32 protein-coding genes and 1 riboswitch (1 of these 33 cut by a window edge) are annotated in these 40,455 nt (G+C 56.5%); of the genes, 14 read left to right on the top strand and 18 right to left on the bottom strand.

Translation table 11 applies throughout. The features are described from left to right. Window positions 1–99: 99 nt before the first annotated feature. Window positions 100–951 carry a glutamate racemase gene (murI, locus tag GV764_RS07565; protein ID WP_161659609.1) on the bottom strand — a complete coding sequence of 284 codons (852 nt, stop codon included), beginning with the start codon at window positions 949–951 and terminating at the stop codon, window positions 100–102. Continuing rightward, complete coding sequence (gene btuB, locus GV764_RS07560) at window positions 896–2,737, bottom strand: TonB-dependent vitamin B12 receptor BtuB (protein WP_161659617.1); 1,842 nt, start codon at window positions 2,735–2,737, stop codon at window positions 896–898. Before btuB ends, murI begins: the two co-directional genes overlap by 56 nt. 68 nt (window positions 2,738–2,805) lie before the next feature. Beyond that, a riboswitch (cobalamin riboswitch) is annotated at window positions 2,806–2,990 on the bottom strand. Between the two features lie 113 nt (window positions 2,991–3,103). On the opposite strand from btuB, the gene trmA reads away from it, so the two are divergent. Continuing rightward, window positions 3,104–4,210, top strand: coding sequence for a tRNA (uridine(54)-C5)-methyltransferase TrmA (trmA, locus tag GV764_RS07555; RefSeq protein ID WP_161659616.1), 1,107 nt, complete (start codon window positions 3,104–3,106; stop codon window positions 4,208–4,210). A 51-nt stretch (window positions 4,211–4,261) separates the two neighbouring features. Here trmA and GV764_RS07550 read toward each other — a convergent pair whose 3' ends face one another. Together GV764_RS07550 and fabR are read right to left on the bottom strand one after the other, a co-directional pair. Next, entirely contained in the window at window positions 4,262–4,621 is a 360-nt protein-coding gene (locus GV764_RS07550) for a YijD family membrane protein (protein WP_151603042.1), read from the bottom strand. A 13-nt stretch (window positions 4,622–4,634) separates the two neighbouring features. Continuing rightward, entirely contained in the window at window positions 4,635–5,270 is a 636-nt protein-coding gene (gene fabR, locus GV764_RS07545; protein WP_040460042.1) for an HTH-type transcriptional repressor FabR, read from the bottom strand. Window positions 5,271–5,462: 192 nt separating this feature from the next. Here fabR and sthA point away from each other — a divergent pair, with 192 nt between their 5' ends. Beyond that, window positions 5,463–6,863: a Si-specific NAD(P)(+) transhydrogenase gene (gene sthA, locus GV764_RS07540; RefSeq protein ID WP_161659608.1), complete on the top strand. Its 1,401-nt coding sequence runs from the start codon at window positions 5,463–5,465 to the stop codon at window positions 6,861–6,863. Here sthA and oxyR read toward each other — a convergent pair. The 5 genes from oxyR to argC all read right to left on the bottom strand — a co-directional run bounded on the left by oxyR (window position 6,846) and on the right by argC (window position 12,743). After that, window positions 6,846–7,763, bottom strand: a complete 918-nt coding sequence (oxyR, locus tag GV764_RS07535) for a DNA-binding transcriptional regulator OxyR (RefSeq protein ID WP_161659607.1) — start codon at window positions 7,761–7,763, stop codon at window positions 6,846–6,848. The two genes, sthA and oxyR, sit on opposite strands and share 18 nt — an antisense overlap. Window positions 7,764–8,010: 247 nt before the next feature. Further along, complete coding sequence (gene argH, locus GV764_RS07530; protein WP_161659606.1) at window positions 8,011–9,384, bottom strand: argininosuccinate lyase; 1,374 nt, start codon at window positions 9,382–9,384, stop codon at window positions 8,011–8,013. Between the two features lie 200 nt (window positions 9,385–9,584). After that, window positions 9,585–10,802, bottom strand: a complete 1,218-nt coding sequence (locus tag GV764_RS07525) for an argininosuccinate synthase (protein WP_161659605.1) — start codon at window positions 10,800–10,802, stop codon at window positions 9,585–9,587. Window positions 10,803–10,954: 152 nt separating this feature from the next. Then, on the bottom strand, window positions 10,955–11,731 hold the full coding sequence (argB, locus tag GV764_RS07520; protein ID WP_161659604.1) for an acetylglutamate kinase: 777 nt from the start codon (window positions 11,729–11,731) through the stop codon (window positions 10,955–10,957). A gap of 7 nt (window positions 11,732–11,738) precedes the next feature. Next, the gene (gene argC, locus GV764_RS07515; RefSeq protein ID WP_161659603.1) at window positions 11,739–12,743 is read right to left on the bottom strand and encodes an N-acetyl-gamma-glutamyl-phosphate reductase; all 1,005 of its coding nucleotides are present in this window, start codon (window positions 12,741–12,743) and stop codon (window positions 11,739–11,741) included. Between the two features lie 185 nt (window positions 12,744–12,928). Between argC and argE the strand changes: the two genes are divergently transcribed. The 5 genes from argE (at window position 12,929) to GV764_RS07490 (ending at window position 21,013) form a co-directional block, all read left to right on the top strand. Next, complete coding sequence (argE, locus tag GV764_RS07510) at window positions 12,929–14,080, top strand: acetylornithine deacetylase (RefSeq protein WP_161659602.1); 1,152 nt, start codon at window positions 12,929–12,931, stop codon at window positions 14,078–14,080. A 336-nt stretch (window positions 14,081–14,416) separates the two neighbouring features. Continuing rightward, the gene (gene ppc, locus GV764_RS07505; RefSeq protein ID WP_161659601.1) at window positions 14,417–17,068 is read left to right on the top strand and encodes a phosphoenolpyruvate carboxylase; all 2,652 of its coding nucleotides are present in this window, start codon (window positions 14,417–14,419) and stop codon (window positions 17,066–17,068) included. Window positions 17,069–17,171: 103 nt separating this feature from the next. After that, window positions 17,172–18,395, top strand: coding sequence for an RtcB family protein (locus tag GV764_RS07500; RefSeq protein WP_161659600.1), 1,224 nt, complete (start codon window positions 17,172–17,174; stop codon window positions 18,393–18,395). A gap of 33 nt (window positions 18,396–18,428) precedes the next feature. Further along, the gene (locus tag GV764_RS07495; RefSeq protein WP_236651847.1) at window positions 18,429–20,024 is read left to right on the top strand and encodes a hypothetical protein; all 1,596 of its coding nucleotides are present in this window, start codon (window positions 18,429–18,431) and stop codon (window positions 20,022–20,024) included. Window positions 20,025–20,152: 128 nt separating this feature from the next. Then, entirely contained in the window at window positions 20,153–21,013 is an 861-nt protein-coding gene (locus GV764_RS07490; RefSeq protein ID WP_161659599.1) for a helix-turn-helix transcriptional regulator, read from the top strand. Here GV764_RS07490 and GV764_RS07485 read toward each other — a convergent pair. The 5 genes from GV764_RS07485 to GV764_RS07465 are packed head-to-tail and all read right to left on the bottom strand — an operon-like array spanning window position 21,000 to window position 25,973. Next, window positions 21,000–21,356 carry a PTS fructose-like transporter subunit IIB gene (locus GV764_RS07485; RefSeq protein WP_161659598.1) on the bottom strand — a complete coding sequence of 119 codons (357 nt, stop codon included), beginning with the start codon at window positions 21,354–21,356 and terminating at the stop codon, window positions 21,000–21,002. The genes GV764_RS07490 and GV764_RS07485 overlap by 14 nt on opposite strands. After that, on the bottom strand, window positions 21,357–22,232 hold the full coding sequence (locus GV764_RS07480) for a [formate-C-acetyltransferase]-activating enzyme (protein ID WP_161659597.1): 876 nt from the start codon (window positions 22,230–22,232) through the stop codon (window positions 21,357–21,359). It lies immediately after the preceding gene. Further along, window positions 22,198–24,495, bottom strand: a complete 2,298-nt coding sequence (locus GV764_RS07475; RefSeq protein ID WP_161659596.1) for a formate C-acetyltransferase — start codon at window positions 24,493–24,495, stop codon at window positions 22,198–22,200. The genes GV764_RS07480 and GV764_RS07475 overlap by 35 nt, the downstream gene beginning before the upstream one ends. A 56-nt stretch (window positions 24,496–24,551) precedes the next feature. Then, window positions 24,552–24,872 (bottom strand): PTS fructose-like transporter subunit IIB, encoded by a 321-nt coding sequence (locus tag GV764_RS07470; RefSeq protein WP_161659595.1) that lies wholly within the window; start codon window positions 24,870–24,872, stop codon window positions 24,552–24,554. A 21-nt stretch (window positions 24,873–24,893) separates the two neighbouring features. Continuing rightward, on the bottom strand, window positions 24,894–25,973 hold the full coding sequence (locus GV764_RS07465; protein WP_161659594.1) for a PTS fructose transporter subunit EIIC: 1,080 nt from the start codon (window positions 25,971–25,973) through the stop codon (window positions 24,894–24,896). 310 nt (window positions 25,974–26,283) lie between these two features. On the opposite strand from GV764_RS07465, the gene ptsP reads away from it, so the two are divergent. Genes ptsP through gldA form a run of 3 tightly spaced genes read left to right on the top strand, consistent with a single transcriptional unit; the run spans window position 26,284 to window position 30,579 of the window. Continuing rightward, window positions 26,284–28,785: a phosphoenolpyruvate--protein phosphotransferase gene (gene ptsP / locus GV764_RS07460; protein WP_161659593.1), complete on the top strand. Its 2,502-nt coding sequence runs from the start codon at window positions 26,284–26,286 to the stop codon at window positions 28,783–28,785. A gap of 14 nt (window positions 28,786–28,799) precedes the next feature. Further along, window positions 28,800–29,462 (top strand): fructose-6-phosphate aldolase, encoded by a 663-nt coding sequence (gene fsa / locus GV764_RS07455; RefSeq protein WP_161659592.1) that lies wholly within the window; start codon window positions 28,800–28,802, stop codon window positions 29,460–29,462. A gap of 13 nt (window positions 29,463–29,475) precedes the next feature. Then, window positions 29,476–30,579, top strand: a complete 1,104-nt coding sequence (gene gldA / locus GV764_RS07450) for a bifunctional L-1,2-propanediol dehydrogenase/glycerol dehydrogenase (protein ID WP_161659591.1) — start codon at window positions 29,476–29,478, stop codon at window positions 30,577–30,579. 48 nt (window positions 30,580–30,627) lie between these two features. On the opposite strand, the gene metF is transcribed toward gldA, so the two are convergent. The 3 genes from metF to metB form a co-directional block, all read right to left on the bottom strand. Beyond that, the gene (gene metF / locus GV764_RS07445) at window positions 30,628–31,518 is read right to left on the bottom strand and encodes a methylenetetrahydrofolate reductase (protein WP_161659590.1); all 891 of its coding nucleotides are present in this window, start codon (window positions 31,516–31,518) and stop codon (window positions 30,628–30,630) included. A gap of 224 nt (window positions 31,519–31,742) precedes the next feature. After that, window positions 31,743–34,175, bottom strand: a complete 2,433-nt coding sequence (locus GV764_RS07440) for a bifunctional aspartate kinase/homoserine dehydrogenase II (protein ID WP_161659589.1) — start codon at window positions 34,173–34,175, stop codon at window positions 31,743–31,745. 2 nt (window positions 34,176–34,177) lie between these two features. Continuing rightward, window positions 34,178–35,338, bottom strand: a complete 1,161-nt coding sequence (metB, locus tag GV764_RS07435; RefSeq protein WP_161659588.1) for a cystathionine gamma-synthase — start codon at window positions 35,336–35,338, stop codon at window positions 34,178–34,180. Window positions 35,339–35,628: 290 nt separating this feature from the next. Here metB and metJ point away from each other — a divergent pair, with 290 nt between their 5' ends. Continuing rightward, a complete protein-coding gene (gene metJ / locus GV764_RS07430) occupies window positions 35,629–35,946 on the top strand; it encodes a met regulon transcriptional regulator MetJ (RefSeq protein WP_015966498.1) in 318 nt (105 codons plus the stop codon). Between the two features lie 54 nt (window positions 35,947–36,000). On the opposite strand, the gene rpmE is transcribed toward metJ, so the two are convergent. Next, window positions 36,001–36,213 carry a 50S ribosomal protein L31 gene (gene rpmE, locus GV764_RS07425; protein WP_161659587.1) on the bottom strand — a complete coding sequence of 71 codons (213 nt, stop codon included), beginning with the start codon at window positions 36,211–36,213 and terminating at the stop codon, window positions 36,001–36,003. A gap of 261 nt (window positions 36,214–36,474) precedes the next feature. Between rpmE and priA the strand changes: the two genes are divergently transcribed. The 3 genes from priA to ftsN all read left to right on the top strand — a co-directional run. Beyond that, complete coding sequence (gene priA / locus GV764_RS07420; RefSeq protein ID WP_161659586.1) at window positions 36,475–38,670, top strand: primosomal protein N'; 2,196 nt, start codon at window positions 36,475–36,477, stop codon at window positions 38,668–38,670. Window positions 38,671–38,828: 158 nt separating this feature from the next. Next, window positions 38,829–39,863 carry a DNA-binding transcriptional regulator CytR gene (gene cytR, locus GV764_RS07415; RefSeq protein ID WP_161659585.1) on the top strand — a complete coding sequence of 345 codons (1,035 nt, stop codon included), beginning with the start codon at window positions 38,829–38,831 and terminating at the stop codon, window positions 39,861–39,863. Window positions 39,864–39,951: 88 nt separating this feature from the next. Continuing rightward, window positions 39,952–40,455 carry the beginning of a cell division protein FtsN gene (gene ftsN / locus GV764_RS07410; protein ID WP_161659584.1) on the top strand. Its footprint extends 504 nt past the window's final position, so 504 of the gene's 1,008 nt are visible here — the first part of the coding sequence; it begins with the start codon at window positions 39,952–39,954; its stop codon lies beyond the right edge, outside the window.

The following is a 40,455-nucleotide window of genomic DNA, read 5'->3' as shown; positions in this document are numbered from 1 at the left end:
TTCCGTGTCAGTGGTGGCGCATTATAGGGACTTCTCTGACGGTGACAAGCCCTGTTTTTAAAAAATAAATCAACCGTCTCTTTTTTGCCCAAATTGCCTTTAAAGTGGCAGTTTTTCGAGCTTTGCGAAGCCGTAGCGCTGCAGAACGGGTAATAATTGGGCAGTTTCCGGGCTGAGCGCCATGCAGTACGCCACATTTTCATCGCAAGATTTTGCATCGGGCGCTTCATGTTCAAGCAGCCAGGCGGTACGTCTGGCGATCGCCGCGCCGGAATCCACCAACCGGGTGCCATCCGGCAGTATGCTGAGCAGCTCATCCTGCAATAAAGGGAAATGGGTGCAACCCAGCACAACCGTATCCGGCGGCTCCTGCATCCGCAGCCAGGGCTTCAGGATGCGACGCAGCTCGTCGAGGGAGACCGGATGGCCGTGCAGCTTCGCCTCGGCCAGTTCCACCAGCTCTGCCGATCCCAGCATTTCAATCCGGCATTCGTTAGCAAAGCGGGAAATCAGTTCGTGAGTATAAGGACGGCGTACCGTCGCGCGGGTCGCCAGCAGCCCTACCACGCCGTTCGCCGTTAAGCGCGCCGCGGGCTTAATCGCGGGAACCACGCCCACGACCGGGAACGCGAATTTTTCGCGCAGGGCAGGAAGGGAAACCGTGCTGGCGGTATTGCAGGCAATAATGGCAATCGCCAGGGGATAACGCTGCTGAACCGCAGTGACGATTTCTACCACGCGCTCGACGATAAATTCTTCGGTCTTTTCACCGTACGGGAACGCGACATTATCGAACGCGTAGATGTAATGCAGATCCGGCAGCAGTTGCCGGATCTCATCATAGACAGACAGCCCACCGACACCGGAGTCAAAGACCAGTACGGTGGGACGTGCATCAGAAGGTGTAGCTGCCTGACAAGGTGTATTCTCGTCCAGCAGTTTGGTAGCCATAAGCCGTCTCGTAATCTTTATCCAACAGATTACCTATTTTACCACGAACTGTGAGGTGAGACGTTACCGGATATGATGCGGAAATATCGACAGTGCTGTAGCTCGGCAATACCCGCTGCTCTGGGTTATAGGTTGACGAGCGGTTGTCATAGCGGCGGCCAAAGTATTGCCATGCGATATCCATATCCACATCAAACATAGTCCAGTCGAGCTGGTACTTTGCCTGACGTTTAGCGCGGCGCGGCAATACTTCATCGGTTTCATCGTCACGCGGGTCGATATACTGCAACGTTACGCGATGAGAGAAGATGCCGGTATCCACATTACCCGTCCACTCCACGCCCTTAATGGTAGCGGAGTTGATGTTGTAATACGCCGTCTGGCTGTACGTCACCAGATTATCGATCTCATAGCGATACGCGGAGAGACGCCAGTCCAGCGGGCCGGTCAGGCCTTCAAGCCCGGCTTCCCACTGTTTCGACTCTTCAGGTTTGAGATTCGGGTTGGAAGCGATCCCGAAACGCTCTGCCCCAAACTGCTGACCCAGGGACGGCGCCAGGAAGCCGGTGCCGTAAGAAACAGTCACGCGATAGTCATCGACAAACTCCCAGCCCGCGGCGGTCTGCCAGGTTCCGTGCCAGCCGAATTCGTCATCATGATCTTCACGACCGGACGCTTCCAGGGTCACATCGCCAAATTGCTGTTGGCCGGTGAGATACAGGCCGGTGTTTTCACGCTTATACACGTCGCGTGCGTAGTTATCTGAGGAGGTCAGACGCTCCTGCTTCCAGTCAACGCCTGCGCTCACCGAACCGTGGCCGACCACCACGTTATTGCCCCACTGGATATACCGCTGTTCCATATCATCCAGCGTGGTGCCGTCGTTATAGCGGCCATATACGCTACTGTAGTTGTAATCTTTGCTCTTCTGATAATTGGCGATCAGCTGAGAAGAATAGATGCCGGCGTTAAAGCGCAGGCCGGTATCCCAGTTCTGGCTATACAGCTGGCGCTCATCGCCGCCCGCGTCATAGCCGAAGTTACCCTGATCGTAATCGACATTATTGGTAAAGCTGTAGCCGCGGAAGAAGCCGTCAAAATTATCGTTGAATTTGTGTTGCAGGCTACCCCAGAAGGTTTTGTTACGATAGCCGTCGCGATCGTCGTCACGCGCCCAGGACGAGTCCGGCTGAACGTTGAATCCTTTGGTGCTGGTATAGGCCCCAGCGACCGTCGCCACCGTATCGCCAAAACGTTGATGCAGCGCGCCGTCATAGGTCTGATAGCGGTTAGACCCCACGCTGGCGTTAATCTGCGATTTCTCATCCCCGGTTTGGGTAATAATGTTTACCACGCCGCCAATCGCGCCGGAGCCATACACCGCCGAACGTGGGCCGCGGATAAACTCGATACGCTGTACTAAAGAAAGCGGAAGTTGGTTCAGTTCGGGATCGTTAGAAATACCGGAACGCGCCACCGGCACGCCGTCAATCAGCATCAGCAGCTGTTTGGCTTCGGTACCGCGCACGTACACGGAGGCGGACTGGCCCATACCGCCGTTCTGCGCGATATCCACGCCAGGGAGGCGACGCAGGACATCCACCACCGTGCGCGCCTGCCATTTGTCGATCTCTGCGCGAGTCACCACGTCAGTGGGAGCCAGTACGGTATTGACGGGCTGTTGGAAACGGTTGGCGGTCACCACCATGGTGTCGGCACTGCTTTGCGCCCAGACGGAAAACGCCGTAACGGAAAGGCCCGTCAGCAGCGCGAGTTTTTTTATCATCATTATATAAAGCATCCAGCTAATAAAAGGATGCCGCACTCACGACCGATAGCACGCGATGATCGTGATAATTGCGACGTATTCCGGCAGGTCTTCGGGCTTGGAGGCGTTTACTGGACGAAGACTTCCCACTTTATTAAGCAGTGTCTGCACGAATGCGTTCGTCCCACCTGTCTTTACCGCTGCGCGTCAGCTCCAGATTTTCACTGGATTCCCTATTTTATCTTTTCGAACCGGAACGCGAATGCTACCTGCATCGCCATATGGATGTCCAGACTTCCATGCGTAAACCGCCATACAGGGCTGGACATCACGGCTGCAATCCCTACAATCCTCTGCGTAAATTTTTATCACCAGGAACGCATGATGACGCCAGAGCACCTCCCCACCGAACAGTACGACGCGCAACTGGCCGAAAAGGTAGTCCGTCTGCAGGAAATGATGACGCCTTTTAACCCCCCTGCGCCGGAGGTGTTCCGCTCGCCGCTCAGCCATTACCGGATGCGCGCCGAGTTCCGTATCTGGCACGATGGCGACGACCTGTATCACATCATTTTCGATCAGCAGACCAAACAGCGGATCCGGGTAGACAGCTTTCCTGCCGCCAGCGAGCTGATTAACGCCCTGATGAGCGCGATGATCGACGGCGTGCGTAATAATCCGGTGTTGCGCCATAAGCTGTTCCAGATTGACTATCTCTCTACCCAAAGCGATCAGGCCATAGTGTCGCTGCTGTATCACAAAAAACTTGATGATGAGTGGCAGGCGCAGGCCGTCGGGCTGCGTGACGCGCTGCGCGCCAAAAATCTTAATGTGCACCTGATTGGCCGCGCGACCAAAACCAAGATCGCACTCGACCAGGATTTCATCGACGAACGCCTGGTGGTGGATGGCAAAGAGATGATTTACCGCCAGGTAGAGAACAGCTTTACCCAGCCGAATGCCGCCATGAACGTACAGATGCTGGAGTGGGCGCTGGACGTCACCCGTGATTCCCGGGGCGATTTGCTGGAGCTGTACTGCGGCAACGGTAACTTTTCGCTGGCGCTGGCGCGCAATTTCCGCCGCGTGCTGGCCACGGAAATCGCCAAGCCGTCGGTGGCTGCCGCGCAGTACAATATTGCCGCCAATCATATCGACAATGTGCAAATCATCCGCATGGCGGCGGAAGAGTTTACTCAGGCGATGAACGGCGTGCGTGAATTCAACCGTTTGCAGGGGATCGACTTAAAAAGCTACCAGTGTGAAACGATCTTCGTCGATCCGCCGCGCAGCGGGCTGGATGACGAGACGGTGAAGATGGTGCAGGCGTACCCGCGTATTCTGTACATTTCCTGCAATCCGCAGACGCTGTGCCAGAACCTGGAAACCCTGTCGCAGACCCACCACGTGGAACGGCTGGCGCTGTTCGATCAGTTCCCTTACACCCATCATATGGAATGCGGCGTACTGCTCAGCGCGAAAAACCGCTAAAAAGACAAAACCCCAAAAACGTATTTTTGGGGTTTTTTGTATCTGGCCGGATTATTCAGTGACGTGGGTCGGGCGGTTACGCAGGCGGTAACCAATCCAGAACAGCAGCGCCACCGCCAGCACGGACGGCAGGAAGTTGGAGCCGATGGCCGGGTATTCCGCACGCACAACCGCACTGTAAACCAGCACGCCCAGAATGAAGCAGCCAGCGGCAAGGCTCGGCAGGCCCACCGGCATGGTGCGATCCTGGTAACGCTGATGCAGGCAATACACCGTCAGAACCAGTGCGATAATCGGGAAGACAGAAAACGGCACCACGGAGCTGAACAGCGCCGCGAATGTGCCATTAACAGAGAGGCCGGCGATTAATGCCAGCAGTAAGGTGCCTTTTTCTTGATATGACGGTTTCATTGCTCGTCCTTCACTAGTCGGAATGTTGCGCTAACTTTTCTTGTTCGCGGCGATACCAGTAGTACGCGCCTTTGGAGATCATCCGCAGTTGCAATACCAGCCGCTCTTCGAGTTGACGACGCTGCTCGGGGCCAACGTCGAGGGCTTCCGCGCCGGCGCTGAACACAATGGTGACCATCGCTTCGGCCTGCGCTTCAGTAAAACTTCGCGGCATGTGACTTTCGAGTTCCAGATAGTCGGCAAGTTCCGCAATAAAATGCTGGATTTCCCGGGCCACCGCGGCACGAAACGCCGCCGAAGTCCCGGAACGCTCCCGCAGCAGTAAGCGAAACGCGTTAGGGTTGTTGCCGATAAACTCCATAAACGTGGACACAGAGGTGCGGATCACGCTGCCGCCTTTGGCGATGCGCTGGCGCGCCTGGCGCATCAGCTGGCGCAGCATCAAACCGCTTTCATCCACCATGGTCAGCCCCAGTTCATCCACATCTCTGAAATGCCGATAAAAGGAGGTGGGTGCAATCCCCGCCTCACGGGCGACTTCACGCAGGCTCAGGCTGGCAAAACTTCTTTCAGCGCTCAGTTGGCTGAACGCCGCTTCTACGAGCGACCGCCGGGTACGTTCTTTCTGTTGCGCTCTTACACCCATCACGTTGCCTGAATCCTTCCTGTCGAATGGCACACTGCCAGCCAATAAAATTACCGGGTTTATACTGGATTGTGAATGACTGTTTACGCGAGCTGTCTCGCGTTCCTCAGGAAAAAGCACAGTAACAATTGGGTTATCGCCCCGATAATGTTACCATTCTGTTGTTTTTATGTATAAGAACAGGTCTGCCTTACCATGCCACACACCTACGATTATGACGCAATAGTGATTGGTTCCGGCCCCGGCGGCGAAGGCGCTGCTATGGGACTGGTTAAGCAAGGAGCACGGGTCGCGGTCATTGAGCGCTACCACAACGTCGGCGGCGGTTGCACCCACTGGGGCACCATCCCGTCAAAAGCACTCCGTCATGCCGTCAGCCGCATTATTGAATTTAACCAAAACCCGCTTTACAGCGATCACACCCGATTACTCCGTTCATCCTTTGCCGATATCCTTAACCACGCCGACAGCGTGATTAACCAGCAAACCCGTATGCGACAGGGCTTTTACGAGCGCAATCGCTGCGAAATTTTGCAGGGTGATGCCCATTTTGTGGATGAACATACTCTCGCCCTGGAGTGCCATGACGGCACGGTGGAGAACCTGACCGCCGCGCAGTTCGTCATTGCCTGCGGTTCACGTCCGTACCACCCGGAAGATGTCGATTTCACCCATCCGCGCGTCTACGACAGCGACTCGATCCTCAGCCTGCACCACGAACCTCGCCACGTGATTATCTACGGCGCAGGGGTGATCGGCTGCGAATACGCGTCGATTTTCCGCGGGATGAACGTTAAGGTCGATCTGATCAACACCCGTGACCGGCTGCTGGCATTCCTCGATCAGGAGATGTCCGATTCGCTCTCCTATCACTTCTGGAACAGCGGCGTGGTGATTCGCCATAACGAAGAGTACGAGCGCATCGAAGGGCTGGACGACGGCGTGATCATGCACCTCAAGTCTGGTAAAAAAGTCAAAGCCGACTGCCTGCTGTATGCCAACGGACGCACCGGGAATACCGATTCGCTGGCGCTGGGCAACATCGGCCTTGAAGCCGACGGGCGCGGGCTGTTGAAGGTCAACAGCATGTACCAGACCGCACTGCCGCACGTGTATGCCGTGGGCGATGTGATCGGTTACCCGAGCCTGGCATCAGCCGCTTACGACCAGGGCCGCATCGCGGCGCAGGCGATGATCAAAGGCGAAGCCAGCGCGCATCTGGTGGAAGATATCCCGACCGGTATTTACACCATCCCGGAGATCAGCTCAGTGGGTAAAACCGAGCAGCAGCTCACCGCGATGAAAGTACCGTACGAAGTGGGCCGGGCGCAGTTTAAGCACCTGGCGCGGGCGCAAATCGTCGGGATGAACGTGGGCACGCTGAAGATCCTCTTCCATCGCGAGACGAAAGAGATTTTGGGTATTCACTGCTTTGGCGAGCGCGCGGCCGAAATTATTCATATCGGCCAGGCGATAATGGAGCAAAAAGGTGGTGGCAACACCATCGAATACTTCGTTAACACCACCTTTAACTACCCGACCATGGCGGAAGCCTATCGGGTAGCGGCGCTGAACGGCTTAAACCGCCTGTTTTAACGCCGGGTCGAAATGGCCATCCATTTTTGAGCGGATGGCCTCCGCCAGCTGCTCGTAGCGGTTACGCAACGGCGAGCCCGGACGGTATACCAGGCCCACGGTGCGACGCGGCTCCGGCTTAAAGCATTGCAGATACACCACGCCGTCGCGGCGACGTTCATTCGGCACCGCCAGCGCGGGCAGCAACGTGATCCCGCTGCCCGCCGCGACCATGTTACGCAGCGTTTCCAGGCTGGTTGCCCGGAAGTGGGTATCTTCATCTGCGCCCGCTTCAAAGCAGAAGCCCATCGCCTGGTCGCGCAGACAGTGGCCGTCTTCCAGCATCAGTAATTTTTCACCCGCCAGATCGGACATCGGCACGCGTTCGCGCGTCGCCCACGGGTGATCTTCATAGACCGCCAGCAGCATCGGCTCATCAAACAGCGGCACTTCGATAAAGGCTTCACTCTCTTTCACCAGCGCCAGAATCGCGCAGTCGAGCTTGCCGCTATCCAGCTGCGCCAGCAGTTGATGGGTCTGCGCTTCATGCAGGTACATTTCGAGTTTCGGGAAAGTCTGGTGCAACATCGGAATGATGTGCGGCAGCAAGTACGGGCCTACGGTCGGGATTAAGCCAATATGCAGCGGGCCGGACATCGCCTCGCCCTGTTGACTGGCCATTTCCTTTAGCACTTTGACTTCGCGTAATACGGTGCGCGCCTGATCCACCAGCAGCAAGCCAGCCTGAGTAAACAGGACTTTTCGGCTGGTGCGCTCCAGCAACATCACACCCAGTTCGTCCTCCAGCTTGCGGATTTGTCCGCTTAAGGTTGGCTGGCTGACATGGCACGCATCAGCGGCACGTCGAAAGTGACGGTGCTCGGCCAGTGCGACCAGGTATTCAAGATCACGAATATTCATTAATCATCCTCCGCCGCCACGATAGCCCATGGCGATAGATAGAATAGCAACCAACGATTATCCCTATCAAGCGAAATGACAAATAATAGCCAACAACGAAGCGACACTGCCTTACCCCGCAATGTGAGCTGAAAAACCCTCAACGGAATAACTAAAGCCAACGTAAATTTTTAGCGGACTTGATGTCCGCTTTTTTTTTGCAAAAAAAAGCCTGGCACCACGCCAGGCCGAGTGGAGCAAAATGCAATTACGCTAAACGCGCTTTTGCTTCGCTAATTGCGGTTGCGACCTGCTGCGGCGATACGCCGCCTTTTGCTGAGCGCTTATCAAGGCAAGATTGCAGCGACAGGATCGGATACACATCCTCACCAATCACGGTGCTAAATTTCTGTAAATCGGCCAGCGGCAGGGCTTCCAGGGCTTTACCCTGACGAATGGCTTCCACCACGGTTTCGCCCACAATATGGTGCGCTTCGCGGAACGGTACGCCTTTGGCGACCAGATAATCGGCCAGCTCGGTAGCGTTGGCGTAGCCCTGCTCCGCTGCTTCCTGGCAGCGCGGGCGCTTCACCTGAATACCGTCCAGCACCAGAGTCGCCATCTGCAGGCAGTCAAACCAGGTGTCGAGCGCGTCAAACAGCCCTTCTTTGTCTTCCTGCATATCTTTGTTGTAGGCCAGCGGCAAGCCTTTCAGGGTCATCATCATGCCGGTTAACGCGCCCTGCACGCGGCCACATTTGCCGCGAATCAGCTCCAGCGCATCCGGGTTTTTCTTCTGCGGCATCAGGGATGAACCCGACGTCACACGATCGGATAGCTCAACAAACGCCGCTTCGCCGGTATTAAAGAAAATCAGGTCTTCGGCGAAGCGGGAAAGATGCACCATGCCGATAGAGGCATCGGACAGCAGTTCCAGCACGTGGTCGCGGTCGGAGACGCTGTCCAGGCTGTTGCGGGTGGCGGAGGCAAAACCCAGCCATCCGGCCAGCTGTTCGCGATCGATATCGTACGCGGTGCCTGCCAGCGCGCCGCAGCCCAACGGGCTGACGTCCAGACGCTTCAATGTATCCTGCAAGCGGCTTTCATCGCGGGCCAGCATTTCAACGTAAGCCAGGCACCAGTGAGCAAACGTCACCGGCTGGGCGCGCTGAAGATGGGTATACCCCGGCATCACCGCGTCCTGGTTACTGGCAGCGGTTTCCACCAGCGCGCGTTGCAGTTCGCGGGTCGCATTCAGCAACTCGCCCACGGTCATCTTGCACCACAGCTTCAGGTCGGTGGCAACCTGATCGTTACGGCTACGCCCGGTGTGCAGCTTTTTACCCAGTTGACCCACTTTGTCGATCAGCTTGCCTTCCACCCAGCTATGAATATCTTCGGCATCGCTTTCAAGAATTTGTTGTGGATTGGTCTGTACCTCTTCCAGCAGCGTTTGCAGCGCCTGCTCAAGCTGCGCCTGCTCATCGGCAGTGAGAACGCCCACGGTCACCAGCGCTTTAGACCAGGCGACAGAGCCCACAATATCCTGCTCCGCCAGGCGATAGTCGAATCGCAACGAGTCGTTGAACTGTTTAAACCGTTGATCCGCTGCCTGAGTAAAACGCCCACCCCAAAGTGCCATAACCCGCTCCGTAAAATTTAATCCAGTCGATAAAATCAAGGCGGATATCGCTACCCGCCCACTACTAATGACAAATACAATCAAGCGTCATTGGCGCAGCCAGTCTGGACACGGCCAGCGCACAGCGCCCGGAGCGTACATGTAGTACGTGAGGAGCGCGAGCACTGCCCGGGTTCATAATGGCAAGCAAAATAGCTTGATTATTTCTTCTGCTCGTTGAGCGCACGAATACGTGAAGACAGCGAGAACAGACGGATGAAGCCGCCCGCATGGCTGTGGTCATAGACTTCGTCTTCGCCGAAGGTCGCGAACTCTTCGCTGTACAGGCTGTTAGCGGATTTCTTCTGGATCGCCGTCACCTGGCCTTTGTAAAGTTGCAGTACCACTTCGCCGTTGACGCCTTCTGCCAGCGATTCTGCCGCCGCTTGTAGCGACTGACGCAGCGGCGCGAACCAGCGGCCATCGTACACCACGTAAGACATTTCCAGGCCAACCTGCTCACGCCATTTGAAGCTATCGCGATCCAGTACCAGCTGCTCAACGCCGCGTAGCGCCGCCATCATGATGGTGCCCCCCGGAGTTTCGTAGCAACCGCGGGATTTAATGCCCACCAGACGGTTTTCCACGATATCGATACGGCCCACGCCATGTTTCGCACCAAGTTTGTTCAGCACTTCCAGGCACTGGAACGGGCTCAGGAACTCGCCGTTTACGGCAACCACTTTGCCTTTCTCAACGGTGACGGTGACCTGCTCAGGCGCATCCGGGGCATCCTGCGGATCGACGGTCCAGACCCAGCAGTCTTTGTTGGAGGCATTCCACGGGCTTTCCAGCACGCCGCCTTCAGTAGAGATGTGCCAGGCGTTTTCATCACGGCTGTAGATTTTTTCCAGCGTCGCGGTGGTCGGGATATCGCGCGCTTTCAGGTAATCCAGCAGCGCTTCACGGGAACGCAGGTTCCACTCGCGCCACGGGGCAATCACTTTCAGGTTCGGAACCAGCGCCGCCCAGGCGGATTCAAAACGCACCTGGTCGTTGCCTTTGCCGGTCGCGCCGTGGCACAGCGCATCCGCGCCGACTTTGATCGCCACATCAGCCAGCGCTTTCGCGATCAGCGGGCGCGCCATGGACGTCCCCAGCAGATAGCTGCCTTCATACAGCGCGCCGGTTTGCAGTACCGGATAAACATAATCTTTGATGAACTCTTCACGCGCATCGACCACATAGCATTCACTCGCGCCGGTGCGCAGGGCTTTTTGCTCAACGCCTTTCAGATCGTCACGGTCCTGGCCGATATCCACCACGCAGGCCACCACTTCGCAACCTTCATAGTTTTCTTTCAGCCATGGAATGATCGCGGAGGTATCCAGGCCGCCGGAGTAAGCGAGAACAACTTTTTTGATGCCGTGGTTTTGCATTTTGTTTTTCCTTTCAAAAACTATTCGTTAATGCGCTAAATAATTCGAGTTGCGGGAAGGCGGCAAGCTCGGGAATCCCCAGGAGCTTACATCAGTAAGTGACTGGGGTGAGCGAGTGCAGCCAACGCACCAGCAGCTCGAATTATGACGCGCTAAGCTAAAATCCGGGTGCCGATGGCTGTCCCGTTAAACAAAGAAGGTAACTGCTCGGCATGCCGCCAGGAGGCGATATCCACCGGGCGGCCCAGCGTGCGCGCCGCATCCAGCGCCGCATTCACTTTCACCACCATACCATCGGTGATGATGCCCTGGGCAATCAGCTGTTCGGCTTTTGCGGCAGTCATCTCAGCAATGCGCTGTCCTTTGCCGTCCAGAATGCCGCTGACGTCGGAAAGCAGGATCAGATCCGCACCGAGAGTGGCGGCCAGCGCCGTAGCGGCCTGGTCAGCGTTGACGTTCATCAGTTCGCCCGCATCGGTCACGCCGATAGAGCTGACCACCGGCAGAAAGCCAGCGTCCAGCAGAGTAGTAATCAGTTTGGCGGATCCCGGTTCGGCTTTGCCGACGTGGCCAAGTTCATCATCCAGCTGGCTCACTTTTACGCTGTCGCCGTCGCCAAGATACAGGCCCACCGCGGGTAGCTGGTGTTTCTTCGCCCAGGCCAGCAGCGTTTTGTTGGCGCTGCCCGCCAGCGCGCCAGTGATGATGTCAATCTGATCGGCTGGCGTGACGCGCAGGCCGTTTTTCTTTTTCACCGGCAGATTGAGCTTTTTCATCAGCTCGTCCACCACACAGCCGCCGCCGTGGACAATCACCAGCGGGCGCTGATGGGTCTCGCGGTAGTTAACCAGCGCGGTGAACAGACGCTCGAGCGCCTCTTCGCTATCCAGCAGTACGCCACCTAATTTGATAATTAATGGATTCATCATTGCACCGTTAAATAAGTGACTGAGTTTCAGCGAAGCCGAAACGAATATTGGCACACTGTACTGCCTGCGCCGCAGCGCCTTTCAGCAGGTTATCTTCCGTGGCCACCACAATCAGATGCTCGCCCTGGACAGCAAAACCGATATCGCAGAACGGCAAGCCCACCACATTTTTCAGCGCCGGAACGCCCTTCTGATACAGACGCACCAGCGGTTTATCGCCGTAGGCGTCGCTGAACGTCTGCGCCACCTGTTCAGCCGTCACGCCCGGTTTCAGGCGGCAGGTGATGGTTTCTAAAATCCCGCGCGGAAAGTTGCCCAGATGCGGGGTAAAAATCACCTGCGCGCCCAGGTGGGTCGCGATTTCCGGTTGATGGCGATGGGTAAATACGCCGTAGGGTTGCAGGCTCACTTCGCAGAAGCTATTGGACATCGCCGCCTTGCGCCCTGCGCCGCTCACGCCGCTGGTGGCGTTGATCACCGGCCACTGGGCTAAATCCAGCAGATCGTTGTCGATCAGCGGCTTAAGCGACAGTTGCGCCGCCGTCGGGTAGCAACCCGGTACGGCAACCAGTCTGGCTTCTTTCAGCGCGTCGCGGCTCCACTCCGCCAGACCATACACCGCCTGCTCCAGCAGTTGCGGATGCTGATGGGCGAACCCGTAGAATTTTTCGTAAAACGCCGCATCGTTCACCCGGTACGCGCCGGATAAATCGAACACCACGCAGCCTGCGTCGAGGAACTGCGGCGCCAGGTCGTGACTCACTTCGTGCGCCGTCGCCAGAAACACCACGTCAACGCCCCGGGTGAACTCGCTGATGTCGGACATCGGCATCAGCGGCAGATCAACAATGCCTTTCAGTTGAGGATGCAAATCGGAGAGTAATTTTCCTGCATCATTGCTTTGCGCTGAGACCGTCAATGCGGTTATGTTCATATGTGGATGGCGATTGACATAGGTCGCGAGCTCTGCGCCGGTATAACCACTGGCGCCAACAATCAGCGTATTCAACATCGGGGCTGTTCACCTTCTTTATCGTCACGAGAAGTTACCTGCGGCAAAAGCGTCTGCTTCTGCCACGTTAGCGAGCGTTTTCAGGAGGCTGCGCGATGCGGTTCCTTTTTGCTCACCGTTAATGTATTTTTATTCACTAAATTTGCATGAATATTGATACTATCACGACCTAAGGTATGTCAACAGTGAAAATGAAATTACCGCCGTTTATCGAGATTTACCGCGCATTAATCGCGACTCCGTCCATCAGTGCGACCGAAGCCGCGTTAGATCAGAGTAATGCGTCTTTAATCAATTTACTGGCGTCCTGGTTTGGCGATCTGGGTTTTAACGTTGAAGTTCAGCCAGTCCCGGGAACACGCAACAAATTCAATATGTTGGCGAGTATCGGCCAGGGGGCGGGCGGATTACTGCTGGCAGGCCACACCGACACGGTGCCGTTTGACGACGGGCGCTGGACACGCGATCCCTTCACCCTGACCGAGCACGACAACAAGCTGTACGGTTTGGGCACTGCCGACATGAAAGGCTTTTTCGCTTTTATTCTTGATGCGCTGCGCGATGTGGACGTGACGCAACTGAAAAAGCCGCTCTATATTCTGGCGACGGCGGATGAAGAGACCAGCATGGCGGGGGCGCGCTATTTTGCCGAAACCACCCAGTTACGCCCCGATTGCGCGATTATCGGCGAACCGACCTCTTTGCAGCCTATCCGCGCGCATAAAGGGCATATTTCCAGCGCAATTCGGGTGCTGGGACAGTCGGGCCACTCCAGCGATCCGGCGCGCGGCGTGAACGCCATTGAACTAATGCATGACGCCATTGGCCGTATTCTGGAACTGCGCGACAACCTGAAAGAGCGCTATCACTATGAAGCCTTTACCGTGCCGTATCCGACGCTCAACCTCGGCCACATCCACGGCGGCGATGCGGCCAACCGAATTTGCGCCTGCTGCGAGCTGCATCTGGATATTCGCCCGCTGCCGGGGATGACCCTTAACGATCTTAATGGATTACTGGAAGAAGCCCTGGAGCCGGTCAGCAGCCGCTGGCCTGGCCGCCTGAACGTGGCGGAGCTGCACCCGCCGATCCCTGGCTACGAATGCCCGCCGGACCATCAGCTGGTGAAAGTGGTAGAAGATTTGCTCGGCGCAAAAACGGATGTGGTGAACTACTGCACTGAAGCGCCGTTTATCCAGACACTCTGCCCGACACTGGTACTTGGCCCCGGTTCCATTAACCAGGCGCACCAACCGGACGAATATCTGGAAACCCGGTTTATTAAACCGACCCGTGAACTGATTACCCAGGTTGTTCATCACTTCTGCTGGCACTGATCTGCATCACCCTCCTGTCACGCCGGAGGGTGACTTTTGTCACATTTCCATAAGTAACGCTTATCTGGCGCGAAACGAATTAAATTTCGTAAATTGTCGCGATTTATTCGTTTGCTGAAGCGATTTCGCCGCAATTGACGAACGGTGGTTTACGTGGCTTTATAAAAGAAAAGACGTAGTTCAAGTCCGAAAGATTTCGAATCACAGCAAGGCGGCAAGTGAACACATCCCTGGGCGCTTTCATTAGTAAGTGACCTGGGTGGACGAGTGCAGCCCACGCGGCTGTGGTTCGAAATATTGAGGACATATACACAAGAGATGGGGTGTCTGGGTTTTATGAACGAACAATATTCCGCTTTGCGTAGTAATGTCAGTATGCTCGGCAAGCTGCTCGGGGATACCATCAAGGATGCACTCGGAGAGAACATTCTTGACCGCGTAGAAACAATCCGCAAATTGTCGAAGTCCTCACGTGCTGGCAATGAAGCAAATCGGCAAGAACTGCTGACCACGCTGCAAAATCTGTCTAACGATGAGTTACTTCCGGTGGCCCGCGCCTTTAGCCAGTTTCTGAACCTGGCCAATACCGCCGAGCAATACCACAGCATCTCTCCCAAAGGGGAAGCCGCCAGCAATCCGGAAGTGATTGCCCGCACGCTGCGTAAACTCAAAGATCAGCCGAATCTGAGCGAAGCGGCGATTAAACAGGCCGTTGAGTCGCTTTCCCTGGAGCTGGTGCTGACTGCACACCCCACTGAAATTACCCGTCGCACGCTGATCCATAAAATGGGCGAAGTGAATAACTGCCTGCGTCAGCTCGACCATAAAGACATCGCTGATTACGAACGCAACCAGATCACCCGCCGTCTGCGCCAGCTTATTGCCCAGTCCTGGCACACCGATGAAATTCGTAAAAACCGCCCTTCCCCCATCGACGAAGCGAAATGGGGTTTTGCAGTGGTGGAAAACAGCCTGTGGGAAGGTATTCCCAGCTATCTGCGTGAACTGAACGAACAGTTACAGGAACATCTGGATTACAAACTGCCGGTGGATTTCGTACCGGTGCGCTTTACCTCCTGGATGGGCGGCGACCGCGACGGCAACCCGAACGTCACCGCCGATATTACCCGTCACGTGCTGCTACTGAGCCGCTGGAAAGCTACCGACCTGTTCCTGAAAGATATTCACGTCCTGATTTCCGAACTGTCGATGGTGGAATGTACCGACGAGCTGCGCGAGCGCGTCGGCGAAGCGGGCGCGTCTGAGCCGTATCGCTATCTGTTGAAAGGCATTCGCAGCCAGCTCACCGCCACTCAGGCCTGGCTGGAAGCGCGGCTGAAAGGCCAGAAACTGCCGAAACCGCAAGGCTTGCTGACCCAAAACGAGCAGCTGTGGGAACCGCTGTATGCCTGCTATCAGTCGCTACAGGCCTGCGGCATGGGCATTATCGCCAACGGCGAACTGCTTGATACCCTGCGCCGCGTGAAGTGTTTCGGCGTGCCGCTGGTGCGCATCGATATCCGCCAGGAAAGCACCCGCCATACTGAAGCGCTGGGCGAACTGACCCGCTACCTCGGCATTGGCGATTACGAAAGCTGGTCAGAAGCCGACAAACAGGCATTCCTGATCCGCGAACTGAATTCCAAACGTCCGCTGCTGCCACGCCAGTGGGAGCCGAGCGAAGAAACCCGTGAAGTGCTGGACACCTGCCGGGTTATCGCCGAAGCGCCGCAGGGCTCTATCGCCGCCTACGTGATTTCGATGGCGAAAACCCCGTCCGACGTGCTGGCGGTACATCTGCTGCTGAAAGAGGCGGGCATTGGCTTTGCGCTGCCGGTTGCCCCGCTGTTCGAAACCCTCGACGACCTGAATAACGCTAACGACGTGATGACTCAGTTGCTGAATATCGACTGGTATCGCGGCTTTATCCAGGGCAAACAGATGGTGATGATTGGTTATTCCGACTCGGCAAAAGACGCGGGCGTGATGGCGGCCTCATGGGCGCAATACCAGGCCCAGGACGCGTTAATCAAAACCTGTGAAAAAGCGGGCATCGCCCTGACGCTGTTCCACGGTCGCGGCGGTTCTATCGGTCGCGGCGGCGCGCCTGCCCATGCGGCGCTGCTCTCTCAACCGCCGGGCAGCCTGAAAGGCGGCCTGCGCGTGACCGAGCAGGGCGAAATGATCCGCTTTAAATACGGCCTGCCGGAAATCACCATCAGCAGTCTGTCGCTTTATACCGGCGCGATCCTCGAAGCTAACCTGCTGCCGCCGCCGGAGCCAAAAGCCGAATGGCGTCACATCATGGACGAGCTGTCGACCATTTCCTGCAACATGTATCGCGGCTACGTGCGTGAAAACGCCGACTTCGTGCCCTATTTCCGCTCCGCAACGCCGGAACTGGAGCTGGGCAAGCTGCCGCTGGGTTCGCGCCCGGCGAAACGTCGCCCGAACGGCGGCGTGGAATCCCTGCGCGCCATTCCGTGGATCTTCGCCTGGACGCAAAACCGTCTGATGTTGCCCGCCTGGCTGGGTGCAGGCGCAGCGCTGCAAAAAGTGGTGGAAGACGGCAAGCAGGGCCAGCTGGAAGCCATGTGCCGCGACTGGCCGTTCTTCTCGACCCGTCTCGGCATGCTGGAAATGGTATTCTCCAAAGCCGACCTGTGGCTGGCGGAATACTACGATCAGCGCCTGGTGAAAAAAGAACTGTGGCCGCTCGGTAAAGAGCTGCGCGAGTTGCTGGAAGCGGACATCAAAGTGGTGCTGGATATCGCCAACGACTCCCATCTGATGGCGGATCTGCCGTGGATTGCCGAGTCGATCCAGTTGCGCAATATCTACACCGACCCGCTCAACGTTCTGCAGGCCGAGCTGCTGCACCGCTCCCGCCTGACGGAAGAAGCAGGCAAAGATCCGGACCCGCGCGTTGAACAGGCGCTGATGGTCACCATCGCTGGCGTTGCAGCCGGTATGCGTAACACCGGCTAATGCTCCTCCGCCCCGGCACCGTCCGGGGCGTTTATTTCTCGCCGCTGGCGACGCCACACCCCATACTTATCTTTTACCGTAGCAATACCGGGAGGAGATAAGCATGACTCAACAGTACGAATTGCTGACCGCGCCTTCCACAACGCCGATCAAAATGTGGACCAAAGGCGTGCCGGTTGAAGGCGAAGCCAAACAACAACTGCTCAAAACCGCCAGTATGCCGTTTATCTTTAAGCATCTCGCCGTCATGCCTGACGTGCATCTCGGTAAAGGTTCCACTATCGGTAGCGTGATCCCGACGCGCGGAGCGATTATCCCGGCGGCAGTGGGCGTGGATATCGGCTGCGGCATGATTGCCGTACGGACTTCACTCACGGCGAGCGACTTGCCTGATAACCTGGCGGGGTTACGCAGCGCCATCGAACAGGCCGTTCCCCATGGCCGCACCGTTGGCCGCGCCCAGCGCGATAAAGGCGCATGGAACTCTACGCCTCAGGATGTGGATGCCCACTGGGCGCATCTTGCGCCGCGTTTTAAAAAGCTTACCGATAAGTATCCTCAACTGCTAAAGACCAATAACCATCAGCATCTGGGCACGCTTGGCACCGGTAACCACTTTATTGAAGTCTGTCTGGATGAGCAGCAGCGGGTCTGGGTGATGCTGCACAGCGGTTCTCGCGGCGTCGGCAACGCCATCGGGTCGCTGTTTATCGCGCTGGCGCAAAAAGATATGCAGCGCCATATCAGCAATCTGCCCGACCGCGATCTGGCCTATTTCGAAGAAGGCAGCAAGCATTTCAACGACTATATGGAAGCCGTCAGTTGGGCCCAGGATTACGCCCATCACAACCGGGAAGTGATGATGAATCGCGTACTGGCGGCGCTGTCTAAAATCATCACCAAACCCTTTGCGACCCGGCAGGAAGCCGTTAACTGCCACCATAACTACGTTCAGAAAGAGACGCATTTTGGCGAGTCGGTGCTGGTCACCCGCAAAGGCGCGGTATCGGCGCAGAAAGGGCAAATGGGGATCATCCCCGGCTCGATGGGCGCGAAAAGCTTTATCGTGCGCGGCCTCGGCAATGAAGATAGCTTCTGCTCGTGCAGCCACGGCGCAGGCCGTACCATGAGCCGCAGCGCCGCTAAAAAGCGCTTTACGGTTGACGATCAAATCCGCGCCACTGCGCATGTGGAATGCCGCAAAGACAGCGACGTGATTGACGAAATCCCTATGGCGTATAAAGACATCGACGCCGTGATGGCGGCGCAGTCATCGCTGGTGGAAATCGTGCACACGCTGCGTCAGGTAGTGTGCGTGAAAGGATAAAATGCCTGATAAACAAACAATAAGGACATAACAATGAAAACATGGTTGGCAAAACTGTTCGGTAAAGGCTCCTCGCCCTCTTTTCCGGTGGTATGGGATGCGCAACAGCCCGCGATTTATGCGCTTCTGTTGCCGACAATGGAGACGCTGGCGCCGCTCAGCGCTGAGCAAAATCCGCTCATCGACCCACCGCTGGGCGAGAGCCAGGAAATTCGCTGGGCGCCCGGCGCGCTGGATGGCGTGGCGATCCACCATTTCGGGCTGGGATCGGATGACGATCCGTCTGGCGCCATCGCGATCGCGCTGGAAAAAACGTTGCAACATCGTCATCCCGCAGATACCGCAGAGCTGTACAGACTGCTCAACGCCGGTTCGCCCCTGAGCTACATTGACGAGCTATTAACGGCACTGCCTGCCCGGAAAAAAGTGGATGCGGGCGCGCTTAACGAACTGGTGGTATGGCTGGCGATGAATAGCCCGGACGCCAATGTAGTGAAAACGGCGATGGCATTGCTGGCATTTTTCCCGTCACCGCAAAGCCAGCAGATCCTGACGGTACTGGGCCGCCACGACGAATTTACGCTTTACGCTATTGTGGCGCTGCGCTCCTTCCTTGCCCCGGAAGAGTATGAGCGCGTCTGGTTTGAGATGGCCCAGCGGGTTGACGGCTGGGGACGCATTCATCTTATTGAACGCATACCGGAACAGCCCGGACCAGTGGTGCGCCACTGGTTGCTGCGCAGCGGCTATTCCAACAGCGTGATGTATGAATACACCGCCTGGGATTGCGCTTTCTACGGGCAATTGCTGGAGGCGCTTAAGCATGAACAGGATGACGCACTACTGAGCGGCGCAGCGGAAATATTTCAGGCCATCATGGCCGGGGAGCCGGGAAAAGGGATTGATTATTACAGCGACGCGCCAGAAGCCTTTTTCCATTATTTAACGCATCTGCTGGCGCAACCCGCTGCCGATCCGCTGCACTATCTGGCGGCTCATGATATCCGGGAGCAGGCTGAAGACAGCGAGTTTTGCGATGACGACTTACGCCATCAGCTGATGACATTAGCAGACCAGGTTATGACGCAGCCACAATGGGATACGGCGATCAAACAGGCGTTGGCGGGCGATGATGCGTACCGCTTCAACCTGGCGATACGCGCCAGTCGCCTGCGTAATCAGGACCCGTGGCCTGCCATTTATCACAAACAAATGAGCGACAGCCAGGCCAGCCACTGGTATCAGCTTATGCAAACCGATGACGTTGAGAATATCGTGAAGGTGGTGGCGCTGGCGCAGCAGCAATTCGATCTCACGGCTATCGCCAGCGGCCCGGCGTTAAGCAACGGCATCGGCATGGAATGGCAGGCGCACAATGCGTTTGATTTTGTGTTGCAGGATCTCAGGCGTTTTCCGGGAATCGGCTGGGAAGTTCTCAAAGCAGGCATACAGAGCCCGGTGATCCGCAACCGCAATATGGCCATCAATGCGCTACAGGAATGGCAGCCGGAACAGCTGCAGCCTCATCGCGCGTTTCTGGATAGCTGTCTGGCGCAGGAGCCGGATGACGTCGTCCGTGAACGGATGGAAGCCTTAGTACAAAGAGCCTGCCCCCACATTATTGAATGACCTCGCTGCCGAAAGGCCATTATATGTTCTACTTTCTTAAAGGCCTGACGCAAGATATGGCCTTTTTTCATTCAGACAGGTAAGGTTGCCATGCCTTCGCACTCTTCCTGTGAGACGCAGAAAACACGATGCACTATGACGTAAGCCACCTTCTTTCGCGACTGATTAATGGCCCGACAACGCTGGGTAATATCTGGTTCGCGAACCCAACAGGCCCGATGCCCGATCTGGCGTTTAAGGTCGATTTTCCGCGGCTGGAAATCGTGCTGGCGGGTAGCGTCATTGAACGTGGCAGCCCGAACGGCACCTGTCTGATGAGTGAAAGCGATGCACTGTTTGTGCCGTCAGGCAGCTGGAATTATCCGCACTGGCAGGAGCCTGCCACGACCCTGAGCATCCTGTTTGGTAAACAGCAGCTCGGCTTTAGCGTCCTGCGCTGGGATGGTGAAAAACTGCAAAACCTCAATAAACAGCACGTTGCGCGGCGAGGCCCACGCATCGGCTCATTTCTGCTGCAAACGCTGAATGAAATGAAAATGCAGCCTCATGAACAACAAACCGCCCGGCTGATCGTTTCCAGCCTGTTGAGTCATTGTAATGACCTGCTGGGCAGCCAGATCCAGACCGCCTCTCGCAGTCAGGCGCTGTTCGAAGCCGTACGCGGCTATATTGATGAAAACTATGCCGCGGCCCTGACACGAGAATCGGTAGCACAGGTTTTTTATATTTCGCCAAATTACCTGTCGCATTTGTTTCAGAAATCAGGCTCGCTGGGATTTAATGAATATCTGAACTACACCCGACTGGAGCACGCAAAAGCGTTGCTGAAAGGATATGAACTGAAAGTAAAGGAAGTCGCCCATGCCTGCGGCTTTGTCGACAGCAACTATTTCTGCCGCCTGTTTCGTAAAAATACCGAGCGTTCACCGTCGGAGTATCGCCGTCAGTACCATAGCCAACTCACGGAAAAACAGCTTAACGCAGAATAATATGGGTGTGCTGCGGCGATCCCAGAACTTTACGTACCGCTGCCATCGCCTTCTGCGGGTCGCGCAGAAAAGCGCTGATGCCAGAATGCACGTAACGGCATTCAATAAACCGCTCAGACCCGGCAATATCAATATCGGTAAGCAGCAGCACGGCATCCGCGTTGCTAATGTCCGCCTCAGTCAGGGGGTTTTCAATGCCCAAAGCTCCCTGGGTTTCAATTTTTACAGACCACTTTTCCTGCTGGCACAGCTTTTCCAGACGCTCAGCCGCCATATAGGTGTGCGCGACGCCGCTAATGCAGGCTGTAACGGCCACCAGATTTCGCTTTACCGCATCCGCCATTTATCCTCCCATCGTCACCGTAAAGCCCGCCTGTTCAGCCATCTTCCTGATGCCGGCGACTTCGCTATCCGTAGGGACAGGAATCGCTTTCATCGCCCAGGTTCGCCCTAACAAACCATACTTGGGCTCACCAAATTGGTGAAAGGGTAATAGATGCAATTTATTGAATGACAGAGATTTCAGTATTCCGAGGATCTTCGCAATATTAGCCTCGTGTAGCGTATAACCGGGAATGAGCGGCAACCGTGGCGTCACATTGATCCCCTGCTCAACCAGCAAGCGTAGATTTTCCAGTACCCGTGGCAGATTAATATTCAACACCCGGTGAGACTGCGCCTCATCCATAATTTTTAAATCAAACAGCACCTCGTCGCACTGCCGGGCCAGAGGCAATAAACGTGAGGAGGGGGCATCGCCGGCGGTTTCAATAGCGGTATGAACACCCAGTTCCCGTAATCGTGCTAAAAACCGGGTGGCAAACGGCGCCTGCATCAGCACTTCCCCGCCCGATAAGGTGACGCCACCGCCCGAAGAGCGAAAGAATACGTCATCTTTCATCACTTCCCGTTCAAGCGCGGCGAGAGAAATATCCCGGCCAATATGCTCAAAAGCGCCCGAAGGGCATTCATCAACATCCTGCAAACAAGGCGAACAATGCAGGCATTTACTGTTACGTCTTACCGTCTCAATTTTTGGCGACAAAGACTCCGGGTTGGCACACCACGGGCAGGTATGGGGGCAACCTTTAAAAAAGATAAGGGTGCGGATACCCTGCCCGTCATTTAAAGAGTAGCGCTGGATATTGAAAATGCGCGCCGTGTCGGCGCACGTTTCAATAACGTCACAGTTGATGCGCGGTCCGACGGATAATGTCATCCTGGATCTCCTTTGAAAGCTCAACAAAGAAGGCGCTGTAACCGGCAACCCGCACGACCAAACCGGCGTAATCCTGAGGGTGACGTTGCGCTTCGCGCAGCGTTTCTGCATTTACTACGTTGAACTGAATATGCTGGAGTTTTAGTTGCGTGAACGCGCGCAGAAAATCCGCCAGCTTATTCAGCCCGCCCTGGCCGTCTAACGTCGCCGGGGTGAACTTCACGTTCAGCAGCGTTCCGTTGGATAACAGATAGTTATCTAACTTGCTTACGGATTTCAGCACTGCCGTCGGGCCCTGCCCGTCCTGGCCCAACATGGGAGAGAGCCCCCCATCGGCAAGCTGCTCGCCAGCAAAACGGCCATCTGGCGTCGCCCCCACTACCGAGCCCAACGGCACATGGGCAGATACAGTATACGAACCCGGCGTAAACTGCCCGCCGCGCGGATTGGCGTATTTCTCCACTTCTTTACAGTAATGACGCAGCAGTTCGGCGCTGATGTTATCCACTTCATCAATATCATTGCCGTATTTTTCGAAGCGGTGAATTAAGCGTGCACGCACTTTTTCACCTTCCGGCGTCGCGAAATTGGCTTTCAGCACCGCCAGCAGTTCATCAAAGCTCATCCGCTGTTGGTCGAAAACGATGCCTTTAAGGGCATAAAGCGAGTCGCTGAGGTTGGCGATACCGATCCCCTGCACACCCGAAAAGTTATAGCGTGCCCCCCCTTCCGTTATGTCTTTCCCACTCTTCAGGCAGTCGCTAATAAACGAAGAGAGCAGAGGTACGGGTGCCCAGTCTCGATGGCCGATATCGCAAATATTGCTGCCCTCAACCATTAAGCGAATGTAATAACTCACTTTTTCGCGGATTTGAGTGAGCAAATCCGCATAGGTGAGCGCCGCATTGCCTTCATTTTCATGGAGCGTGATTTCCATGACTTTCAGCAGGTTAAACATGGCGATGTCGTGCAAACCGTAGGTTTTACCGGGAATAGACAGCTCGACGCAACCGACAACGGAATAGTCGCGCGCATCCTCCAGCGACACGCCGCGATTGAGGAACGCCGGAACCACGACTTCATCATTAAAAATTTGCGGGATACCGGTGCCCAGACGGATGGTCTCGGCGGTTTTGAGCAAGAATGGCCGGTCAATCAGCTCATTAATGCGCACCCCCAGATTTGGTTGAGGCAGTTGTACGCTTTGATACGCATCCAGGCACATAAACGACAGGGCGTTAACGGCGCTGCGACCGGTTTCTGTCAGGCCGCCCAGCAACGCTGTGTATCCCGTAGGGAAACCGGCAAAATAGCGGGCGCTGCTGGTAGAACGTAATAACACCACGTCGTTGCATTTAATCCACAGCGATTCCAGCAGCTCACGCAGCCAGACGGGATCCTCGCCCTGCGTTAACGACGCCTGCCAGAAAGGCAGCATGTACTGGTCGAAACGCCCCAGGGACAGCGAACTGGCGTTGGATTCATACTGAAGAATAATATTCATATACCAGAAGAGCTGGCAGGCTTGCCAAAACGTCTGGGGGCGCTTATCCATGTTATGGCGTGAGTTAGCCGCAATCGCCAACAACTCCTCACGACGCACAGCGTCCGGGCACTGCGCCGCCATCTGTTCAGCCAGTTGCGCATAACGCAGTATATGGCGCTGAGAAGCCGCCAGCAGCAGCCGTGCGGCCTGGTAGAAAGGGTTTTCCGGCTCGCGCTCACAATAAGCAGTCAGCTCATCCAGTAGCGTACCCAGGCCATTTTTCAGGAGTCGTGGGTAATCAATGATGATATGCCCCTGCCCTTTATCGGTCTGGTTAATGCTGAATATTTGCGTGCCTACCGCCTCCTTTACCTCTTGCGTCATCTGGCCGTTGATAAAGTCCTTCATCGAACGTTTTTCCCAGTACGGGTAAAGCTCATCGCGATAGCAGCGTTTATCTTCCTCGCTGATTTCAAAGCGATCCTGGGGGCGCGTCGGGAACTGATCCAGTTCTTTCAGCAGCCAGTACGGGTCCATCTCCGGCGACATGATGCCCGCCCGCGGTTTCACGGTACGGTTTCCGGCAATCAGTTCATCATCACGAATCGCGATTTTCACATTATCAAGGATGTACGCCGTCGCTTTGGCCCGCCGCAGCATGACCGGCTCCCCTTCGGTCTGTTTATAGCTTTCGGTTAACAGTAAGGCGCGTTCAAGGGAGATTTCACGGGGGTGTTGGAACAGTGCGGCTTTCAGGCGTTGAATGCGATTCGTCATGGGGACTCCGGTCAGTAGGCGATGAAAGCACCCGCTCCGAAGAGCGGGTTAGGTCATTAGACGGCTTGCGCCAGGTGGGTCTCAATCTTGCTCATAATGGCTGCCGCTCGTTTCACGGCGTCGCTAATATTTACTCTGACAATGGTCTTACCTGCGAAGCGCTCCTCAAATTTGATGCCGATATCTTTGGTCAGCACCACAATATCCGCCTGCGCAATGTCTTCAGCGCTCAGCTCATTTTCCAGACCGATAGAGCCCTGGGTTTCCACTTTCACCTTCCAGCCCTTCGCTTTTGCTGCGCTTTCCAGCGCCTCGGCGGCCATATAGGTATGTGCCACGCCGGAAGGGCAAGCGGTAACGGCGACAATTGTTGTCATGGTCAAATTCCTTTTTATTAATCAGTTGATTTCAAAATCTAAGTCGAGATCGTCTTGTTGCTCAGCCGCCTGTGGTTTGTTTTTACGCGCCAGGCTTTTCAGCAGATTGACCGCGACCGCCGTCACCACTGCGCCGACGATCACGGCGGCGATATATCCCATTTTTCCATCCACCACCGGCAGAACGATCAGCCCACCCCATCCGGCGTAGCATTTTGCGCCCAGTAATGCCGCAGTTACCGTACCGCAGACGGAACCCAGCATGATCGAAGGGATGACGCGCAGCGGATCGGCGGCGGCGAATGGGATAGCGCCCTCCGTCACCCCGACGCAACCCATCACCATGGCAGCTTTGCCAGCCTCACGCTCTTCATCGCTGAAATTTTTACGGTTAATCAATGTGGCTAACCCCAGGCCGAGCGGCGGCACACAAATCCCGACGGCAGCGATAGCCACCACGCCGTACACCCCTTGCGCAACGCAAATCAGCATAAATGCATAAGCGACTTTATTAACCGGCCCACCCATATCGAAAGCCAGCATCAGTCCCATAATAACCGCCAGCATCACCACGCTGCCCTGTTGCATGCCTTGTAGCCATTGGGTCAGACCCGCCGTGATTGCGCCAACCGGTTCGCCCAGCCCCCACATCATCAAACCCGCCGTAATAAAAGTGCCGATGATAGGGATGACGAAAATAGGCATTACCGAGCGCAAGACTTTCGGTACGGGGATTTTTTTCAGGTAGAAGATCACGATGCCACCGATAATCCCGGCGATGAGGGCGCCGAAGAAACCCGCACCGAAGCCGTTACCAACCCATGCCCCGATAGCACAGGGCGCAAGCGCGGAGCGATCGGCAATGGAATAACCAATATATGCGGCCAGGAAAGGCACCATTAACGTCAGGCCAGCGACGCCAATATCAAACAGCTTTTTCAGGTTCGGATCGGTTAACGGGTCCGGCACCGCGCCCTTGCCGTATAACATGACGGAAACCGCCAGCAAAATACCGCCCGCGACCACGAAGGGGATCATATGCGACACCCCTGTCATTAAATGCTGGCGGGTGTTCTTAAGAATATGCACCAGTTCTTTCATTGGTAACTCCTGCGCTTACGCCATGTTCATCCACGAAGATAATGCGCCAAACAATAGACAATCGCTGGTCGTGCAGACAGTGGACAAAAAAGCCATTTACTGGATTTTTGTACGCCAGAATAAAAAATGCGATCGGACTCAAAAGTCCTTAGCCATACATAAATCTCAGGAATGAATTGCCCTGTGAGTGAACTCTCACTTTTCCACATATATTACATAAATCCAGTTTTTGGCAGTTTTGTCGCATGGCGGCTCGTCATTAAGCGCCTTTATCCTGTTGCGCAAAGTGTGAATGAATCAGGAGAGGCTTATGGCTCTGGTAATTGAATTTGTCTGTGATTTACCCCATGGCGTGCATGCCCGTCCTGCAAGCCAGATCGAGAAACAATGCAATGCATTTGCCTCACAAATTGAATGGATCAATAACAGAACGGGCAGGAAGGGAGACGCGAAAAGCGCACTGGCAGTGATTGGCACCGGGACGATAAAAGGCGACATCTGCCAGTTAATCATCGCAGGAACGGATGAAAAAGACGCCCATCTTCAGCTGGAAAAATGGTTTCGGGAAGCCTTCCCGTTATGCGACGAACCCCTTGAGCAGCCTACGGTGACCGTCGCTGAACCGCTTCCCGAATCACTGACGCGGCTGAATCCCACCTTTTTTCCTGCAAAATCCGTATGCGCTGGCAGCGCCAGCGGCATCCTGACGCCGCTGATCTCGCTGGATCTCAATAAAATGAGCAACCTCCCCGCCCCGCGTGGTGTGGAAGAGGAGCAGCAGGCGCTGGATAACGGCTTAACGCGGTTGATAAAAAACATTGAGCTGCGCCTGCTTGATAGCGACGGTACCACCAGCGCCATCCTTGAAGCGCACCGTTCACTGGCCCGTGATATCTCGCTGCGCCAACATTTACTGGCAGGCGTCACCCGCGGGCAGAGTTGCGCGCAAGCCATTATCGACAGCGCTAATCACTTTTGCACCGAGTTCAGCCATGCCGAAAGCAGCTACCTGCAAGAACGTGCGCTGGACGTACGCGATATCTGTTTTCAGTTGCTCCAGCACATCTATGGTGAGCAACGCTTCCCTGCGCCAGGCCAGTTAAAACATCCCTCGGTGTGCCTCGCGGACGAACTTACCCCCAGCCAGTTCCTGGAACTGGATAAATCGCTGCTTAAAGGACTGCTACTGGAAAAAGGCGGGACCACCTCTCACACCGTTATCCTGGCGCGTTCTTTTAATATTCCGACTCTGGTGGGCGTGGATATTCTGGCGCTCGCGCCCTGGTACAATCAGCCGGTCTATATCGACGGCAACGCGGAAATCGTGGTGGTGAACGCCAGCGAAGCGGTAGATCGCTATTACCAGCAGGAAGCGCAAGTCCAGGCGGAATTACGCGAACAGCAGCAGGTGTGGCTGACCCGCGACGCCAGCACCGCCGACGGCATCAGAATGGAAGTGGCCGCCAATATCGCCCATGCCGTGGAAGCACCGGGTGCGTTCCACAACGGTGCGCAGGCGGTCGGGCTGTTCCGCACCGAAATGCTGTATATGGACCGCGCCAGCGCCCCGTCGGAAGACGAACTCTACAATATTTTCTGCCAGGCGCTGGAACCGGCGAAAGGGCGCAGCATCATCGTACGCACAATGGATATCGGCGGCGACAAGCCGGTGGAATACCTGAATATCCCCGCCGAAAACAATCCGTTCCTCGGCTACCGTGCAGTAAGAATTTATGAGGAGTATTCGGCGCTATTCTCCACGCAGTTGCGGGCAATTCTCCGCGCTTCGGCGCATGGAAAATTAAAGATCATGATCCCGATGATCTCTTCTATGGAAGAGATCCTGTGGGTTAAAGAAAAATTATCGGAAGCGAAGCAGCAGTTGCGCAACGAGCAGACGCCGTTTGATGAAAAAATTCCGCTCGGCATTATGCTCGAAGTCCCCTCGGTGATGTTTATCATCGACCAGTGCTGCGAAGAGATCGATTTCTTCAGCATCGGCAGTAACGACCTTACGCAATATCTGCTGGCGGTCGATCGCGATAATGCCAAAGTCACCCGTCACTACAACAGTCTGAATCCTGCGTTTTTGCGAGCGCTGGATTATGCCGTGCAGGCGGTGCATCGCCAGGGTAAGTGGATAGGGTTGTGCGGCGAACTGGGTGCGAAAGGTTCGGTCCTGCCTCTGCTGGTTGGTCTTGGGCTGGATGAAATCAGCATGAGCGCACCGGCCATTCCCGCGACGAAAGCGCGATTAGCACAGCTGGATAGCCGCGCCTGCCGTCAGTTACTCAACCAGGCGATGGCCTGCCGCACCTCACTTGAAGTTGAACATCTGCTGGCTCAGTTCCGGATGGCGGCGCACGATACGCCGATTATTACTCCGGCATGCATCTCCCTGGATAACGACTGGCGCAGCAAAGAAGAAGTGATGAAAGGCATGACCGATAAGCTGCTGCTGGCCGGGCGTTGCCGTTATCCGCGAAAACTGGAAGCCGATCTGTGGGCGCGTGAAGCGGTGTTTTCTACCGGGCTCGGTTTTAGTTTCGCTATCCCGCACAGCAAATCCGAGCATATCGAGCAGTCGACTATTAGCGTTGCGCGGCTCCCGGCTCCGGTGCTGTGGGGCGATGAAGAAGCACAGTTCATTATTATGCTCACCCTCAACAAACATGCCGCCGGCGATCAGCATATGCGGATTTTTTCTCGCCTCGCCCGCCGCATCATGCATGAAGATTTCAGAAACGCGCTGGTCAACGCAACTTCCGCCGACGCCATCGCAACGCTGCTTCAACAAGAACTGGAACTTTAGTCTAAGGAATCGTCATGGAACTCTATTTAGATACCGCCAACGTTCAGGAAGTTATCCGCCTGGCGCGCATTTTTCCCCTGGCTGGCGTCACAACCAATCCCAGCATTATTGCTGCAGGAAAAACGCCGCTGTTTGACGTGCTGCCACGTTTGCAGGACGCGCTCGGCGAACAGGGAAAACTGTTCGCCCAGGTCATGAGCCGCGATGCACAAGGCATGGTGGAGGAAGCCAGGCGTCTGAACCACGCGTTCCCTGGGTTGGTGGTAAAAGTGCCGGTGACAGCAGAAGGTCTGGCTGCAATTAAGGTACTGAAAACGATGGACATCGCCACACTGGGCACCGCCGTGTATAGCGCTTCGCAAGGGCTGTTGGCGGCGCTGGCAGGCGCGGATTATGTGGCGCCGTATGTTAACCGGGTTGATGCCCAGGGTGGAGACGGCATCCAAACGGTGCGGGAACTGCAGACGCTTCTGGAACTGCATGCGCCGCACTGCAAAGTGCTGGCGGCGAGTTTTAAAACGCCCCGTCAGGCGCTGGACTGCCTGCTTGCTGGTTGTGAAGCTATCACGCTTCCACTGGATGTCGCTCAACAAATGCTCGGTACGCCTGCGGTACAATCGGCCATTGAGAAGTTTGAGTCGGACTGGAAAAACGCATTCGGTAATGTAAACCTTTAACAGGAGAAGATGTATGGATCACATCATTCAGTCACCGGGTAAATACATCCAGGGCGCCGATGTCCTGAGCCGCCTCGGCGACTACCTTAAACCTATGGCCGAACGCTGGCTGGTGGTCGGCGATAAATTCGTTTTAGGCTTTGCCCAGGAAAGCCTGCAACACAGCCTTAGCGCTGCCGGGCTGGCGTTCGAAATCGCGCCGTTTGGCGGTGAATGCTCTCAAAATGAAATCGACCGCCTGCGCGCCGTGGCGGAAAACGCGCGCTGCGATGCGGTGGTCGGGATTGGCGGCGGTAAAACGCTGGACACGGCCAAAGCGCTGGCCCATTACATGGCGGTGCCGGTGGCGATTGCGCCAACCATCGCCTCCACCGATGCGCCCTGTAGCGCCCTGTCAGTTATCTATACCGATGACGGTGAATTTGACCGCTATCTGCTGTTGCCACATAACCCAAACATGGTGATCGTCGATACTAAAATCGTGGCGGGCGCACCGGCGCGTCTGCTGGCGGCCGGGATTGGCGACGCGCTGGCGACCTGGTTCGAAGCGCGCGCCTGTTCACGCAGCGGCGCAACCACCATGGCTGGCGGCCAGTGTACTCAGGCCGCGCTGGCCCTGGCGGAACTGTGCTACAACACGCTGCGGGAACAGGGCGAAAAAGCGATGCTGGCGGCGGAACAGCATGTGGTCACCCCGGCGCTGGAGCGCGTGGTGGAAGCCAATACCTATCTGAGCGGCGTCGGTTTCGAAAGCGGCGGCCTGGCGGCAGCGCACGCGATCCACAATGGATTAACAGCTATTCCGGATGCGCATCATTTTTACCATGGTGAAAAAGTCGCGTTTGGTACGCTGGTGCAACTGGTGCTGGAAAACGCGCCGCTGGAGGAGATCGAAACCGTCGCCTCGCTGTGTTATGCGGTGGGATTGCCGATCACCCTGGCAGAGCTGGATATCGAAAGCGATATTCCCGCCAAAATGCGTATTGTGGCCGAGGCTGCTTGCGCCGCAGGGGAAACCATCCACAATATGCCGGGCGGCGCGACGGTCGATCAGGTGTATGCTGCGCTGCTCGTCGCCGACCAGTACGGTCAGGGCTTTTTGAAAAACTGGCAGTAAACTAATAAACGCCCGGCAGCGTAAAGCGCCGGGCGTGCTTTGAGGTTTTTATACCGCCGGACGAACGCCCAGCGTATGGCAGATGGCATAGCTCATTTCCGCGCGGTTCAGCGTATAGAAGTGGAAGTCTTTCACCCCTTCGCGGCTGAGGATTTTCACCATATCCATGGCAATATTCGCGCCCACCAGCTTGCGGGTTTCCGCGTCGTCATCAAGGCCAGAGAACATCTGGGCCATCCACGCCGGGATACGCACGTTGGTCATATCCGCGAATTTTTTCGCCTGCCTGAAGTTAGACACCGGCAGAATGCCCGGAATGATTTCCACATCAATCCCGGTCGCCGCGCAGCGGTCGCGGAAGCGCAGGTAGCTTTCCACATCAAAGAAGAACTGGGTGATGGCGCGATTGGCACCCGCGTCGATTTTGCGCTTCAGGTTCAGTAAATCCGCCTGGGCGCTTTTCGCCTCCGGATGGACTTCCGGGTACGCCGCCACGGAAATATCAAAATCCGCCACTTCTTTCAGCAGGCCCACCAGATCGGCGGCATACATGTCCGGTTTACCGCTGCCCGGCGGTAAATCGCCGCGCAGGGCCACGATGTGGCGAATGCCGTTTTCCCAGTAATCCCGGGCAATGGTGCGCAGCTCATCGCGGGTGGCGTCGATACAGGTCAGGTGCGGTGCCGCTTCCAGACCGGTGCGATCTTTAATGCCTTTGATAATGCTGTGGGTGCGGTCGCGCTCGCCGGAGTTCGCGCCATAGGTGACGGAAACGAATTTCGGCTTCAGGCTGCTCAAACGATCGATGGAATTCCACAGGGTCTGTTCCATTTCACTGGTACGCGGCGGGAAAAACTCAAAGGAAACGTTAATGCGCCCGGCGACTTCGGCCAGACTCTGATTCAGTGCTTCCCGCTGGTTGGCGTGAAAAAAGCTCATACCCTTACCTCATCACTCGCTTGTCATTATTGGCTGTTATGTTTTTTTGACTTCTATACGTTTAGATGTCCAGATGTAAAAATGACGGAAAAGCGCCATCGCGTCAACTGAAAAATCACCAGAATGAATGAGGAATATTCAGTGAACGTGAAAAAAATTCAGGATGGGGGGTCACAGAAAGGAAAAACGCCTTTTGCCAGCGGGGGCAAAAGGCGCATATCAGATTACAGCAGCTGGGCCAGGCGGTTGAGGTCGGACTGAATGGCCCCGGCGGTGACATCGCGTCCGGCACCCGGGCCACGGATCACCAGCGGATTATCGCGATACCAGCGGCTTTCGATGGCAAACACGTTATCGCACGGCAGCAACGACGCCAGCGGATGCTCAGGACGCACCGCCTCCACGCCGACACGCGCTTTGCCGTTGGCGTCGAAACGCGCCACATAGCGCAGCACCAGCCCCATTTCCCGGGCGGCTTCCAGGCGTTGCACCATCTGGTCGTTCAGCGCATCGCCGTTTTCGAAGAAGTGATCCACCGACCCGTCTTCGCAACCCTGCGGCACCAGCGACTCGACGCGCACCTGGTCAGGTTCGATGTCATACCCGGCTTCGCGCGCCAGGATCACCAGCTTGCGCATCACGTCTTTCCCGGACAGATCGACGCGCGGGTCCGGCTCGGTTAAGCCCTGTTGCCAGGCCTGATCCACCAGGTCGGTAAACGGCACGGTGCCGTCGAATTGCAGGAACAGCCAGGAGAGCGTCCCGGAGAAAATGCCGCTGATGGCCAGAATCGAATCGCCGCTGTCGCGCAGATCGCGCACGGTATGGTTGACCGGCAGCCCTGCGCCGACGGTGGCGTTGTACAGCCAGTGACGGCCCGTTTTGGCGAACGCATCGCGGATTTGGCGATATTTGTTGCTGTTGCTGGCACCCGCCAGCTTGTTGGCGCTGATCACGTGAAAGCCGTGGCTGGCGAAATCCAGATACTGATCCGCCAGCTCTTCGCTTGCCGTCACGTCCAGCACCACCAGATCGTCATACGGATGGTTACGCATCCACAGGAACAGCGACTCTTCATCGTGATCCTGGGCTTCATCATTAAAGAAGGCTAACGCGCGGCTGGCATCCAGCCCCTGGTAATTCAGCAGGCTGCGGCGGCTATCCACCACGCCGGCCAGCACAAATTCAAAACCGGTGCGGGCAGAAAGCGTTTCCTGCTCGCGGGCGAACAACTCGAGCCAACGGGAACCAATATTGCCTTTGCCAAACAGCATCAGGCCAATACGTTTTTCCGCGCGGAACAGCGTCTGGTGCAGGCCCTGAATCAGGCTTTCGGTGGGGCCGACGCGCAGTACGGCCACCAGGCTGATGCCCTCTTCCGATTGCCAGATAAACTCCACCGGCTGATCTTTCAGTTGCTGCCAGAAGCGGTGGCTGTGCAGCGGATTGCGACACACGCCCGCGCCCACCATCGCCACCAGCGCTAGCCCTTCACGCAGGCGCAGTTCGCCCGGCAGCGCGGCGGCTTCCAGGGTGCTGAATGCGCTGCCCACCACTTCCGAGGTGTAACACAGTTGCAGTAAACGGCGGTCGGGATGGACGCCAATCGACAGCGGGCGGATCTGCGCACGCTTCAGGACGTTCAGCGTGTCCTGATGCGCCAGTTTGAAATCCTGATCCGGCGCAACCAGCAGTTCAATCAGACAGACGTCGTCATGGCTGGTGACAATGCGCGCACCGGTGCCGGACGCCAGCACGCGTTCAATACGCGTGGAGCCCTGCTCCGGGTTATAGCTGCACCGCAGCTGTAAATCGATATCGCTGCCGGAAACCGGCTGAAGGGTACGGGCATGCAGCACCGGCGCCGCCAGACGCGCCAGTTCGCTGGCTTCATCCAGCCGCAGTAACGGCAGCAGGCAGGCGTCTTTCACTTTACGCGGGTCGGCGCTGTAAACGCCCGCCACGTCGCTCCAGATGGTGACGCGGGAAACACCGCCCAGCGCGCCGATTTGGGTCGCAGAATAGTCGGAGCCGTTACGCCCCAGCAGTACGGTTTCACCGGCGTTATTGCGGCAGATAAAGCCCGTCACCACCACGCGTTTACCGGGATGCTGGACCAGAAGCTGTTGCAGCAGAGGGTAAGAGAGACCTTCATCCACCTGCGGCTGCGCGCTGCGCTCGGCGCGTAAAAATTCGCGCGCGTCCAGCCAGGTGGCGTCGATGCCCTGGAGATTCAGCACGGCGGACATCAAACGCGCCGACCAAATTTCGCCATGACCGACCACTTCGGCATACACCGCATCGGTAATGACACCATCGAGCAGCGCGGCCAGGCGTTCCAGATCGTGGATAAAACCGCTAATCAGATCGTCCGCTTTATCGGCGGGCAGCAGTCCGCTGATTAATTCGGTCTGGTAACGGCGCAGCGCCTGCTGAACCTGATGGGCGGACAGGCGATCCGTCTGGCTCAGTTTCAACCAGCTGATCAACTGGTTAGTCGTGCTGCCTGCGGCGGAAACCACCATCATGTCGTCCGGCTGCGAATATTCGGCCATAATGCCGGCCACGCGCTGGTAACACTTCACATCCGCAAGGCTACTACCACCAAATTTATGCAGCTGACGACCTTTCGCCCCTGCAGGCGCTGAAACACTCATGCTTACCCCTTAGCCGCTGCCCGGAAGCCATTTTCCAGGTCAGCAAGTAAATCTTCACTGTCTTCAATACCGGTTGAGATGCGCAGCAGCGTCTCGGAAATGCCTGCGGCGGCGCGCGCTTCGGGCGCCATGCCCGCATGGGTCATGGTCGCGGCATGGGAGATCAGGCTTTCCACCCCGCCTAACGATTCCGCCAGTGTAAACAGCTCAAGCGCGCCAAGGAAGCGGCGCAGCGTCTCTTCGTCGCCGTCGATTTCAAAGCTCAGCATCGCGCCAAAACCCTTCTGCTGGCGAGCCGCGATCTCATGGCCCTGGTTTTCCGGCAGAGAAGGATGATACAGCTTTTTCACCAGCGGTTGGGTCTTCAGATAGTCGACAATCGCCAGCGCGTTACGCTGCGCGATATCCATACGCGGCACCAGCGTGCGCAGGCCGCGCAGTAATAAATAACTGTCAAACGCCGCGGCGGTCACGCCAATATTATTCGCCCACCAGGCCAGATTAACGGCGGTCTCTTCATCACGGGAAATGACCACGCCAGCCACGACATCGGAATGACCGTTGAGGTATTTGGTGCAGGAGTGCAGCACTAAATCGGCACCCAGAGAAAGCGGATTTTGCAGCGCCGGGCTGAGGAAGGTGTTGTCCACCACGCTTACCGCCCCGGCTTCCCGTGCCAGGCGGCAGATTTTTTCAATATCGACCACGCGTAACAACGGGTTGCTCGGCGTTTCGATCAGCACCAGCTTCGGTTTCTCCGCCAGCGCCGCTTTCAATGCCGCTTCATCATGTTGATCGACAAACAGCACCCGGTAGCAGCCACGTTTCGCCAGGCTATCAAACAAACGGTAGCTGCCGCCGTAACAGTCGTGCGGCGCGACCAGCAGATCGCCCGGGTTCAGATAAACCGTGGTCACCAGATGGATCGCCGACATCCCGGTATTGGTCAATACCGCCCCTGCGCCGCCTTCAAGTTCCGCCAGTGCGCGCTGGGTCACATCGCGCGTTGGGTTACCGCGGCGAGAATAGTCGTGAGCGCGCGGCTCGTTAAAGCCGGTGAAATTATAGGTGCTGGAAAGATGAATGGGCGGGACAACGCAGCCGTACTGTTCGTCATCGTTTAATCCACTGCGTACGGCGATGGTGGCCTGTTTACGTGTCATGTTGAGCGGCTTCCTGGCTGAAGGACTGATCCCGGCCTTTTCGCGGGATAATCGGGAATCGGTTCAAAGTCTGCCCACAGAGTAACCACAGAAGAAATGGACGTCAATACATCTGGACATCTAAACTTCTTTGCGTATAGATTGAGCAAAACTGAATTAGCCGTTAAAATTGTGTGTTTAGAGCAGCCGTGCGACGGAATTCCCTGTGCGCGGCACTATCGCGTTTATGGCTGCGGCCCGCCAGACCGGCCCCGGTCCACTATCAATATTGAGAGGATGAAAGGTATAACATGGCTGAATGGAGCGGCGAATATATCAGCCCATACGCTGAGCACGGTAAGAAGAGTGAGCAAGTAAAAAAAATTACGGTTTCCATTCCTCTGAAGGTGTTAAAAATCCTCACTGATGAACGTACCCGTCGTCAGGTGAACAATCTGCGTCACGCCACCAACAGTGAACTGCTGTGTGAAGCGTTTTTACATGCTTTTACCGGCCAACCGCTGCCGAATGATGAAGATCTGCGTAAAGAGCGCAGCGATGAAATCCCGGAAGAGGCGAAAGTGATTATGCGTGAGTTGGGTATCGACCCGGAGACGTGGGAATACTGATCGGCAAACAGATACAAAAAAGGCGCCTTGCGGCGCCTTTTCTTTCCGTGGTGCTTATTTAGCGCCCGGGATGCTGAAACGCTTGTTGAAGCGGTCAACACGGCCACCGGTCGCAACGTCACGCTGCTTGCCGGTGTAGAACGGGTGGCATTTGCCACAAACGTCCAGGTTCAGATCGTGGCCCACAGTTGAGTGAGTTTTGATCACATTACCGCAAGAACAGGTTGCAGTAATTTCAGTGTAATTCGGGTGAATACCTTTTTTCATGGGAAACCTCAGTGAAGGCCGCGTCGCTCTTCCGGCCCTAACGCCAGACACCACGCGAAGTTGATAAATTCCCCGTCTCATTGGGCACTGCGGGTGTGCTCACTCCAGTACCGCGCCGGGGAAATACGTCGATTTGACTGCACGCTTTGTGCATCAAAGGCGGCGAATCATACAGAAATTAATCACTGTATGCAAACTGATCCGCAAATTGTCTTTCTCACAGTGTACACTATGCCGTCATTTTCTCAGCCGGGAGCCCGGATGTCTGTTGCCCATATTGCCCTGGCGGTGCCGCTGCCCCGCACTTTTGATTATCTGCTTCCTGTAGGGATGCAGGTGGCGGCAGGCTGTCGCGTACGGGTGCCGTTCGGCAAGCAACAGCGCGTCGGGATTGTGGTTGCCGTTAGCGAACACAGCGAACTGCCGCGCGAAGAACTGAAATCGGTGCTGGAGTTGCTCGACGACGAGCCGCTGTTTTCCCCTTCCTTATGGCAACTGTTGCTCTGGGCGGCGGAGTATTATCACCATCCGATTGGCGATGTGCTGTTTCATGCGCTGCCGGTGCTGTTGCGCCAGGGGAAGCCCGCCAGCGGAACGCCGCTCTGGACCTGGTACGCCACTGAAGATGGTCAAACCATCGATATCAATAGCCTGAAACGCGCGCCTAAACAGCAACAGGCGCTGGCGCTGCTGCGCCAGCAGCCGATTCTGCGCCATCAGCTTAGCGAGATGGAGTTGAGTGACGCGACGTTTCAGACATTACGCACCAAAGGCTTGTGCGATCTACGGGCGCAATTGCCTGAGCAAACCGACTGGCGGCCTGGCTTTAGCGTGTCCGGCGAGCGGCTGCGGCTCAACACCGAACAGGCCACCGCCGTGGGGGCAATTCACAGCGCATCCGATCAGTTTTCCGCCTGGCTGCTGGCAGGCGTGACCGGCTCGGGGAAAACCGAGGTTTATCTGAGTGTGCTGGAAAACGTGCTGGCTCAGGGCAAACAGGCGCTGGTGCTGGTGCCGGAAATCGGCCTGACGCCCCAGACCATCGCGCGTTTCAGGGAACGGTTTAACGCCCCGGTGGAAGTGCTGCACTCGGCCCTGAACGACAGCGAGCGGCTGGCGGCCTGGCTGAAGGCGAAAAGCGGCGAAGCGGCGATTGTCATCGGCACCCGCTCGGCGCTGTTTACGCCATTTAAGCAGTTGGGCGTGATTGTTATTGATGAAGAACACGACAGCTCCTATAAACAGCAGGAAGGCTGGCGCTACCATGCCCGCGACCTGGCGGTGTATCGCGCCCACCGCGAGCAGATCCCGATCATCCTTGGCTCGGCGACGCCCGCGCTGGAAACGTTACACAACGTTCGGGTGAAGAAGTACCGCGAACTGAAACTCACCCGCCGCGCGGGCAATGCGCGCCCGGCGATGCAGCATCTGGTGGATTTGAAGGGTCAGCCAGTGCAGGCGGGCCTCGCCCCGGCGCTGATTGCCCGGATGCGCCAGCATCTTCAGGCCGATAACCAGGTCATCTTATTTCTTAACCGGCGCGGTTTCGCCCCGGCGCTGCTCTGCCACGACTGCGGCTGGATTGCCGAATGCCCGCGTTGCGACCACTACTACACGCTGCATCAGGCGCAGCACCAGCTGCGTTGCCACCACTGCGACAGCCAGCGCCCGGTGCCGCGCCAGTGCCCGCAGTGCGGTTCCACCCATACCGTGCCCGTCGGCCTTGGAACCGAACAACTGGAGCAGGCGTTAAGCCCGTTGTTCCCCGGCGTGCCGCTGTCGCGTATTGACCGCGATACCACCAGCCGCAAAGGCGCGCTGGAGCAGCATCTGGCGGACGTGCATCGCGGCGGCGCGCGCATCCTGATTGGCACCCAAATGCTGGCCAAAGGCCATCACTTCCCCGATGTGACGCTGGTCGCGCTGTTAGACGTGGACGGCGCGTTATTCTCGGCGGATTTCCGTTCGCCGGAGCGTTTCGCCCAGCTGTATACCCAGGTCGCCGGACGCGCCGGACGCGCGGGTAAACAGGGTGAAGTGATCCTGCAAACCCATCACCCCGAACACCCTCTGCTGCAAACGCTGCTCAGCCAGGGTTATGACGCTTTCGCTGAAGAGGCACTGCGCACTCGCAGTCAGGTCTGGCTTCCGCCTTACAGTAGCCATGTGATGATCCGCGCGGAAGACCATAACAATCAGCAGGCACCGCTGTTTTTACAACAGTTGCGTAATCTGTTGCAGGCCAGTCCGCTGGCGGATGACAAGCTGTGGATCCTCGGCCCGGTACCGGCGTTGCAGCCAAAGCGCAGCGGGCGCTTTCGCTGGCAGATCCTGTTGCAGCACCCGTCCCGCCTGAAGCTGCAACATATCCTCAGCCAGAGCCTGGCGCTGGTAAACACGCTGCCCGAGGCGCGCAAAGTCAAATGGACGCTGGATGTCGATCCCATCGAAAGCTAAATCTTCAGCACAATGCGGCAGAGATCGAAAAATAAAATATTGATCACATTTCTTATGCAATATTTGTAACCGCACGGGGTAAATATCTGATAAGAATGATCGGTCAAGCCAGACCACAGGATGTGGCTGCGCCCGCGATAGTTTGCGAGGAGAAGAAGTTGAACCCGAAGAAACAGGTTGTTGCCGCAACCATGAAAGATGTTGCCGAGCGGGCAAATGTCTCAACCGCCACGGTATCTCGTGCATTAATGAATCCTGAGAAAGTCTCTCAGGCTACCCGTAACAAGGTAGAGCAAGCCGCCATTGACGTGGGTTATTTGCCTGGCTCTCTGAACCGCAACTTAAAACGTAACGAGTCACGTACCATTCTGGTGATTGTCCCGGATATCTGCGATCCCTTTTTCAGCGAAATTATTCGCGGCATTGAAGTCACCGCCGCTGATCAAGGGTATCTGGTCCTGATTGGCGACTGCGCGCACCAGAATCAGCAGGAAAAAACTTTTATTGACCTGATTATCACCAAGCAGATCGATGGCATGCTGCTGCTCGGCTCGCGCCTGCCGTTTGACGCCAGTAAAGAAGAGCAGCGTAATCTGCCGCCGATGGTGATGGCTAACGAATTTGCGCCGGAGCTGGAGTTGCCGACGGTGCATATCGATAACCTGACCGCCGCTTTCAACGCCGTGAACTACCTTCACGAACTGGGACACGACCAGATCGCCTGTATCGCCGGGCCGGAAGAGATGCCGCTGTGCCATTACCGGCTCCAGGGCTACGTCCAGGCGTTGCGCCGCAGCGGGATGCAGGTCGACCCGCACTATATCGCCCGGGGTGATTTCACCTTTAACGCCGGCGCGCAGGCGCTGGATCAACTGCTGAATCTGCCGAATCCGCCGACGGCGATCTTCTGCCACAGCGATGTGATGGCGCTGGGCGCGCTCTCTCAGGCCAAGCGACGTGGCTATAAAGTGCCGGAGGATTTGTCGATTGTCGGCTTCGATAACATCGCGCTGGCGGAGTTCTGCGACCCGCCGTTAACCACGATTTCGCAGCCGCGTTTCGAGATTGGCCGCGAGGCGATGTTATTGCTGCTCGATCAACTACAGGGCCAGATCGTGCGCAGCGGCTCGCGCCTGCTGGATTGTGAACTGAAAGTGCGCGGCTCCACGCGGGCCCGCAAGGCGGCAAAATAGTTTCGATTAGGACTCACCTTACTGGTCAAAAGCCCGTCCCTTAAGTAACATGACGGGCTGATAAACGAATAAATACAGCGAAACGATAGTGGCACAACGAGATTATGTACGCCGCGGACAGCCGAGCCCCGCGCGGCGGAAGAAACCGACTACCCGCAAAAAGCAACGTAACCTGCCTGCCGTTTCCCCGGCCATGGTCGCTATCGCAGCGGCTGTTCTGGTGACCTTTATCGGTGGCCTGTACTTTATTACCCATCACAAGTCTGAAGAAGCCGAGGTCATCCCGGGTCACAAAGTGACGGGAAATGGCTTGCCGCCGAAACCTGAAGAGCGCTGGCGCTATATTAAAGAGCTGGAAAACCGCCAGCCGGGCGTGCGCACTCCGACCGAGCCCTCCGCCGGTGGGGAGATCATGAATCAGGATCAGCTGACCAACGAACAGCGTCAGTTACTGGCGCAAATGCAGGCGGATATGCGCCAGCAGCCCACGCAGCTCAACGAGGTGCCGTGGAACGAGCAAACCCCTGCCCAGCGCCAGCAAACGCTACAGCGCCAGAAACAGCTCCAACAGCAGAATACCGTTGCGCAGCAG

It is taken from the genome of Atlantibacter hermannii, from assembly GCF_009907385.1.
In the GTDB taxonomy this organism is placed as follows: Bacteria; Pseudomonadota; Gammaproteobacteria; order Enterobacterales; family Enterobacteriaceae; genus Atlantibacter; species Atlantibacter hermannii_A.
This window is presented reverse-complemented; position numbering and strand designations above follow the sequence as displayed.

Excerpts from the sequence above, each read along its gene's own strand:
- rpmE (WP_161659587.1), bottom strand. The coding sequence starts at position 36,213 with ATGAAAAAAGGTATTCACCCGAATTACACTGAAATTACTGCAACCTGT.
- metF (WP_161659590.1), bottom strand. The coding sequence starts at position 31,518 with ATGAGCTTTTTTCACGCCAACCAGCGGGAAGCACTGAATCAGAGTCTG.
- gldA (WP_161659591.1), top strand. The coding sequence starts at position 29,476 with ATGGATCACATCATTCAGTCACCGGGTAAATACATCCAGGGCGCCGAT.
- trmA (WP_161659616.1), top strand. The coding sequence starts at position 3,104 with ATGACGCCAGAGCACCTCCCCACCGAACAGTACGACGCGCAACTGGCC.
- metB (WP_161659588.1), bottom strand. The coding sequence starts at position 35,338 with ATGACACGTAAACAGGCCACCATCGCCGTACGCAGTGGATTAAACGAT.
- GV764_RS07485 (WP_161659598.1), bottom strand. The coding sequence starts at position 21,356 with ATGGCGGATGCGGTAAAGCGAAATCTGGTGGCCGTTACAGCCTGCATT.
- murI (WP_161659609.1), bottom strand. The coding sequence starts at position 951 with ATGGCTACCAAACTGCTGGACGAGAATACACCTTGTCAGGCAGCTACA.
- GV764_RS07480 (WP_161659597.1), bottom strand. The coding sequence starts at position 22,232 with ATGACATTATCCGTCGGACCGCGCATCAACTGTGACGTTATTGAAACG.
- metJ (WP_015966498.1), top strand. The coding sequence starts at position 35,629 with ATGGCTGAATGGAGCGGCGAATATATCAGCCCATACGCTGAGCACGGT.
- fsa (WP_161659592.1), top strand. The coding sequence starts at position 28,800 with ATGGAACTCTATTTAGATACCGCCAACGTTCAGGAAGTTATCCGCCTG.
- GV764_RS07500 (WP_161659600.1), top strand. The coding sequence starts at position 17,172 with ATGACTCAACAGTACGAATTGCTGACCGCGCCTTCCACAACGCCGATC.
- argB (WP_161659604.1), bottom strand. The coding sequence starts at position 11,731 with ATGATGAATCCATTAATTATCAAATTAGGTGGCGTACTGCTGGATAGC.
- argH (WP_161659606.1), bottom strand. The coding sequence starts at position 9,384 with ATGGCACTTTGGGGTGGGCGTTTTACTCAGGCAGCGGATCAACGGTTT.
- ppc (WP_161659601.1), top strand. The coding sequence starts at position 14,417 with ATGAACGAACAATATTCCGCTTTGCGTAGTAATGTCAGTATGCTCGGC.
- oxyR (WP_161659607.1), bottom strand. The coding sequence starts at position 7,763 with ATGAATATTCGTGATCTTGAATACCTGGTCGCACTGGCCGAGCACCGT.
- argC (WP_161659603.1), bottom strand. The coding sequence starts at position 12,743 with ATGTTGAATACGCTGATTGTTGGCGCCAGTGGTTATACCGGCGCAGAG.
- btuB (WP_161659617.1), bottom strand. The coding sequence starts at position 2,737 with ATGATAAAAAAACTCGCGCTGCTGACGGGCCTTTCCGTTACGGCGTTT.
- ptsP (WP_161659593.1), top strand. The coding sequence starts at position 26,284 with ATGGCTCTGGTAATTGAATTTGTCTGTGATTTACCCCATGGCGTGCAT.
- GV764_RS07490 (WP_161659599.1), top strand. The coding sequence starts at position 20,153 with ATGCACTATGACGTAAGCCACCTTCTTTCGCGACTGATTAATGGCCCG.
- GV764_RS07475 (WP_161659596.1), bottom strand. The coding sequence starts at position 24,495 with ATGACGAATCGCATTCAACGCCTGAAAGCCGCACTGTTCCAACACCCC.
- GV764_RS07440 (WP_161659589.1), bottom strand. The coding sequence starts at position 34,175 with ATGAGTGTTTCAGCGCCTGCAGGGGCGAAAGGTCGTCAGCTGCATAAA.
- GV764_RS07495 (WP_236651847.1), top strand. The coding sequence starts at position 18,429 with ATGAAAACATGGTTGGCAAAACTGTTCGGTAAAGGCTCCTCGCCCTCT.
- GV764_RS07525 (WP_161659605.1), bottom strand. The coding sequence starts at position 10,802 with ATGCAAAACCACGGCATCAAAAAAGTTGTTCTCGCTTACTCCGGCGGC.
- GV764_RS07465 (WP_161659594.1), bottom strand. The coding sequence starts at position 25,973 with ATGAAAGAACTGGTGCATATTCTTAAGAACACCCGCCAGCATTTAATG.
- priA (WP_161659586.1), top strand. The coding sequence starts at position 36,475 with ATGTCTGTTGCCCATATTGCCCTGGCGGTGCCGCTGCCCCGCACTTTT.
- sthA (WP_161659608.1), top strand. The coding sequence starts at position 5,463 with ATGCCACACACCTACGATTATGACGCAATAGTGATTGGTTCCGGCCCC.
- GV764_RS07550 (WP_151603042.1), bottom strand. The coding sequence starts at position 4,621 with ATGAAACCGTCATATCAAGAAAAAGGCACCTTACTGCTGGCATTAATC.
- GV764_RS07470 (WP_161659595.1), bottom strand. The coding sequence starts at position 24,872 with ATGACAACAATTGTCGCCGTTACCGCTTGCCCTTCCGGCGTGGCACAT.